Genomic DNA, 57,671 nt, shown 5'->3' with positions numbered 1-57,671 from the left:
ATTTGCTTAATTGGAAGAGTTGGAAAAAATGAACCTATAATATATACATTTGAAGAGAGAATAAAAATATAAAAGGAGAGGAGGAATGAATTTTTTTAAAACAATTACCTTAGATCAGGCTATAAATGAGATAAAAAAAAGAATAGATAAAGTTATTGAGATAGAGGAGATACCTTTATGGAAAAGTTTAAATAGAGTTCTTTCAGAGGATATATTTTCTGAAATAGATATTCCGTCCTTTGATAGATCTACAGTTGACGGATATGCAGTAAAAGCAAAAGATATATTTGGAGCAAGTGAGTTTTCACCAATTCCTTTAACGTATATAGGAGAGGGAGAGATGGGGAAGAAGACGGACATATTTTTAAAATCTGGAGAATGTATGTATATTCCTACAGGAGGAATGTTACCAGAGGGTTCAGATGCCGTGGTTATGATTGAAGATTGTGAAAATTTGGCTGATGAGATACTTGTGAATCGAGGAGTTTCAGAACTCTCAAATATCATTTTAAAAGGTACTGAAGTGACAAAAGATGAGATTTTAATAAGAAAAGGTGAGATTATAAAATCAAGTCATATCGGAGTACTCTCTTCAATAGGAAAATCTAGAGTTAAAGTTTATAAAAAACTTAAATTTTCGATAATATCAACAGGTGATGAGATTGTAGAATTAGGAAAGGATTTAAAACTTGGAGAGGTCTATGATATAAATACACATATATTTTCAGCATTGATCGAAGAAGGGTTTGGAGAAGTTGTTCAAACATTTTTAGTGAGAGATGATTTAGAGTTATTGTCTAAAAAGTTAGAGAGTGCTCTTGAGAAATCGGATATAGTTTTAATTTCTGGTGGAAGTTCTGTAGGTATGAGGGATTTTACTGTTGCGGCATTGGAGAAAATTGGTGGAGAAGTATTTATTCATGGGCTTTCTTTAAAGCCTGGAAAACCAACTATAGTTGCTAAGTGCAAAGATAAATTTGTATTTGGTATGCCTGGTCATCCTCAATCAGGAGTGACGGTTTTTAAAGCTTTGATTGAACCAACTTTTTTAAATAGAGATAGAGTTAAAGTATATGGCGAGTTAGCTCAAAATATTTATGGTGATTCTGGAAAAAGATGTTTTATAAATGCTAAATTAGAAGTTGTAAATGGAGAAGTTAAAATATATCCAGTTACGAGCAAGTCGTCTATGATAAGACCTCTATTAGAATGTGATGGAATAATTATTATTCCAGAATATAAAGAAGGATTTTATAAAGGTGAAGTGGTAGAGGTGATACTAAATGATTGAGAGAAATGTTTATATAGATAACATAGATGTAGACGAAGCAATAAATAGATATTTATCTAGTTTATCTTTGAATTTAGAGAGTGAAAAAATATCAGTTCTAGATTCTGTTGGAAGGATAACTTCAAGGGCTGTTTTTGCAAACTATTGTTCTCCAACTTATCCAGCAAGTGCAATGGATGGAATATTCATATTTTCAGAAAAAATAAAATCAGCAACAGAAACAACTCCAGTTTACTTAAAAGAGAGTGATTTTAGATATGTCAATACAGGGAATCCTTTAGATTTAAAAAGTGGAAATTGTGTTGTTATGATTGAGGAACTTATTGAGTTAGAAAATGGAGAGTTTAAAGTAATTAAAAATACTAAGCCTTGGCAACATATAAGGCCAATTGGAGAAGACATTATAGCGGGAGATATGTTGATAAAATCAAATCATAAAATAGCACCTCAAGATTTAGGAGCTTTAATAACAGGAGGGATAAAGGAGATTGAAGTATATAAAAAACCTCAAGTTGCAATTGTTCCAACGGGAGATGAAGTTATTGATATATTCAAAGAAGAGTTTAAAGAGAGATCGGTTATAGATTGTAACTCATATATATTTTCAGCTCAAATAAAAGAGTGGGGAGGAGTTCCAGAAATTAAAGATAGATTGAAGGATGATCCAATTGAGATGAAAAAAAGATTGGATGAACTTTCAAAAGAGTACGATATAGTAATTATAAATGCTGGTTCATCGGCAGGAAGCAAAGACTACACAAAGCATATTATTAGTGAGCTTGGTGAGGTTGTTGTTCATGGTGTAGCAATAAAACCTGGAAAGCCAACAATTTTGGGAAAGATAAATGAAAAACCAGTTATAGGAATTCCAGGGTATCCTGTATCAGCATATTTAGCGATGGATATATTTTTAAAACCTCTTTTAGAAAATATGACAAAACTTTCTTCTGAAACAAAGTATATTGAAGGAAAGTTGGGGAAAAATATAAACTCATCTTTGAAGCACAAAGAGCTTGTGAGAGTAACTATACATAAAGGGGAGAATGGGTATATAGCTATGCCTCTTTCTAGAGGAGCTGGAATTACGACAAGTTTATCAAAAGCTGATGGAATTTTGGAAATCCCAAGAGCTGTAGAAGGATTAGGGGCTGGAGAGATAGTTAAAGTAAGACTTTTAAAACCTATAAAAGAGATTGATGATAATCTTATATCAATTGGAAGTCATGATGTTGTCATGGATTTGATAGGGGATTCTATAAAGCTTTGTTCAACACATGTTGGAAGTCTTGGTGGTATATTGGCTATAAAACAGGAAAATGCCCATATAGCTCCAATTCATATGTTGGATGAAGAGAGTGGAGTTTACAATATTTCGTTTATAAAAAAATACTTCCCGAATCAAGAAATGTTATTGATAAAAGGTGTTCGAAGAGTTCAAGGGATAATGGTTCAAAAAGGAAACCCTCTTCAAATAAAAAATATAAAAGATATTTTTTCTCAAAAAGTTAGATTTGTAAATAGACAAAGAGGCTCAGGAACAAGAATACTTTTAGATTATTTTTTGAAAAAAGAAGAGATCGATTCAGAAGAGATTGTAGGATATGATTATGAGTTATCTACACACTTAGATGTTGCGATGGCTATAAAAAATGGAACTGCTGATGTTGGTCTTGGAATAATGGAGGCTGCTAAAATAGCAGATTTAGATTTTATCTCAATATCTGAAGAGGAGTACGATTTTTTAGTTAATCCTAAAATAAAAAATAGTGATAAGATTAATGGTTTCATAGAGTTTTTAAAATCTGATTTCTTTAAAAGAAAAATATCTGAGTTAGATGGTTATAGCTTAAAAAAGCCAGGAGAAATAATAAGGATAGAAAAGTAAAAGTGTCAAAGGTTGTTAACCTTTGACACTTTTATTTCGAAGAAAAATTAAGCAGATAAATATTCCTAAAATACAAGCAACAATAACAGGATAAAAAATATAGATGTATGATCCAAAAGTTTCTTTAAAATATCCGCCAATAAACCCTTGAGATAGAGCTCCAATACCATAAGCTGTGAAAAGTATTCCGTAGTTTGCAGTATAATGAGGTTTTCCAAAAATATTTGCAGTTGATGCAGGAGCTATTGATAACCATCCACCCAAATTTAACCATAAGATTGAGAAACCTATGACGAAGGCGATAATATTACCTTTAAAAGTTAAAGATAATCCCGCTGCAAAAATAATTGATGAATATGATATTAAAATAGCTTTTTTAGAACCTAATTTATCTGTAATAGCTCCGAATAATGGTCTTCCAATTCCGTTAAAAATAGCAAAGAATGATGTGAAAAATGCTGCTTTTAGTGGAGAGATTCCAATCACTTGTTGAGCATATGAACTTGAAACTCCGATTGCTAAAAGCCCAGAAAAGGCTCCAATAGCATAGCAACTCCAAAGTGCATAAAATTTTGTAGTTTTAAGCATATCTTTAGGACCGATATCAAACCCTAAATCTTCATGTTTTTGTGTAGTTACAACTATTTCACTTTTGTTTGGAAACCTTAAGGTTAAAGATAAAAGTGTAAGTATAACAGCAAAAGCTATTCCTAAGATTTTAAAGGTAGAAAAGACACCAAATTTAATTATTAATTCTCCAGCTAAAGGAGCTGTAATAAATGGTGAAAGTCCAAAACCTAAAAGTGTTAATCCAACTGCAAATCCCTTTTTATCAGGGAACCATTCTGTTACAACGGCCATAGGAATCCCATAAACAGTTCCTACGCCGATTCCACCTAAAATCCCGTAGGTTAAAATTATAAACTCAATACTTTTAGCATATGAAGCCAAAATCCAAGCTAAAGATATTAAAAGTGAACCAGCTATAGCCAAAATTTTTGGATTGATTTTTTTAATAAATAAACCAGCTACAGGCATTGAAAATGCATAGCAAAATAAAAATGTTGTATATGGCATGCTTGCCAAAGTAGGAGAAACAGGTTCTCCATAAAGTGTTTCTAAAGTTTGTCTTAAAGGGGTTTGGAATACTCCCCATGAATAGATAGTTCCCATACATAAGAACATGACTAAACCGCTAATAATGTATCTTTCTCTTCTTTTCATATAAAAACTCCTATTTTCTTTTTTTTATTTTGATAAAAATATTTAATATAAGATACTATATTAAATGTAAAAATAAAAGAGTTTTTTTATTTTAATAAAAAAAACTATATATTTTTTCTGAAATTTGACTGCTTATTCAAAAATAGTAAAAAGATTTATGAATTCTGTAAAAAATTATACAGTGCACCAATAAGATTTGAATTATTGTTAAATTTACAAGATTTTATTTTTGGATATATGGTTGCAGAATCAATTTTATTTACAAGATCAGTGACACTTTTTTGAATATTATTGATAATAGTTTGATTGGCACTAACTCCTCCTCCAATGATTATTTTTTCAGGATCATAAATATACTGGATAGTCAAAATTCCTTTAGCCAAATCACTATACCAATTTTTCACTTCATTAGAAATAATTTCATTTTCATCGATTAAATTGAAAAGTTCAATTCCATTTATATTTCGATTAAGTTTTTTAGAGATTCTACTTGTAAGTTGTCCAATAGAAACAGATCCCCAAGTTCCAGGAATACCTTTTTCACTTTCAAAATACATAATTCCAAATTCCCCAGCTTGTAAATTTTTTCCCTTATGAATTTGTTTATTTTTAACGATAGCTCCACCAACTCCAGTTCCAAGAACGATGAAAACAACGTCGTCATTAAACTTTGCCTCACCTAACCAAACCTCAGCAAGAGCAGCACAGTTAGCATCATTCTCAAGATGAACTTTAAGATTCAAAATATCTTCTAAATCTTTTTTTATATTAGGACCATGTATGTAAGGAAGGGCACTGACACCGGCAACAAAACCAGTATCAGTATTAACAGCCCCAGGGCAGCTTAAAGCTACACCAGAAAATTTGTAGGTGTAACTATTTTTAATTTTAGAAATTTCAAAATAAAGATCCTCTAAACTATTTGGTGTATTGAAACTTGATTGTTCTAAAATATTTCCATTTTCAGATAAAACACCATACTTGATAGAGCTTCCTCCAAAGTCAAAAACTAAATAATTTTTCATTTAAAACCCCTTTTTCTCAGAAAGTTCTTTGAACCATCTTCCACTTTTTTTAATAGTTCTCTTTTGATTAGAAAGATCTAATGAAACTAATCCATATCTATTTTTATATGAATTCAACCAAGACCAGTTATCAATAAAAGTCCAAACATGATATCCGATACAGTTAGATCCCTCTTCGATTCCTTTATGTAACCACTTTAAATGATTCTTATAAAAATCAATTCTATAGTCATCTTGAATAATTCCGTCAACTAAGAATTTCTCTTCACCTTCAACACCCATTCCATTTTCAGTTATCAACCATTCAATATTTCCATAGTTATCTCTAATATTTATGGCTATATCGTAGACACCTTTTTCAAAAATCTCCCATCCTCTGTGAGGGTTAATTTTTCTTCCAGGCATAATGTAGTAGTCATAATAATATTCGGGCATAAATGGAGCTTCTGGGTTTGGAAGAGAGGCTCTAGCAGCAACTCTTCTAGGCTGATAGTAGTTAACTCCTAAGTAATCAACTGTGTTTTCAGAGATTATATTCAAATCACTTTCTGTATATTCAGGCATTAAATCGTGTTCTTTGATAATCTCTATTAATTCAGTTGGAAAATAACCTTTTACTGCTGGATCTAAGAAACTTCTATTGGCAAAAAGATCAGCTATAAATGAAGCTTTTAAATCCCATTTGTTTTCACTTCTTGGATAACAAGGTGAAAGATTTAAAACAATTCCTATTTTTCCATCTCCATTTAATTCTCTATAGTTTTTAATCGCAAGAGCATTGGCAAGAGCGGTGTGATAACCAACTTGTACAGCAGCTTTAGGATCGACTTTATATGGATAATGATAACCGAGTAAATAACCACATTCGACATGAACGATAGGCTCGTTAAAAGTAAACCATCTTTTAACTCTATCACCGAAATGTTCGAAACATATTTTAGCGAAACTAGCATAGTGATTGACAACCTCTCGATTTTCCCATCCACCTATATTTTGCATACACATAGGCATATCAAAATGGAAAAGATTGATGAATGGTTCAATTTTGTTAGCTAATAACTCATCTATCACATTGTTGTAAAAATCAATCGCTTTAGAATTTATTTCTCCAAAACCATTTGGTAGCAATCTAGACCAGCTGATAGAAAATCTAAAAGAGTTGTGGCCAGTTTCTTTTAAAAGTTTTATATCTTCTTTATAATTTTTATAAAAAGTAGAAGTTTCATAAGGCCCTATATTATTGTGAAATCTAAAGCTCTCTGTTTCAAACCAATAGTCCCAAATATTTTGTCCTTTTCCATCAATATTCCAAGCTCCTTCACTTTGAGTAGCAGATGAAGCACTACCGAAGTAGAAGTTATCCTTAAATTTAATCATAGTTTACATCTCTCCTTCTTTTAATGAGTTAGTATAGATTTTTAAAAATGGTGTATATATAAAGTAAGAAAGTAATATCAAAGCTAAACTTAAAATTGCAGCAGAGATATCAAAGTTTGTAGCAAGTAATGCAGCGAGAGGTCCTGGGGTTGTCCACGGCACAAGAGTCACGATTTTTGAAACAAGACCATACTTAGTAGCAAACCATGCAATAGTTCCATTTATAATAGGAACAGTTATGAACGGAATAAATAGTAATGGGTTCATAACAATAGGTGTTCCAAACATAATAGGTTCGTTGATATTAAAAATGGCTGGAAGCAAAGATAGTTTTCCAATTGATTTAATATGTGTGTTATTGCTTCTAATCATAGCAAGAGTTAATCCGAGAGTTGTTCCAACTCCTCCCATGAAGATAAAGGAATCTACGAATCCACCTGCAAATATTTTTGGAATAGTTTCTCCGGCTTGAAGTGCAGCTTGATTAGTAGCTAGATTAGATAGAGTTATTGAGTTAACAATAGCAACAACAATATTTGTTCCGTGTAGTCCAGCAAACCAGAATAGATGTATAATCACAAGTAAGATTATTAAAGATAAAAGTGAATCAGACATATTTAAAAGTGGAGCAAAAGTTTTTAGAATAACTTCTGGAACCATAACTTCTAAATTTTTCATGACTAAGATATTCACAGTGTGATATAAAAAAGTTACAACAACAATTGGAATCAATAGTTCGAAAGATTTTGCAATTGCAGGTGGAACAGAATCAGGAAGCTTGATAACAAATTTTTTCTGAACAAGAACTCTAAAGATTTCAATTGCAATAATAGTCCCTAAAATAGCTGTAAATAATCCTTTGGCATCAAGATATCTAGCATCCATAACAGGCATCCATCCACCATCAGCTATAAGAAATAAAGATGTAGCTCCTTCGGCTTGTCCAATAGGTAACCAATCTAATTTAGCAGATGTAAGTAAAAATGCATACATGGATAAAAATCCACCAGTAGTTCCATTTAATTTATAAAAATTAGATAAAGACATTCCTATACCATATGAAACGAATAAAGACATGATTCCCATACTAACATAGAATGGTTGAACTAAATCTCCTTTGAAAGCCCCCATTAAATTGCTGTACCACTCCATGTAAAGAACAGTGTTTGGGTCTGTAAATGGTAAATTTACTAAAAGAAGAATAAAAGATCCGATGATTAAAAACGGCATTGTGTAAACGAAACCATCTTTAATTGCATTCAAATACCGATTTTGTCCGACTTTTGCTGCAATAGGCATAAGCTTTTTTTCGATTAAATTCATAAAATTACGCATAAAAATCCTCCCATATTAACTTAATTTAAATATAAATTTTTAGATTTATAATTTCTCCATATTTAATGTTATCTAATATAATTTTTGAATCTATGATATCTCTTTTTGAACTAATATCTTCATATAGCATATTGATTATTTCATAATCTTTTCCAAAGGTTACTTTAATAACTTCTTTTTCTTTTTTAGAATTTAAATTTACTAATCTCAAACCATAACTAGATTTATCTATTGGAAAAATAGATGATAGAGCTAAATTGCACTCTGAAAAATCAATTAAGTTTTCAAAAGTTTTTAATTTATCTTTTAAGGGATGCATTACAAAATATTTTAAAGTATTTGTAAACAGATTCAACTCTTGAATTTGATAGTAAGGTGTTGTTATAGCATAAAGTTGGTACTCTTTTTTAAGTGAGTTAGCATCAAATTCTCCATTGAAATTGTGTTCAAATCTTATAGCAAATTTGAATTTTAATTTTTCTTGAAGTTGGCTATCAGGAGTTTGAATATATTTAAACTCTTGACCAGAGGCGATACCAGGTCTTCTTAAAAGATTGGGTTTACCTAAAAAGCCGACACTTCTAAATAAAGTAAGAGCAATCTTACTATTTTCAAGAATCTCATACTCTTTTATTCCTTTTGATAGAACAGATGTTGAGATATTTTTATTTTTTAGTGTAACAAAATTTAAAAATGGATATATAGGTGACGGTTCCTCTTTCCATCCAATTTCACGCCAGCAATCAATATTTTCGGGAGTATTTAATCTTTCGATTATCCCAAAAGGTGTATCAGCGATAGATATATTGCTGACTACACCACTATTTATAACAGCTCTTAATCTGTGATCTTGAGTGTGGTTGTCAACAGTGAGATGAACCAAAATATTTCCTGAATTATTTAGTTCAATTTTTAAATCATATTTTAGATATGTATTTAAAATATTAAGTTCTCTATCTTTTAAGTTTAAAGGAAGTCTTATGTAACTTTGCATCTTTAAGCTTTTAAAAATAGAATCGTTATTAAAGGTAGCAGAACTTTCAGAGAAACTGTGCTGTATTTTTCTGTCTAAAATAGGGGGAGAATAATCGTAAGTATCTCCGTCATCTCCGCTATCCTCTAAACTTATAAAATCTTGAAGTAAAATTTTTGTAATTTTATTAAATAGTGTAAGTTTACCATCGTAGAAATATATTTTATAGAATGAATCCTCGATAAAGTTATCAGAATTTTTAGCCTTCGAACTTTCATAAATTTCAGAACTTTCAGTTTCATAGATTTTTATTCTTTCTAAAGATAAAGGTGAAAGAGGATGTTCTATAATTAGGGTAGTTATATAATAGTAAAGTTCAGGGTTGTGTTCAGATTCGTTTCTTTTGATACTTCCTCTATAAACTTTTTCTTGAGATAAAATATTATATTTAATTTCGTTTCCGCATTCATTTTTAATAGTGAAAAATTTAGATTTTGTGGATACGTTCAATTTAATAGGATTATTTCTTTTATAAGGTAAGGTATTAAAAATAAATAGATCGTTATTTTTTTTATCTTCAATAGATTCACAAATTTTTCTAACTATATAATCAGAAGCTGAATAAGATAGTTGATCGACATCAATCAGTCTAGATGTGATACTTCTATTTGTCTTATCACTGTTACATCCACACGCACTATCATGAGCATGATTTAGAAGTAGTTTTTTCCAGATGTTTTCTAACATGTCAGTTTTAGGAGAGAGACCTAAGGACTGGCCGATGACAAAAAGAGGTTCTAATTGATAGATTAATCTTCGTTCGATTTTATCGTTTAAGTATTTGTGATCATACCTAGATGAATAGATAGAGCGATGGATTTTTGAGTTTGAAGGAGATGTAAGTTCTCCTTTAACTCTTTTAAAATTATTCTCTTTTCTTAATTCTTTAAAATATTCTTCACAATTGCTTTCGATATACAATAGGTTATTTTTACTATTCTTATTATAAAAATCGATTCGTTCTTTTAGATTGAAATCAATATATCTTTGATCTCCGCCAACAGATAGTAAAATATTATTTTTAGATACACCATCTGAAAACGTTTTTTCAACATTTTCAATATCATCATTATAGATAATATTTCCCCCATAGTAATACCCATTTTTTATATTACTTGTTAAAACTTCACTTCCATCTTCAGACTCCCAAATGAATTCTCTATCAGAACAGAGATTTTTAGGAAGACCTCTCCAAAATATGAAGTCGTGAATACTAAATCCATTTAAAATTTTTGGTAAATCTTTAGTTTGACCAAATGAATCAGGAAGATAACCAACTTTAAAATAATCACCAAACTCTTTGCAACTTTTTATTCCATAAAATAGATTTCGAACGATAGATTCTCCTGAAATAATAAGTTCATCAGTTTGTGTATACCAAGGTCCAATTAAAAGTTTTTTTTCAGAAACTAATTTTTTTATTCGTTCAAAATTTTTTGGCATATATTTTAAATATTCCTCTAAAATACTGACTTGTCCATCTAACAGGTAGTAATTTAAACTACCTGTTTCAAGAGCTTCAATAACTTCATCCATATGATATATAAGTTGAACGATGGATTCGTTGGCTGTAAAATACCATTCGTAATCCCAATGTGTATTAGCATAGACGTGTACTTTTTTCATTTTTCTCCTCTTTCTTAAACTAAAATCTCTTCAAGTTCATTTTCGTTTTCAGTAATAGATTTTCTCCAGAATCCAATAATCAGTGCTGTTGTTATTATTCCAGCAAAGGTACAAGCAATCCAAGTTAAAAATGGAACGGGTTGCTCAATGTATCCAATGAAAGTTCCTATTGGTGATCCAATTCCACCATAGAATTTACAGCCAGTAGCACCAGCTAAACCTCCAGCCACAGCACCACCGACAACAGATGCTGTTATCATCTGAACAGGATTTGATGCTACAAATGGAATAGCGCCCTCTGTAACTCCTACAATACCCATTCCAAAAGCCGAGGCAGCTGAAATGTGTTCTTGTCTTGTAAATTTATTTTTAAAAATTCTAGACGCTAACCATATTCCAAGAGGTGCAACAGAGATTGCGGCTTGAGCAGCAGTTCCTGGAACGAAGTTAGCACCTTGAATTCCATATTTAGCAACAGTATCAGTAAAAACAGCAGCTCCGAAAATTAAAGCTGTTTTATTAACAGGACCTCCAAAATCAAACCCAATCATAGCACCAATTATAGCTCCTATGATAATAGGCATTCCAGTATAGTTATCATTTAGGAATGTCAATGTTGAGTAAAGTGTATCCATAAGATTAGCAATAGGTTTACCAATCATAAAAGTAACGATCATAGTTACAAGAAATAAAGAGATTACAGGAATTACCATTATTCCTAAAAGCGGTTGAACAACTTTTGGCCACTTTATTTTTTTTAGTAGATTAACAATATACCCAGTTAAAAATGCAACAAGTATAGCTGATATAAATCCTCCGCCAGTTTGAGTTCCTAGATATGCTGCGTCGTTGGCGATATAAGCACCGATCATAGCAGCAGCAATTGCGGGTCGTCCAGCCATAGAGTTAGCGATAAAACCAGCAAATAGAGGAATCATTAGTTTAAATCCGATTTGACCTATTTCAAACATCTTAGCCATTAAAAATCCAAAGTTTGTACTTCTATCAAATCCCCAGTTTACAATCTGTCCAAGCTCATTTTTTTGAAAAGCAAAAATATTTGCAATAGATAAAATTATTCCAGAAGCAATAACCATAGGTACCATATATGATAAACCAGCCATGATGTGTCCAACAGCTTTATTTTCTGTTTTTCCAAGAGTTATTTTTCCGACTTTGCTTCCTTTTACTCCAAAAACTGTTGCATGTTCAAGTGCTTCTAAGATTAATCCTTTTCCGTCTTTAATAGCAACGTTAGCTTTTACTTGATAAAGTTTTTTTCCAATAAATCTATCCATCTCGATATTTCTATTTACAGCTAAAATAACTATATCAGCTTCTTCAATCTCTTTCTCTGTTAAAGCATCTTCTGTTCCGAGTGCACCTTGTTTTTCAACAGAAATTTTTATATCTAAATCTTTTCCAGCTTTTAATAGGCCTTCAGCGGCCATATATGTGTGAGCAATTCCAGCAGGACAAGACGTAACAGCAACTATTTTTTTAGATGAATCAATTTTAAGATTTTTTTCAATTTTTTTAGAAGGTAAATCTTCTGAAGATAGTAGTGTTAAAAACTTATCTTTATTTTCAGAATTTTTAAGATTTTCAATAAAGCCTTCTTTCATAAATGAAATTGTTAAATTTTTAAGAATCTCAATGTGCATATCCCCTTGATGTTTCGATGGAATAGCTAGAAGAAAAACTAAACATACTTTATTTTGATCATCGACAGATTCCCAATCTTCGATATAATTTTTAAGTCTAGCCACAGCAATTTTAGGTGTTTTTACAAAATCAGATTTAGCATGAGGAATAGCTAAACCATCTTCTAAACCAGTTGGTGAAACTTTCTCTCTAGATAAAACATCATTATAGAATCCAGATTTTGATGTTAAGACTTCATTTTCATCTAAAAGAGTTATCAATTCTTGAATAACGCTCTCCTTTGTTTTTGAATCAGAATCTAAAACTATAAGATTTCTATCAATCAGATTTTTAATATCCATTTTTTCCTCCCGTATTTTTAATTAAATAGATTATATGATTATATCTTATTAAAAAAAAGGAGCTATTTTATTCAAAAAAATATGAATAAAATAGTTTTATTGCTTTTATATAGTTGATAATTTATAATAAATATATAAAATGTTCGAAAAAAGTAAAAAAAGTAGAACTGTTTTATTCAATTTTTTTTGAAAGGGATGGATGGGAATGAATAAAAGAGTATATGAGATTTTAAAATTTATAGTTGAAGAAAACGGAAGAACAAATTTGAAAGAACTTTCTATAGTTACAAAAGCGAATGAGAGAACTATCAGATATGATATAGATAAAATAAATGAAATCTTTGAAGCTCAAGGAGTTAGCTTAATTCAAAAACAGAGTAAGGGTGAACTTTTTCATAAAGAGATTGAAGAGATAAGTATTTTTATAAAATCTAATTTTAAAGAGATTTTTTTCAATGAACATAGGCAGTTAATAATATTGATAAAAGTTTTATTTCAAGGTGAGATATGTATATCACAACTATGTAAAGAGTTCGATTTAACAAGAACAACTATAAAAACAGAACTGACTGAAGTAAAGAAAATATTAAAGGAAAATGCATTGGAATTAGAGGTTTCTAATCTTGGTTTAAAGTTGATAGGAGAAGAGGGAGATTTGAGAAATCTCCAATTAAAATTGATAAATGAATATGGAAATACTATTTTAGAAAAGGATTTAGAACGTAGGTATATATATAACTTTATAAAAGAAAAATATTTAAATATTGATATTGCGGAGATTGAAAAATTTATAAACTACATTGTAAAGCAACTAAATACAGTGATAACAGATGAAACATACTTTATCCTTTCAAACTATATTTTAATTATGGTAAAAAGAATTGAAAGTAGGAATGAAATAAAAAAAAGTAATAATATAAAATTTTATGAGGATACAAAAGAGTATGAGGTTTTAAAGAAGAGTATCTCTTTAATAGAGGCAAATTTTAATATAGAGATTTCAAATTTTGAATTGACAAAATTAACAGATTACTTTTTGGGATGTAGTAATTTTTCTTTATCAAATTTAGCATATAAAGAGTGGTTAGAAATAGAGATTTTAGTAAAGAAAATAGTTTTACAGTTTAAAAAACTTCATAAAGTAGATTTAAGTAAAGATGAAACCTTGATAAATGGACTTGTAAATCATATAAAGCCAGCATTACATAGAGTAAAAAATGGATTGAAATTACAAAATTCAATATCGAAGGAGGTCTTAGAAAAGTTTCCAACATTATATAAAGATACGGAAGAAGCGTTAGTTATTTTAGATGAACTTTTAGGAATTCCATTAAATGAAGATGAAGTATCTTTCATTGCATTACACTTTAAAACAGCTTTGGATAGATGGAAAAGTAGAAGAGAGCAAACTAAAAATATAATTTTAGTTTGTGGGTATGGATATGGAACTTCAAAATTATTAGAGCAGCAGCTAAAGCAAAGATACAATATAAATATATTGGATACAATTCCACTTAATCAATTGAATAACATAGATTTCTCAAGAAAAATAGATTTGATAATAACTACATTAACAACAATAGAAATAGATATTGAAATACCCATAGTCTCAATAAATACGATTTTAAAAGAGAAAGATATAGAGACTTTAGATTTATATAATCTTCCAAAGCATTTGGATAAAGTTTCTCTTTCAGTTATCTATGATACTATATCAAAACATTGTGATATAAATGATAAGAAGTTTTTAGTAAAAGATCTGAAAGTAATTTTAGATGGAAAAATTATAGATGATTTAAAAGAAAGAGGAAAAAAACTCTCAGAATTTATCCAAGCAGATGTCATAAAATTAAGGCAAAAAGCAGATACATGGCAAGAAGCTATTCAAGTTGCAGGTGAACTTCTAGTAGAATCAGGATGTGTAACTGAAAGATATATTCAAACGATGATAAACAAGGTTGAAAAGTACGGTTCTTATATAGTTATAACAAATTTATTAGCAATTCCTCATGGTGAACTTTCAGAAGATGTGAATTGTTCAGGAATGGCCTTGATATCACTAGATAAACCTGTTTATTTCCCTGATAAAAAACCTGTAAAGTATTTACTAGCTTTTTGTGGAACAGTTTCAAAAGATTATTTAGATGCTTTAACTCAATTTTTAGAGTTAGTCGATAATTGTGACTTTTTAGAAACTATTGAAAAAAGCTCATCACCTAAAAAAATCGTAGATACAATAAAAAAATATGAATTTTTATCTAAAGCATTATCATATTAGAAATTTAAAATATTTACTTTCTATAATATCATCCTCATATTTATAAGGATGATTAGAGAAGTAAATAATAGAACTTCATGAAAAAAAGTATTTATTACAATGAAAGAAGGAAGGAGATATTAAAGTTTGTAAAATTCTTGTAAGCCTTTAAGGCAAATTTTCTTATTAAAAAGTAATAGGAGGAAAAAATGAAAAAACTATTTATATTAGGAACAGTTTTATTGTCAACATCACTATTTTCAGCAGGGCAAATGGGTGGTATGATGCAGGGTGGAAAAATGGAAAATATGCCGATGATGCAAAGTGGAATGCCGTGCCAATGTCCTATGATGGGAGCTGGAGGAAAAGGTATGATGACTTCAAAGATGATGACACCTGAAATGAAAAAAGATATGCAGATGCAAAAGATTGCAATTCAAGAAAAAGAACTAGAGATATCAAAAGCATTAGCTCAAGATAAGATTGATTGGGCTAAGGTAGAGCAACTAAATAGAGATATAGCTCATATTAGAGCGACAAACGAAACAAAGATGATGCAAATGCACTATGAAATGATGCAAAATCCAGGTCCACTTTATGAGGACAAAGTAAACTAGTTAATTTTTAATAGATTTTAATAGAGGGCGTTAATCCCTCTATTTTTTATCTTAAATTTAAATCTAAATATTTGTTTTCAGATTAATTCGTGATACTATACCTTATAAATTGATTAAATTTCTAGGAGGTAGAAATTCATGGATTTAAAAAACGAATACATAGTAGAAAGTGAAAGGTTAAAATTTAGAAAGATTGTTGATATGGATTTTAATAAAATTCATAAAATATTAAAAGATGAAGAGATTATGTATGCTTGGGGACATGGGTTTTCTGAAGATGAAACAAGAGAATGGATAGAAAAAAATAAAATTCGTTATAAAAATGAAGGATTTAGTTATTTTTCTGTTATTCAAAAAAATACAGGTGATTTTATTGGAGTTATGGGACCTTTAATAGAAGAAATAGGTGGAGAAAAAAATGTTGGAGTTGCATATATTATAGATAAAAAATATTGGGGGAATGGATATGCTACAGAGGCTGTAAAAGTATTTATAGACTATGCATTTAATATTCTAAAAGTAAATAAGGTTATAGCTCAAATTCGACCTGAAAATATTAAATCTTCTAAAGTCGCACAAAGAGTTGGGATGAAACTTGAGGGTGAATTTATCAAAATTTATAAAGAAGAAGAGATGTTACATTATATATATAGTATTTCATCTGAAAATATTAAATTATAAATTAGTGAATGAAGGAGGGGGATTAGATGCTACATCTATTTTTTATTGTTATTTCAATAGTATATTCTTTTAAAACACAATCGGCATTATTGATTGTATTATCAATGATTTTTTTAGGAACCTTACTCTTCTCAATAAAAAGATTTGAAACATTGAAAAAGAGCTTAGAAATAGTTATAGAAGGAACAAAAAAATCATATCTATTGGTTTTGATATTTGCTTTATTAGGAGCCCTATCAGCTAGCTGGTTTATTTCGGGAACAATTCCAGCTTTAATATATTATGGAATTAAGATTATTGAACCAAATTACTTCTATCTATTTTCTTTTTTGATAACATCTTTGTTTTCGTTTTTAATTGGAAGCTCTTTTGGAACTGTTGGAACAATTGGCTTGGTGATGGTATCATTAGCTAGAGGAATCGGATTAGATTTATATATAGTTGCAGGAAGTGTGATATCAGGAGCTTATTTTGGTGATAGAGGATCTCCAATGTCATCGAGTGCTAATTTTGTGTCTATTTTAACACAAACAAATATATATGATAATGTGCGAAGAATGTTTAGAACCTGTATCATACCTTATCTAATCACTTTAGGAGTATATTATTATTTTGGAAAGGATATAGATGTAAGATTTATAGAAAATGATATTTTAGTTTTATTAGAACAAAATTTTTATCTTAAATTTTTAGTATTTATTCCATTAGTTTATCTTATAATAATGTGTCTTTTAAAGAAAAATATTAAGTATACAATATTTATAAGTATTCTTTTAAGTTTAATTTTAGGATGGTTTTTACAAGAAAATAGAGACAGAAATATACTTTATATTTTTGAAACTTTGATTTATGGGTTTAAGCTTCCTGTTGAAAATGAATTGTCTAATATAGTAAAGGGAGGTGGTATATTTTCAATGGGAACAGCAATGGTTATGGCACTGCTTTCTTGTGGTTTAGTAAATTTAGTTGATAAATTAGGGGCTTTAAAGATTTTCTCTGAAAGAATAGGAAGCTTCAAAAATGAATGTAAGATATATTTATATACAATTTTTGTTGCAATTATAACGGCTGCAGCGAGTTCAAGCCAATCGACATCCATACTTTTAACATCCCAGATTATGAAAGATATCTATCAAAAAAGTGGATTTTCAAATGAAGAATTAGCTTTAGACATAGAAAATAGTTGTGTAATATTAAGTCCATTAATACCTTGGAATATAGCAATAGCTGTTCCAGCATTAATGTTGGATATTCCAGCATATAAAATAATACCATACTCATTATATTTATATATTCTTCCTTTAACAGTAATAGTTTTAAAATTAAAAAATAAATACACTTAATGTATAAGAAAGCTCCCTTTACACGGATTAAATAAATTTTAATCAGTGTAAAGGGAGCAATTTTTCTATCAAAGATATTTATTTCTATATTTAAGAGGAGTTAAGCCAAATTTATTTTTAAAGCTGACAGTAAAATTATTAGCTGAAGTAAAAGAGAGAGTGTCTGAAATATAGTTTATCTTATAATTAGTTGTTTTCAATATCAATGCAGCTCTCAATAATTTTTGCTCTAATAAATATTCAGAAGGAAGTATATTTAAATATTTTTTAAATTTATCATTTAAAATTTTATTATAAACTTTATATTTTTTTTCCAGAGTTTTGACTGTTAATCCTTTATCGATATTATTATCAATGTATTTAATGATTTCATTGAATTGTGAGTCGCAACAGTAAAAAGAATCCACTGTAGACTCGACATGTTGGTGGTTTAAAATGTTTGAAAGAATTTTTAGAAGAAAAATATCCTTTTCAGTAGATTCATAATCATTTAATAGAAGTTCTATTCTATATAGCGTTATTAGAGATATAGAATTTTTCTTAAATTTTGTATTTAAAATTTTTAAAATAAATGGACTTTTTATTTTAAAGATTAGTAACTTACATTGTTCGGTTAAAAAAGTTGCATCGTTCAAAATAGATTGATTTACAATAAATACATCTCCTTTTTTTAAAAGAACATGCTCGGAAGAGTTATTGTGGCTATAAAAAAGAGAGCCTTCAATACAAATTCTAACAATAATTTCATTGGTTGAGTTATAAACTTCAATTTTTTGACAGATAGAATTATATTCCAATTCAACAAAATCAAAGAATTCATTGCTAGTAAACTCGATTTTATTACTTAGAATCTGATTAGAATTATTCACAATCTCGTCAAAAGCGATGTCTTGTAATTCAATTACTTCATTTATTTTAGGTAAATTTAATTTAAAGGTTCGATATTCGCTACTATTTTTATAATCAGTTTCAATTTTTTGAAAAATAATCTGTTCATTATAATTTTTATTTAAAATTTTATACCAAAGATATATAAAGAGGATGTTGATAGATTTATCTTTGTAATGAGTTCTTAGAAAAGTCTCGATATCTAAGGATGAATTATTCATATTTTTCAAATTATAAAAAATATCCAAAATCTCTAATTTAAAATTTTTATCTGTTTTTTTATTTAAAAATTCGTATAGAAAACTAATCTTAGTATATAGATTATATTGATTGATGTCATATTTTTTTAAGGTTTTTTCAAGTTCGTTTAAGACTAGATTGTACAAAATAGTGATCCTCCTTTCTTTTTGATTTTTATAAAAATCCCTGCCAAAAGTTAAGTTGGCAGGGAGTATTTAGTTATTTAAAATTTTGTTTCTAACATAGCAAATGCTTGAGGTTGCCATCTCCAATTTTTTGCTCTACTCTCCTCTTGGATATCCCAGTTTCTATATTCAGCAGCAATACCAGTAGTTAATGTAACAGCATCAGTAATTTTATAAGCCATAGATACATCAACTAAAGTATATAAAGAGTACGAGTTTTTATCAGTATATTTAGCTACACCATCTTTCATTGCGTAACGTTCATATTGTCTAAATGTGTACGGGTCATATCCACCTTCAAAATTTAAAGAAAAGGCAACTTTATTCATTTCGTATAGTGGGAATGATTTGTAGATATATGATTCGAAGTCTACTGCGAACTCTTTATCTTCATATTGATTAGGAGCTTTTTCAAAATCATGATTGTAAAAGTCTTGTCTCAAATAAAGATTATTTTCAAATCCAATACCAAGAGGTAGTTTCATGAAAGTGTAAGTGTTCAAAATAGCTCTATTAGAGTATCCACCACCGTTATCTTTAGCCATAGTATGTCTAAATCCAGGTGCGATTTTGAAATCTGTAAATGGTGCACCAACCAATCTGTCAACTAACTGAAATCTTCCTTCATAAGTAAATCTTTTTACATCATTAACTAATTATAGCAATAGGTAAGAATTTGATATTATCTCCATCTTTTCCCCTGCTCCACACCGTACGTGCGACTTTCACCGCATACGGCGTTCCATCAATTTTTTTTAATCATTAAAAGTAGTAGTTAGCATAAAACCTATAAAATTAAAAAAATTGACTTGGGGCCATCCCTCCACCACTTATTATCATGGTTTCATAGGTACTATGCCCCTACTCTCACAGAATCAAAAGAATTTCGTTAAAACACTTATATCTACCAACCACAATTTATATAAATGGTTGTATTCTGCTTTCCACGTTCCTTATTTCCTATGTATATAACTCTACTTAGGTGGTTACTATGAGCCTGTAAGCTTGGAATTGCCTATAACAAAACAAGGATTTTCATAACAGAGATTCTTACTAATCCTCACTTACATATGTACTTAATAAAACAAATGGGAAAGCGCCACATTAAATATATCACTATATTTTGAATTCTAGACTCTTTAATTCGTAACTTTGTCAGCAAGTGTGAAGGAACTTGCATACTCACCATATAGAGCTCCACTCCCAGTTTATCAACTTTCTAAAAATATATATAAAATACAAAAAGACATGGACAGTGTATATTAAATATTTTAATTATAAGTTTTATAGTCGTCGGGAAACGAACACTAAATTCTAAAGAAAGTTTTCAACTGACTTCACCGGGCTTCATACAAAGAGTTGTAAATAGTACAACCTATGCATGCCGGAGTATTAGAGAAGATGCTTCAAGACGTTACTCTCTCATTTCATCTTTCAGAAATAAAGTTCTCTACTATTTCACTAAAGATTAAGCTACTTTAAGCATGTCGTGACTTTTCACCACGAAACGTGTCGCACCTCTGTATTCAAAGAATGATGTAAATAAATCGTTATGAGCATGATAAACTCTTAGACGTTTATCGCTACCTAAATCCCCTTCTTTTTCTGAATTAAGAGCTTGATAATCTCTCAATCTGAATTGAACTCTTGTCTTTTCAGTTGCTTTTAAATCTAGTAAGTATTGTGCTCTCATAGATTCATTGTTATTATTCCATTTTCCTTCCCCAGCCTTACTACCTTCAGTTTGTCCATAATACTTTAACTGTAATCCGAAGCTACCAGATGGTTTGAATGACATTTGTTCTGTTGGAATCATAGATACTTCTTTAGCAAGAACTAATTCTTCAGTTACAACTTCAGATGTTGTTTCAACAATAGGAGCCACAACTACTTCTTTAGCAAGAAGAGAAGATGCTAAAAGAAAAAAACTTAATCCAATTGATCCTTTAAACTTCATTAAATCCCCTCCAAAAATTTTTCAACTAAACTTCAAAATAACTTAAATTTAGTTGTTACTGTAATCATAGCAATGAATTAAAAGTTAAAATATTTAATAAAAAAATTTTTTCAGTTAAATATCAATATAAAAAAATATTGTTGATAATTTTGAATATAAAAAACTATATAAACTAAAGTTTTCTTAATATTTTTATAAAAATAAAATATTTAATAAAAAAACCATAAGACTTTCCTTATGGTTTTTAATAGCATAATTAGTTTCGGTAATCAGCTTTTAATGTGACACTTTCTAAAATATGCCCTTCCATCTCTTTGTATAAATCGTTTAAATAAAATCCATTTGTAAAAGAAATTTCTTTGTCTAAAGCATAAAGAGTTATATTATAAGTGTGCGGTTTATCAGGAGGAGCAGGTCCTCCAAAATGAGAAGCTTCAGATTTAGATAGGCCTCCCATAGATGAAACCCAACTGTTGACACCTTGAATAATATTTTTATCCTCTAAACTAGCATTTTCTTTTAATTCGTTATAGTTTCCTGGAATAATAGCGACCCAATGAATCCAAGAAAAACCTGTAACAGGGATAGCATCTAAATCTTGCATAACAAGAGCAAAAGATTTTGTATTTTTAGGTGAGTTTTTCCATTTTAAAGGCAGTGAAAGAGATGGCATTCCATTTATATTTTGAGAGCCAAATTTACCATACTTTTCTTTAATAAAACCATTTTCAACTCCAGAGCTTTCTAAACTAAATCCAAAAGCAGAGATACTTGTAACAAAAATACTTGTGATAATTTCTTTTTTCATAAAATCTCCTCCTTAAATATTTTGTATTAAGATTGATTTTATGTTAACATTTTTTTGATTATTAATGAATAACTCACTTTTTTGTTAGTATTAAATATTTTTTCCCAAATATTTTATTCCTAGCTCTTGAAATTTTGCAAGAGTGGGAATTAATTCTTTTCCGAATTCGGTTAAAACATATTCAGTGTGCTTAGGAAAAACATCATACTCAATTTTTTCAATAAGACCGTACTCAATCATATCATTTAAGTGTTGTATTAACATTTTTTCATTGCATCCAACTATAACTTTTTTTAAATCGGTTAAACGTTGATTTCCTAATCTCATTCTCCACAAGATAATAGGAATCCATTTTCCTCTTAAAATAAAAAAAACAGCTTCTAAAGGGCAAGTTATCTCTCTCATAAATTTTTTCTCCTATTTTTTTAAAGCATCACTTAAAGCTTTGATAAAGACATCGGATGTATAGCTTGCACCAGAAACATAATCGATATCAGCAGAATTATTAGTTTTAGCTCGTTTGATTAATTCAGGAATCGCTTTTTGTGAAATACTTTTTTTTGTATTATTTTCTAAAACTTGAATATCTTTAATTTTGCCATCTGAATCCTTTTCAACCTTCAATTTTATTTCATAACCGTATCTTTCGTTTTTTCCAATACCAATAGATTCGTTTGCGAAAGAAATAGCAGAAACTAAAAAACTAAATATTAAAATTTTTTTCATAAAGCTCAACTCCTTTTTGATTCTACCATATCACAAATTAAGAAACAATGTAAACTAGTTACTTTTTTGTAACTGTTCGAAATTATTTTTGACAGACTTGAGATATATGGCTATAATGAGGATAATATTAGAGTAATTTAATAAAAAATATTAAGATGCAAGAGGGGAGATTTTATGGAAATAAAAAAAATAGATCACTGTCCTGTTGAATTAACAGCACTAATTCTAGGCAAAAAATGGATTCCTACTATACTTTTTAAATTAAGAGATGGAGAGATGAGATTAGGGGAATTACAAAGAGTTTTGGGATGTAGCAAAAAAATTCTTATTGAACAATTAAATCTTCTTATTTTACATAAAATTGTTGAGAATAGAAAGGTTTATAAAGAAAATAGTGTTGAATCATATTACTATTTAACTGAGTGTGGAAGCGAACTTTTACCAATTTTAGTAGACATGAAAGCTTTCGGTTGTAAATTTGAAGAAAATATAAGTAGAAACTAAATTGTAACTAGGTAACAAAATAGTGACTAGTTGTTTTTAATTTTTTTTTATATTATCCTAAGAGCATAACAAATTTAAATCTTAGGAGGCAAAAAATGGAAAAAATTTTATTAACTTCAAAAACATGTAAGCACTGTATAACAGCAAAGGAAATTTTAAAAGATACCTCTGATTTACTAATTAAAGATATAGAGGAGAATGAAGAGTTAGGAATTAAATATGGAGTAAGAGCAGTTCCAACATTGGTAACAGTTTGTAAAATTGATGGGGTAAAGAGTTACGTTGGAACAGATAAAATTCAGGAATTTGTAAATAAATCAAAAAAAACAGCTTGTGAGTTATAAAAGGGGTGATTGAAATGGAAATTCTTGAAAAAAAATTAGCTGAAAGAAGAGAAGCAACAAAAGAGAGAGTTGCCCCGGAAACATTGACGAAGATGTTAAAGGCAACACAAAACTTAAAAAACGAAGATGTAGAAAAAAGAGCGTTTAATGTTGGGGATAAAATTGAAAATTCGAAATTACTTAATAGCTTAAGTGAAGAGGTTGAGTTGGTAAAAATCTTAGACAATAAACCAAGCATAATAAGTTTTTATAGAGGAACATGGTGTCCTTATTGTAATTTAGAGCTTGCAGCTTATAATAAAATACTTCAAAATAAAAAAGAAGTAAATATGATTGCAATATCTCCAGAAAAACCAGATAGTTCAGTGGATACAGCGAACTTGAATTTTAAAGTATTTTCAGATATTAATAATGAGCTTGCTAAAAAATTAAACTTAGCATTTGATATCACTGAGACAATAGAAGAGGTATATAAAGGATTTGGAATTGACTTAGAGGAATCACAAGGAAATAAGGATAGAATACTGCCAATACCAGCTACATATATAGTTAATTCTTCTAGAGAAATTGTTTATGCATATATAGATGCCGATTATACTAAAAGAGCTGAACCTAAAGAAGTTATAGAAAAATATTTAGAGATTTTTAACTTATAATTTAGGGTTGTTAAAATGATTAAGATTTTAAAACTTATAATAATCAATATTTTTTTTATGACTACTTTGTATGCAGAATCAAAACTTATGTTAGAAAAATACACTGAAGTAATACCTCTTGGTGTAAAGGTCAATATAAAAAATAATGAATCAGAACCAGAGTTTTTAAACTATGTATTTGTAAAAACAATAGATGCTCCAATAAGAAAAGATTCATCAATTAATTCTCAAGAAATTATGAGATTACCATATAATACCAAAATGAAAGTTTTAGAAAAAATAAAAGTTGGAAAAAATGACTGGTATAAAGTTTCCATAAAAACTACGACAGGAGAAAGTGTAATAGGTTATGTTTCTGCTAATTTAGTTTCGATAAGAAAATTTAGATTTGAAAAAATGAATAAAAAAGTTGAAGATTTATCAAACTTCCTTAAAAGTGAAGCAAAATTAGGTAAAGAGTTAGTTTCAACGAATACATATATTCCAAATCCTAAAAATGAAAATATGAATCGATTGAAAGATAAATATGGAGTTTCAGCAGATCAGAATGCTGTGGGAATGTATGGAGATGAAATAATATATATCCCTGATAGATCCTTAATGTCGATAGAATCGCTAGAGGGAGACTACGCATATGTGAATGTTTTTTCAATTCCAGAAAAACCATTAAAAGTTCATAAGAGGGTTTTGTCAAGAAATCCCGTGGTTAACTCAAATTTCAAAAAAGTTATAGTTATAGATTTAGAAAATGAAAATCAAGGAATATTTGAAAAAAATAAAAATGAAGAGTGGGAACTAATATCTTATACTTTAAATAAAACTGGATTAGAAAGTACTTTAGGATTTGAAACGCCAAAAGGAAATTTTATAGTTCCGGTAGCTAAATACGAGATGTTTTATACTGATCAGTATGGAAGGTTGGCTGGATTAGCGAAATATGCAATCAGATTTTCTGGTGGAGGATATATTCATGGAACCCCTATCGATTTTGAAGAAAATATAAATAGAGATTTTTTCTTAGAGCAGAAAGATGGTACTTTGGGAACGGTTGAAGGAACTAGAAAATGTATTAGAAATTCTGAGGCACATATTAAATTTTTATTTGACTGGATAACCAACGGAAAAGTAAATAGAAAATCAAATGATCAAAGACCAGATGAAAATGTTATGGTTATAGTTTTTTAAAGAGTAAAAAAAGGAGCTGATTTAGCTCCTTTTTTTATTTTAAAAAATAATCTGGATATTTTTGTACTAGGTTTTCGAAAGAGTTTGTAAAGTTTTTTACATGTAAATCCCTTATAGAAGATATATTATCATCATTTGTACCTTTTAGTAGGTCGATAATTCTTTGATGCTGTTCTAAGATGAATAAAATGTTATTTAGCTCAGGAGTTTCAAGAACTCTAAATCTTTCATAATGTGTGCTCGAAGAAGAAATTATATCCCAAACTTCTGCTTTGTCAATAAAGTTAAAAATAATTTTATGGAACTCTTTATCAAGATCAAATAGATTTAAAAGGTTTTCGGGTTTTTTGCAGATAGAAATAATTGATTTCATTTCCAAAAAATTTTTATCTAAATTTTTAATAAATTCTAATTTATCTTTTTTGGAAGTTTTTGCTAAAAATAATACTTCATTTTCGACAACTTTTCTTATAAATAGTGTACTTTCAACTAATTTTAGATTAATTTTAGATATAAAAGTTCCTTTTTGGGGGATAACATCAATAAGATTTTCCTCTTTTAGTTTAGCTAAGGCTTCTCTGATAGGAGACTTGCTTGCATTAAATAGTTTTTGTAATTCGCTTTCGCTTATTTTTTCTCCTGGTTTTAATGTTAATGACATAATATTATATTTCAAATTCCTATAAATGTTCTGCTTGATACTTTCATTTTTCTCAGGTTCTAGTAATTTCATAAGAAAGATCTCCTTAAATTAAATTTATTATACTTAAAGTATATTCTAAAATTATGATTAGTCAACAAATAAAAAAAATTTGACAAAAGAATCAGTTATGTAGTATATATTAAAATCAAGACGACTAGTCGACTAGAATAAAATGGAGGTAATAAATGGGTGCATTAAGTGGAGTTAGAGTTTTAGATTTAACAAGAGTGTTAGCAGGACCTTATTGTGGAATGCTTTTAGCTGACATGGGAGCTGAAGTAATAAAAATAGAGGTTCCTGGGAAAGGGGATGATAGTAGAAGTTTTGCTCCTTTTGTAAATGGAGAAAGTGCTTATTACATGAATTTAAACAGAAATAAAAAAGGAATAACTTTAAACTTAAAAAGTGAAAAAGGAAAACAAATATTTTTTGATCTTTTAAAAGATGCTGATATTTTGTTAGAGAATTTTAGACCTGGAACAATGGAAAAGTTAGGATTAGGGTATGAAACTTTAAAAAAAATAAACCCTGGAATTGTATATGGATGTGTTTCTGGCTTTGGTCATACAGGACCTTATAAAAATAGAGCTGGATATGACATCATAGGGCAAGCTGTTGGAGGATTGATGAGTACTACAGGATGGCCAGGGGGAGAACCAACAAGAACAGGAACAGCTATGGCAGATGTTTTAGCAGGATTAAGTGTTACTATTGGAGTTTTAGGTGCACTTAATCATAAAAATAAGACAGGAATAGGACAAAAAGTCGATGTCGCTTTAGTGGATTCGGTTATATCATCTATGGAAATAATTACACAAATATACTTAGTTGGCGGAAAAATACCAGAAAAAATAGGAAATAGATATGAATCTGTATATCCTTATGACTCATTTAAAGCGAAAGATGGTAGTTTAGTAATCGGCTGTGGAAACGATAAACTTTTTGGATTGTTAACTGAAATAATGAAAAGAGAAGATCTGAAAACAGATGAAAGATTTGTAATAAATTCTAAAAGAGTTGAAAATCATGCTCAGTTGAAGCCTATAATTGAAAATTGGTTAAAAGATAAAGAGATTGATGAAACGGTTGAAAAGTTATTGGCAAAAGGAATCCCTGCGGCACCGATAAATACGATAGATAAAGTTGTAGCAGATCCGCACGTATTATCAAGAGAGATGTTTGTTGAAGTTGAACACCCGATAGCTGGAAAAATGAAGCTAACTGGAAATCATTTAAAGTTTAGTGAAACACCAGCTGTAATAAAGACGCCTGCTCCACTTCTTGGTGAACATTTAGATGAAGTATTAAAAAATATTTTGAAATTAGATGAGGAGACAATTTTAAAACTGAAAGAAGAAAAAGTTTTCTAAGAAGAGGGGAAAAAAATGATTTTATCCATAGTTGCATTTTTGATGTTAGTAGTAATGACTATTTGCCTATTAAAAAATAAAACTTCTCCAATTGTAGCGTTTATAATATTTCCTTTTATAGCTGTTTTAGGAGTAGTTTTGTTTACAGATACTTTTGTCTCTTTAGGAAGCAAGAGCTATCAAGTGGTTGAAGTTGTCAATTGGGCAACAAACGGTGTTAAATTGACAATGAATAACGCTATTTTATTTATGTTTTCTATAATTTATTTTGGAATTATGAATGAGAAAGGATTGTTCGATCCAATAATAAGTTTTTTAGTTAAATATTCAGGAAAAAATAAAATTTTGATTTATATCTCAACAGCATTGATTGCTCTTGTGGGTCAATTAGATGGAGCTACAGCAACAACATATTTAGTAACTATTCCAGTTATGTTACCTATTTATAAAAAATTTAAAATGAATATTTTATCGATGTTGACAATAATTGGAGGAATAACAGGAGTTTGGAATATGATTCCTTGGGGTGGAACGGTTATAAGAACCTCTGTAGTTTTACAAAGCTTTGGAGTGGAGGTAACCCCTCAAGAGTTGTGGAAAGAGGTTTTACCACTTCAAATAGTTGGAAGTCTTGTGGTAATTATATTTGCGATATATTTTGGTAATAAAGAAAAAAGAATAGAGAGTTTAAAAACTGTTGCAGATGAGGAAAGTCAAGGGTCAAGTAATATTTACAAAATCAATTGGTTATCTTGGGGTAAAAATTTTTGTCTAACAGTAATTACGATATTGTTAATGATTAGATTTTCAAAAATACCTAGCTATTTTATATTTTTAATTGCTACCGGTATGGCTTTATTGTTGAATTTTAGCGATGGAAAGGATCAAGTTAGAGTCATAGAAAAAAATGCAGCTGTAGCATTTAACACAGCGGGGACATTTTTAGCAGCAGGAGTATTTTTAGGAATATTTAAAGAAAGTGGAATGACTAAATCGTTAGCAGATATTTTGATATATATATTTCCGACAATTCTCTTACCTCAAATAGGTAGAGTTTTGGGAAGTTTAGGAAGTGCGATTGGAATCGCTTTCAGTTCAGATTTATATTATTATTCGTTTGTTCCGGTTGTAATAGAATCAGTTGGAAACTTCAGAATTAGTCCAAAGAATATAGCGTTAGCCATGTTGATAGGACAAAACGTTGGAACAGTAATAAATCCATGCGTACCAACAACTTTTTTAGCGATTGGTTTAGCTGGAGTAGAGTTGAAAGATCATATAAAATTCAGCTTAAAATATCTACTTATAATATCTTTTGTGATGGTATTATTCGGAATTTTTTTAGGAATACTTTAAGTTTTTTATTTAGGGAGAGTGACAATGAATTACAGAAATGAAGTAGAGATAATAGAGATAGGTCCGAGAGATGGATTTCAAAATGTAACAGAATTTATAGCAACAAATAAAAAGAAAGAGATAATTGAAAAATTAATAGATGCAGGAATGAGAAGAATGCAGCTAACATCTTTTGTTTCTCCAAAACATATACCACAAATGCAAGATGCTGAAGAGATTGTTAAATACTTTTTAGAGAAATATAAAGATATTAGATTTTTTGCGTTGGTTCCTAATTATAGAGGAGCAAAGAGAGCTTTTGATATAGGCTTGAGAGAAATAACTTATGTAATTTCTGTTTCGGAGGGACATAATAAAGCCAATGTAAATAGAAGTGTGGATGAATCTTTTGAAGAGTTAAAACAAATTATTGAAGAGTTTCCAGAGATGTATGTAAATTTAGACGCAGCTACAGTATTTGGATGTCCATTTGATGGAGAGGTTACTTATGAGCAACTTGAAAAATATGTAGAAAAAGCTGTAAAAATAGGAATAACAACAATAAATTTATGTGACACAATTGGAGTTGCAAATCCGACTCAAGTGAAAAATGTTGTAGAAAATTTATTAGAGAAGTTTCCAAATATAGAGTTTCATATACATATTCACGATACAAGAAATATGGGGATGCTGAACTCTTATGTTGCAATAGAAAGTGGAATTAAGCACATTCAAGCTTCGATAGGAGGGATGGGTGGATGTCCGTTTGCCCCAGGAGCATCTGGAAATTTATCAACAGAAGATTTTGTTTATATGCTAGACAAAGTGAATATAGATACAGGAATTGATTTTAAAAAATTACTTAAAGTTGCCAAAGAGTGTAAAAAGACAATTCCAGGAGTTTACAGTGGTCATCACATAAATATAGATGAGGATTTAATATGTGTTTTTTAAAAGGAGTTAATATATGAAAATAGTTGTTTTAGATGGGTATACACTGAATCCTGGTGACTTATGTTGGGATGAATTGAAAACTTTGGGAGAGGTTGTTATTTATGACAGAACTTCTCCTGAGGAAGTTTTAGAAAGAATAGGGGACAGTAAAATTATATTTACAAATAAAACTAGAATAGATAAATCTGTTATAGATTCTTGTAAAAATTTAAAATATATAGGTGTTTTAGCAGCTGGATATAACATTGTTGATGTAGAGTATGCAAGAGAAAAAGGAATTGTGGTAACAAATACACCTGGGTATAGTAGAAAGGCTGTTGTTCAATTTGTATTTGCATTAATATTAGAGATAGCTCATCATGTTTGGGATCATAGTTTGAAGGTAAAATCTGGGGAATGGCAAAAAAGAAAAGATTTTTGTTTTTGGGACTATCCTTTAATCGAATTAGAGGGAAAAACTTTAGGGATTGTTGGAGCTGGGAATATAGGGAAAGAAAATATTCCTATAGCTAAGGCTTTTGGAATGAATGTTTTAGTTTATGACCGATATTCAAATAAAGATTCAGAAAAATATCGAGTAGAGTTAGATGAATTACTAAAGAGATCGGATATAATAACATTTCATTGTCCATTAACAATTCAAACTAAAGAACTTATACGTGAGGAAAATATCTTGAAGATGAAGAATGGAGTTATTTTAATTAATACTTCAAGAGGAGAGTTAGCTAAAGAAAGTGATGTGTATAAGTATTTAGAAAATGGGAAAATAGGATATTATGCTGCAGATGTTGCTTCAACAGAACCTATTTTAGATGAGAATATTCTTTTGAAAGCTAAAAACTGCATAATAACACCTCACATAGCTTGGGCACCAAAAGAATCAAGAGAAAGATTGTTAAAAATAGCAATAAATAACTTAAAACTTTATTTTTCTGGGGAGAGTGTAAATAAAGTAAATTAATAAAAATAAAAAAAAGGGGAAATAGATATGAAAATAAAAAATTTAGATCATTTGGTTATAACGACAAATCATTTAGAAAAATGTTTATATTTTTATGTAGATATATTAGGAATGGAGTTGGATAATCGAAACGACAGATATGCAGTTAAATTCGGAAATCAAAAAATAAATATTCATAGAGAGAAAGCAGAGTTTTTACCAGCAGCAAAAAATGTAACTTTTGGAAGTGCAGATATCTGTTTAATTGCAGAGGGAAATATTCATGATATCTATAAAGAACTGGAAGAAAAAAATGTTCCAATTGAATTAGGGATAGTTTCAAGAACAGGAGCTATGGGAAAAATCGAAAGTATCTATTTAAGAGATGCTGACGAAAATTTAGTTGAAATAAGTACTTATACAGGGGAGGAGTAAAATATGAATCCTGGTTTTATAGCTCTTATAACCCTATTTTTAGTTATAGCTTTAGGATTTTTGAAAAAAATAAATGTCGGAATATTAGCAATAACAGGAGCTGGAATTCTTTCATATTTGAACTCTAACTTTGAGCCTAGAAACATAGGAAGAGGATTCAGTGGTTCTTTATTTTTAACACTATTGGGAATCTCTTTTTTATTTTGTATTGTTCAAAATAATGGAGTTTTGGAAAAAATAGTTAAATCTTTTGTAATAAGAATAGGAAAAAAAATCTTTTTAATACCAATAATCATATATTTGGTTGGATTGCTTGTAGCAGCAGTAGGACCAGGATGTATTCCAGCAGTTATTCTTGTTTTAGCTATATCAGTTCCACTTTCTCACAAAAGTGGATACAATCCTGTGATGTTGATGTTGATTGGTTCTGCAGCAACATATGCAGGAAGATTCACAAGTATAACTCCTGAAGGAATTTTAGTAAGTAAACTTTTAAATGATCAAGGTATAACAGATATAATTAAACCTCTTTTTATAAATGCAACAATAGTAACAGTGTTGTTATCAATTATATTTTTCTTTGCATATAAAGGACATCAGGTAAAAGCAATAGAAGATGTAAATTCAACTCAAGAAGGTGAAAATCTTGAATTTGATAAAAATGATAAGTTATGTTTATTAGGGATAGCTATTTTGATTATATTTATAACAATTTTTAAAATGGATGTAGGAATAAGTGGCTTTATAATAGGCGTATTTTTGATTCTAATGAAAGTGGATACAGAGAAGAATGTTTTAAGAATTATTCCATGGAATACTATAGTTATGGTAACAGGGGTAGGAGTATTGATGAGTTTTGTAATATCTTCTGGAGGAATAAAACTTTTAACAGAATATTTATCAGCTATTATGGGGAATAGAACTGCGGGAATGATTTCTGGAATAATGGCAGGAAGTATGAGTTGGTTTTCATCAACATTAGGGGTTGTTTTACCTACGTTATTACCAACAGTAGGCGGAATAATTGAAAACTTAGGAAACAGTATTCCAGCAGCCGATATAGTGACATCCATTGCAGTTACATCATCTTTTGCCGGATTTTCACCTATGAGTACAATTGGGGCTCTTATAATATCGGCACTGTCAAGTGACGCTATTTTTTCAAAACTAGACTCCAAAAAAATTTTTATAGAACTTTTAGGATGGAGTGTATTTTGTGTAGCGTTCGTTCCAATAATGTCTTTGTTGGGATTGTTTAGATTTATTTAATAAAGGAGAATCTTATGAAAGTATTAGTGGCAATTGACTCGTTTAAAGGAAGTTTAAGTTCTTTAGAACTTGGAGAAGCGATAGAAGAAGGAATAAAGAAGGTTTATATAGATGCAGAAGTGACAAAGATACCTATAGCAGATGGTGGAGAGGGAACAGTGGTCTCTTTAGTAGAAGGAACTAATGGTGAATTTGTATCATTGAAAGTCAATAATCCACTTATGGAAAAGATTGAGGCTAGATATGGAATAATGGGGGATAAAAAAACTGCAGTTATAGAGATGGCGGAAGCTTCAGGATTGACATTGGTTCCAATTCAAAAAAGAAATCCTATGAAAACTACGACTTATGGAACAGGAGAGTTAATAAAAAATGCAATAGAAAAAGGATGTAGAGAGTTCATAATTGGAATAGGAGGAAGTGCAACAAATGATGCAGGACTAGGAATGTTACAAGCTTTAGGATATAAATTTTTAGATAAAGATAAAGTAGAGTTAGGATTTGGAGGAGAAATTTTATCTAAAGTTAAATATATTGATTCGTCAGAGGCAATTTCAGAATTAAAAAAATGTAAATTTTTAATAGCTTGTGATGTAGATAATACTTTTTATGGTGAGAATGGAGCTGCTGAAATTTATTCGAGACAAAAAGGTGCAACAGAAGAGATGGTAAAAAAACTAGATAAAGGATTAAAACATTTAGCAGAAGTTATAAAAAAAGAGATCAAGATAGATATATCAAATTTATCTGGAGCAGGTGCTGCAGGAGGTTTAGGAGGAGGTTTAGTAGCTTTTTTAAATGGAAAGCTATCTCCGGGTATAGAGATTGTGTTGGAAAAAGTTGGAATAGAAAACAAAATACAAGATGTGGATTTTGTTATAACTGGAGAGGGAAGATTAGATAATCAAACTGCTATGGGAAAAGCTCCAATAGGAGTTGCAAAGATAGCTAAAAAATTTGATGTTCCAGTCATTGCAATTGCAGGAGGAGTTACAGAAGATGCTTGGAAAACACATGAAAAAGGAATAGATAGCTTTTTTTCAGTGATAAATTACCCTATTACATTGAAGGAGGCTATGAGAAAAGAAAACGCTCACAAATTTGTCAAATCAAATATAGAAGAGATATTTAGACTTATAAAAGTTTGTGAGAAGAAAAATTTTTATAAAAATATATTAAAAAATAAAACTAAAAAGTTTTCAACAAAAGAGTTGTTTGACTTGATAATCTTTACTCTAGAGGATAAAAAAAATTAAGGAGGAAGAAATTGGGAAAAAATTATGTAGAACAACTATTTGATAGATTACACGAGATTCCTGAAAGAGGTTTTGAAGAATTTGAAACATCTAAAATATTAATTTCAGAATTGGAAAAATATGACTTCAAAATACATAAGAAAGTAGGAGGAACAGGAATAGTTGCTATTTATGATAGTGGTAAACCAGGGCCAATACTAGCTTTGAGAGCAGATATGGATGCATTAGAGTTTATAGTTGATGGAAGGGTTGTTAATATACATGCGTGTGGCCACGATGCTAACTGTGCAATGGTTATGGCAGCTGCAAAATATTGTAAAGAAAAAGGTATAAAAAAAGGTATTTTAAAAATTATATTTCAACCAGCAGAAGAATTAACGGGTGGAGCTTTAGCTATGTTAAAAGATCCAAGATTAGGAAAGATTGATGAGTTAATTGGAATTCATTTGAGACCAATCGAAGATATGAAACTTGGAGAAGCTTCAGAAGCTGTTTATCACTCTGCAACAGTTCAACTTAGATATAAAATTAAAGGACTTTCTGCTCATGGAGCAAGACCACATTTAGGAGTTAGTGCTTTAGAGGCGGCTGTATTAGCCACAAATGCTGTTAATTCAATAAAGATAAATCCAGCAGTAAATCATTCTATTAAAGTTACAAATATCTCTGTTGAAGGTAGAACATATAATAAAATTCCTTCAGAAGCATTATTGGCTTTAGATATAAGATCTGAATCAAATGAAGTTATGTCGATAATGAAGGAAAAAGTAAAAGTTGCGGTTGATATGGCAACGAAATCTATCGGAGCTACAGCAGAAGAGGTATATTTCGGAGAAGTGATTGCTGCTACTTATGATGAGGAGATGGTTCAAACTTGTAAAATAGCTATAGAAAAAGTATTGGGAAAAAGTTATGGGCGAATGGTTAATTATGGAGGTGAAGATTTCCATTATTTCACAAGAGATTTGAAGTGTAAGAGTTCCTATTTAGGTATTGGAGCAGAAGCAGTGCCAGGATTACACCATGAAAAAATGACATTTAAAAAAGAAGCTTTAACAATTGGTGAAAAAATATTGATTGAAATAGTTTCTGAACGTCTTGGGGTTGTTTAAAATGGAGATTTCAGAAAAAAGTAGTTTTAATAAAAGATTTATAAATAGATTTTTAAATGTTGTAGAGTTGATAGGTAATAAATTACCTCATCCAGTGGTACTCTTTTTAATTTTATCAATTGTGATTATTATTATCTCTGAAATTGCATTAAGGTCAAATTTAAATGTAACATATATAGGATTCAATAGAGTGACGAGCAATATTGAAGAGATGAACGTAAGGGTTAGAAGTCTTTTGAGTTCTTCTGGAGTTTTGTTTTTATTTTCTAATTTTACGAATAATTATATAAATTATGCACCGTTGGGATTGATGTTAGTAACTATAGCAGGAGTTGGATTAACGGAAAAAACAGGGCTTTTAGTAGTAATCTTAAAAAAAATTTTAATAAAAACAAATCCAAGATATATAACTTTTGTTTTAATTTTTTTAGGAGTAATGTCTAACGTTGCTGCAGATGCGATAGGATATCTGATTTTAATTCCACTTGGAGCTAAAATTTTTAAGGCTTTGAACAGGCATCCGTTAGCAGGTTTTGCAGCTACATTTTATGGAGTATCAGCAGGCTTTGCAGCAAATTTATTGATAGGTCCAGGAGATGCTATTGTTTCAGGAATAAGTACTGAAGCAGCTAAAATTTTTATTCCAAACTATACGGTTTTGCCTACTTCTAATTGGTATTTTATGATAATCTCCACTTTTTTACTTTCAGTAATCGGGGTATTTATAACTGAAAAAATGATAGAACCTAGGCTTGGTAGATATGATAGGTTAAACTCTGAAGAAAGTGAAGAGGAGAATGATATTAACTTAGAGAGTTCGCTATCAAGTGAAGAGGAGAAAGGATTAAAATTTTCTGTGATAACAATCATCGTATATATATTAGTGATGTTAATGATGCTGGTACCTGAAAATGGGGTTTTAAGAGATAACGGAAATATAAATACATTTCTTTCGAGAGGATTAATGCCAGCTATTATGTTGTTTTTTATGCTCCCAGGAACAGTTTATGGAATTGTAACTAAACAGATAACAGATTCATCATCTTTTTCTAAAATGATAATTCAATCTTTAAGTGAAGTGGGAGGATTTTTAGCATTTGCATTATTTGCATCACAATTTATAGTTTATTTTAACTATACTAATTTAGGAATTATCGCAGCTGTTAAAGGTGCAGAATTATTAAAAGAGTTTAATTTAGTTGGACTGCCATTAATTGTACTATTTTTATTGTTAACTTGTATTTTAAATCTATTTATGGGATCGGCATCTGCAAAGTGGTCAATAATGGCACCCGTATTTGTTCCAATGTTTTATAACTTAGGATTGACTCCTGAGTTTACTCAGTTGATTTTTAGAGTTGGAGACTCAAGCACAAATATAATATCTCCATTAATGACTTATTTTGCAATAATTCTTGTGTTTTTACAAAAGTATGATAAAAAAGCTGGAATAGGAAGCATAATATCTTTAATGCTTCCCTATACAGTAGTTACAATTTTGAGTTGGGGCTTATTATTAATAGGATGGTATTATTTGAATATACCTATAGGACCAAATTCGCTTGTAAGATTGTAGTAAATATCTAGGGAGCGTGTATAGAATGTTGAAGAAAAAATTGTGTTTAATAGGACTTTTGGTATTGTCGTTGACACCTTTTGGGAAAGGAGAATTAGAAGACGGAACTATTTACTCGGATGTTTTGAAGAGAAATATTTCGTATAAAGCATACATTCCTAAAGGTTATGAAAAAGGAAGAGATTTTCCAATTTTATTTCTTTTTCATGGTTTGAATGGTGATCAGAATAGTTGGTTAGGAGAAAAAAATGGAGATATAGTAAAAATTTTAGATAAACTTATAAATACAAAAAAAATAAAACCGATGGTTGTAGTGATGCCTGCTGCTGGAAACTCATGGTATGTAGATGGAAAAGAATCAATAAAAACAGCTTTTAAAAGAGATTTTTTTCCTGAAATAGATAAGCAATATAAAGTTTCGACAGATAGAATGGATAGAGGATTAGGTGGAGTATCTATGGGAGGTGCTGGAGTGATGACATTTTTCTTAGATGACCCTGAAAAATTTGGAAATCTTTTGTTAATGAGTCCTGCACTTTTTGAAGAACTTGCACCAAGACACACAGCAGTATCACCTGTAACTCAGGAAGATATAAAAAGAGAATACTATAAAAATCATTGGAAAAATTACGAGGAGAAAGAATTGAAAACTAATGTATTTTTAATAGTTGGAGATAAGGATAACTTAGAAGATAAATATGGTGAGAAAATATATCAAAAAAATGTTCTTGAACTTTTTGAAGCTTTTAGAGCAAAAAATGATGTTCCAAATTTAAGAATAGTTGATGGGGAGCATGAATGGAGCGTTTGGAGACAAGGATTAGAAGAGGGGATAGAGGTAACTTTTGGAAAAAAATTAGATAAATAAAGGAGAGGTGTCAGTGGGGATTCAAATTGGAGCATTATTTTTTTTGATATTTACTATAACTTTAGGTTTTTTAAAAAAAATGAATATAGGGGTTTTAGCGTTAGGAACATCATTGGTTTTGGGTTATATAGGAAATGTTCCAACTAGAGATATAATTAGAGGATTTAATTCATCTTTATTTTTGATGTTAGCTGGTGTGAGTATGTTGTTTGGAATAGCACAGCATAATGGAACATTAAAATTGATAGTTGTAAAAATGATTCAAATTTCTGGAAAAAGAGCGTATTTAATGCCTCTTATGATGTATGTGGTTATGTATCTTATAACTTTTTTAGGTGCAGGGACAATAGCGGGATTTGCCTTGTCGGCACTTTTTGGAATACCATTAGCAAAAGAGTTGGATTCAGATCCATTTTTGCTTACAACAATGGGACAGTTGGGATCCATTGGTGGCGGAATTGCCCCTTGGGCTCCAACAGGAATAATAGGATTAGAATTAGCTAGGAATGCTGGTATTACAGGAAATTTATCAACAACAATGATGATAAATACATTTTTAGCAACAGCATTTGCAAGCATAATATCATATATATTTTTAAAAGGATATAAATTAAAATCATCAACTAAAGAAACAGAAAAATCGAAGTTTAATAGAGATCAATTGATTACACTTTTAGCAATTTTAATAATGGTTATAGGTGTTGCAGGATTTAATATGAATATAGGTTTTTTATCCTTTTTTATAAGTGTAATTTTGATTTTTTTAAAGGTTGGAACTGAAAAAGAAGCACTTTCTTCAATACCATGGAATACACTGCTTTTGATATCAGGAATGGGAATTTTGATGAACCTGGTTGTTCTTTTAGGAGGAATAAAATTATTAGCAGATACATTAGCATTATTGATGACTCCAAAAACTTCGGCTTCAATTTTAGCTTTAACCTCAGGTGTAATGAGTTTGTTTAGTTCAACATCAGGGGTTGTTATGCCTACGATGATTCCAACAATTCCAGTGATACAAGAAACTTTAAATCTTCAAAACATAATTCCAGGAGCGCTACTTTTATCAGCTGTTATAAACGGATCATCGCCATCGGGATTAAGTCCTGTTTCAACAGGAGGAGCTTTTGTTATGGCATCTTACTCAGAGTTTTATGAAGTGAAAGGTGACGATTTTGCACAAAAATTTAAAAAACTTTTTATAATTTCTATGATGAATATGTTGATAGTAGTTCTATTTATTTTAATTGGAGGTTTTAATTTAACAATTTATAGTTAACAGGAGGATAATTGAGGATGACATTAACAGAAAAAATTTTGGCAAGAGCTGCTGGAGTTGAAAAAATAAAAGCAGGAGACATTGTTTGGGTAGATGTAGATCAAGCTATGATGGATGATATTTTAGGACCAAGAATAGAAATAGCTGAAAAAATGAAAGCGTTAAAGTTAAAAATTTGGAATCCTGAAAAAGTGACGATTATTTCAGATCATTATACTCCACCTGCAAATGCTCATCAGGCAAGTATTGTAAAATTCACAAGAGATTGGGCAAAAGAGTATGGAGTAAAAAACTATTACGAATTTGCAGGACCATGCCACCAAGTTATGGTTGAAAAAATGAGAGTTTTACCTGGGGAAGTTATTTTAGGAACTGATAGTCATACTTGTACCTATGGAGCTTTATCAGCATTTTCAACAGGGATTGGTTCGACTGAGATGCTTGGAGTTTTAGCTACAGGAAAAATATGGTTGAAAGTGCCTGAAACAATAAAAATTGAATTTAAAGGAAAAATTCCTAAAGGAGTAATGGCTAAAGATTTAATACTATCAGCTATAGGAAAAATAGGTCATGCGGGTGCAACTTATAAAGCAATGGAGTTTTCAGGAGAAGCAATAGAAAGCTTAATCATGGATGAGAGATTATGTATTACGAATATGGCTGTTGAAGCAGGAGCAAAAAATGGGATTATAAAATATGATGAGATTACAAAAAAATATTTAGAGTCATTGAATATAGATATAAAAAATAAGGATGTAGAATTCTTATCTGAAGATGGTGATGGAAAATATTTAGAAAAAATTGTAATTGATGTAGAAAAGTTAGAACCCCTATGCTCTTGCCCTCATGAAGTTGATAATGTTATAAAGGCAAAAGAATTAAAGAATATTAAAATTGATCAAGCTTATATAGGATCATGTACAGGTGGAAGATATAACGACTTGAAAATAGCGGCAGACTTCATAAAAGGGAAAAAGATAGCAGAGGGAACTAGATTGCTAATATCTCCAGCTTCAAAAGAGATATGGGATAGATGTGCAAAAGATGGAATTTTACAAATTTTATCAGATGCTGGAGCAACTGTATTAGCTTCGAGCTGTGGAGCTTGTTTAGGAATACATTCAGGAGCACTTGGAGAGGGAGAAACTTGTATATCTTCAACTAATAGAAACTTTATAGGAAGAATGGGAAGTAAAAAAAGTTCGGTATATTTAGCTTCACCACTTACAGTAATTGCCTCAGCGATTAAAGGAGAGATTGTTGATCCTAGATTTTTATCAAATGAGGAGGGTGTATAGTAATGAAGATAAATGGGAGAAGCTTAAAATATGGAGATAATATAAATACAGATATTATTTCGCCACCGGCTTATATGGAGTTACCTATAAAAGAGGCAGCTAAATATACAATGAGTCCGATTGATACAGAGTTTTCAACAATTTGTGAACCAGGGGATATTTTTGTAGCTGAAAATAATTTAGGGTCGGGTTCAAGTAGAGAAACAGCACCTTTAATGCTAAAAGAATTAGGGATAAAAGTAGTAATTGCAAAATCTTTTGCTAGAATCTTTTATAGAAATTGTATAAATTTAGGAATTTTAGCAATTCAATGTGAAGAAACAGAGAAAATTGAGATGTTTGATAATTTAGAAATAGATTATATCAATGGAATAATTTTTAACAAGAATAAAAATGAGAGATATCGTTGTGAAAAAATACCTCAACACATAATGGAGTTTGTTGAAATGGATGGTTTGATAAATTATTTAAAGAAAAACTTGAAATAAAACTGGAGGGATAAGATTTGAAAGATGGAAAAAATCAAATTGTAGGCTATATAGCATTAATTTTTATAATTGTTTTCTTTTCGGGATTATTTTCTTCAGAAGATGGAATTTTGAAAGTTTTCGATTTTTCCACTTTAAGTGGAAGCTTTGGAACGATGAGTAGAAGTACAGCAACATTTCAAGGAATAGCAGGGGATGGAGCTAAACATGGATTTTTGTTTGCGTTGAGCCTAGTTCCAGCAGTTATGTTTGCCTTAGGTGTGGTAAATGTAGTTGAAGCATATGGTGGATTAAAGGCTGGTGAAAAATTGTTGACACCAATTTTGAAACCTATACTTGGAATTTCAGGAATATTTTCAGTAGTGCTAATAACAAGTCTTCAAAGTATGGATGCAACGGCAGGATTAATTAATACTTTAGAAGAGAAAAAATTAATTACTCCAAAAGAAAAATATATAGCAGCAGCATTTGCATTTTCAGCTGGAGGAACTATAGTAAATTATTTTGCAGTTATGTCGGGGTTATTTGATTATATAAATGTTTCAATTGGCTTTCCATTAGTAATAATTTTTGGATTGAAATTTTTTGGAGCAAACCTTATGAGAGCGTATGTAACCTTTGTAAAGAAATCTATATGATATAGAAGGGGATGCAGATGAAAAAAAATATTTTTGATTATTTTATTGAAGGGTGCAGAAAAGGTTTTGATATAGGTATTAATAGTATAATTCCAAATGTTATGATGGCATTCATAATAATAAAAATACTTCAAGTAACTAATTTGTTAGAGCATATTGGAAAAGTTTTTGGACCTATTATGGGAATTTTTGGATTACCAGGAGAAACCATTACAGTTTTATTAAGCGCATGGCTATCTATGGCTGGTGGTGTTGGAGTGTTAATTGGACTATTTGATTTAGGTATTGTAGGACAAAAAGAGATAACCATAATTTTTCCTGCTATTGCATTGATGGGAGCTCAAATTCAATACATGGGGCGTCTACTTGGACCAATCGGAATAAGAGCAAATGACTATTTAATATTTTTTGGGATTTCAATTTTCAATGCTTCACTGGCTATGTTAATAATGAAAGTTTTATTGTGAAAAATCTTAAAAGGAGGTCAAAGTGAGAGAGACGATTTATTATGGTGGAGAAATAATTGTTTTTAATGAAGAGAGATATGTAGAAGCTGTGTATGTAAAAAATGGTTTGATTGAAGAGTTAGGAAAAACAGGAGAATTATTAAAGAAGTATCACAAAGCAGCATTATTTGATCTAGAAGGAAAAACATTAATTCCAGGTTTTTTTGATGCACATAGTCACTACTTTCAAGTTGGTTTAAGAGAGGGCACAGAAATAAATTTGAATAGTTATCCTATCGGAAAAATAAAAAAGTTTGAAGAAATTTTATTAAAAATAAAGCAAAAAGCTCAAAAAACTGAAAAAGGTGAATTGATAAAAGGATTCGGATTTGACGACTCTAATCTAGAAGATGGAAGATTTTTAACAAGAAAAGATTTAGATGAAATATCAGATGTTCATCCAATAATTATTAGACATATATCAGGGCATATACATTTTTTAAATACAATGGGATTGAGAATGCTTCAAATAGATGATTTTGCTGAAAACCCTGCAGATGGTATTTTTGTTAAAAATGTTGATGGGAAAGTAAATGGTGTAATAGAAGAAGCTTTAGATTTATTGAATATATATTTAGCTAAAGTAACAAATGAAGATGAAAAAGTAGCAATTGAAACAGCAAATAAGATATATTCAAAAGCTGGAATAACAACTGCGAGTACTGGAGCGACAAGAACACTTAAGGAGATTGATTTACTAAAGTGGGGACAAGAAAATAAAGTTATAAAATCCAGAATTATTTTGAATAGAAATATAGCTTTAATTGACAAATTAGATGACTTTAAATTTGATGATATGCTGATGAAAGGAACTGGAAAAACTTATCAAGATGGTTCAATTCAAGGATATACTGGTTATTTGACAAAACCATATTTTAAAGTACCAAAAGATAAAGATGAAACTTACAGAGGATATCCGATGTGGCCTAAAGATGAATTAATAAAAACTGTCAAAGCATTTCATGATAGAGGAGAACAAGTATATATCCATGGAAATGGAGATGCAGCAATAGATGATATTTTAGATGCTTTTGAAGAGTGTCAAACTAAGAATCCTGTTTCAGATGCTAGACATGTGGTCATTCACTCTCAAATGGCTAGGGAAGATCAGTTAGATAGAATGAAAAAATTAGGAGTTATTCCATCTTTTTATATATTACATACCTATTATTGGGGAGATAGACATGTAAATATTTTCATGGGACCAGATAGAGCTATGAGAATGAGTCCTTGTAAAAGTGCTCTTGATAGGGGAATTATATTTACACTTCATTCAGATTCACCTGTAGTTCCAATGGAACCATTGAAAATAATCTGGTCAGCAGTAAATAGATTGTCAACTACCGGAAGAGTGATTGGAGAAAAGCAAAAGATATCTGTTGAAGATGCATTGAAAGCATCAACTCTAAATTCAGCATATCAGTATAAACTAGAAAATGTTTTAGGCTCAATAGAGAAAGGTAAATTCGCAGATTTTGTTGTATTGTCTGAAAATATTTATAAATGTGATCCATTGAAAATTAAAGATATCGAGATTTTAAAAACTATTGTTAATGATGAAGTAATATATTCAAAAGATTAAAAAGGAGGAAATAAATGAAGTGTTGTTATTTTGAAAAAGAATCACTTGAAATAAAGTGTTCTATTGTTAGAGGTGGAACGAGTAAAGGGATTTTTATAATGGAAAACGAATTGCCAAAAGATCAAAAGTTAAGAGATAAAATTATTTTATCAATTTTTGGAAGTCCAGATGTGAGACAAATAGATGGCCTTGGCGGTGCAGATACATTAACAAGTAAATTAGCTATAATAGGACCATCAACAAGAAAAGATGCGGATATAGATTATACTTTTGGACAGGTTAGTTTTGTAGATAGTTTTGTGGATTATGGTGGAAATTGTGGAAATATATCTTCTGGAGTAGGAGTTTATGCTGTTAATAATGGATTGGTAGAAGCGATTGAACCGATAACTAAAGTAAAAGTTCATTTAACAAATACAAAAAGAATATTAGAGGTTGAAGTACCAGTTAAAAACGGAAAAGCAATAGTTAATGGAGATTTTAAAATTGATGGAGTTCCAGGTACAGGAGCAAAGATAACTCTTGATTGGTCAGATGTTGTAGGTGGGATAACAGGGAAATTACTTCCAACAGGTAATGCAAAAGATATTATTAGTATTGGAAATGAGAGTTTTGAAGTATCTGTGGTTGACGCTGGAAATATAGTTATATTTATAGAAGCAGAAAAACTTGGATTAATAGGTACAGAAACAGCATCAGAGATAGATAACAATAAAGAATTGATGAATAAAATAGAGAGAATAAGAGGAGAGATTTGCTTTAAATTAGGCTTAGTTGACTCGTGGGAAAAAGCAGCAAAAGAAACACCGTATCAACCATTTTTTGCAATGGTGAGTAGATCACAAAATTATAAAGCTTTTAATGGAATTGAAGTTTCAAAAGAGGATGTAGATATAGTTTCTAGATTAGTATTTATGCTAAAGATGCATAAAACATATCCTGTAACTGGCACTGTAGGAACGGGAGCAATAGCAAGAGTAAAGGGAAGTATAGTTTATAACTTACTTTCACAAAGAGGAAAGGAAAATGATAAAATAGAGATAGGTCATCCAGGAGGAGTTATTCCTGTGGAATCAACAGCGGAGTATATAGATAATGAATGTAAGATTACAAGACTTGGAGTGTATAGAACTGCTAGAATTATTTTGGATGGACGAGTTTTTGTAAATTTAGAAAGTATAAAATAATGTTGTTAGTTTTGAAGGAGGAATCGTGGATTTTTTAGCAAGAAGATCGATTAGAAAGTATATTTCAAAAGACATAGAAAATGAAAAACTGAATGAAATTTTAAAGGCTGGATTATCTTCTCCAACAGGTAAAAATATAAAACCATTTGAATTGATTGTGGTGAAAAATAAAGAAAAATTAAAAAAAATGGCAAAGGCAAAAGATAGTGGTAGTGGATCGATGCTAGAAGGAGCAAATTTAGGAATAGTTGTTTTAGGAGATCCAGAGAAATCAAATCTATGGAATGAAGATTGTTCTATTGTATCTTTTTCAATTTTACTAAAAGCTTTTGATTTAGGAATTGGAGGATGTTGGGTCAATGTGAAAGGGCATAAACATTCGAGCACCTTATCTTCTGAAGAATATCTTACTAATTTATTAAATATTCCTAAGAATTTAAAGATAGTATCAATAATCTCTTTAGGATATCCAGATGAACAAAAAGTAGCATATGAAGATAAAGATTTAGATTTTTCTAAAATACATTTTGAAAATTAATAATAAAAAACGATACCTGAATTAATTAAATTTTGGTATCGTTTTTATTTTTATTTCTCTAAAATTTTATTTGCGTTTATACTTTATCATTTTTTATATTGTTTAAAAGTATTACGCTCTTTTTTATTTCAAATAAAGATTGATTTTGTTCTTCTAGTGTTTTTGGTAAGTGATGTGGTTCTATTTTATCAATAAAACCATGATCTTTAACAACTTTTCCTATAGAGCAAGTTAATCCAAAGCCACATGTATAGCATTGAGAGTAACCTTCAATAAACATTTCTTTTATAATAGACATAAAATTATACTTACTCATAAATTTTTTTAATTCTTCATTAACAGAACTTGTGCCAATTTCATTATAGCCAATACTTATAATAACACCTAGTTTTCCAGCTAATCCTAAAAATTCATTATGTCTAAAAGAATAAGTTCTTTCCCAAAAACTATGAGAAATAGCATTTAAAGTTCCAAAATAATTAGGAGCTCCAAAAATTATTTTATCAGCTTTTAACATTTTATTAGCAATCTCATGGAAATCATCTTGGATTATGCAAATATTATCTTTGGCACAGGCGGTACATCCCAAGCAACCTCCTATTTTTTTTCCAGATAATGATATAAATTCAGTTTCTTCATTACAATTTTCTAATATTTTTTTTATAACTTTAGAAGTTATTCCATTAGTTCGGCCACTTCCACTAATTCCAAGAATCATAAAAATCCTCCTAACTATATTTAAAAAACTATAAGTTTATATTCTTCTGAATATGACTTCCACTCTCTTTCCACAAATTTAATTTTTCATTTTTTCCAATACCTATAGATTCATTAGCTAAAGATATGCTAGAAATTAAAAGAGCAAGAATTAAAAAATTTTTCATAAAACATCAACTCCTTTTTATTTTAGATTACCATGCTTTTATAATTAATGTAAATTAGTTACAAAAAAGTAACCAGTTTAATATTTTAATTTACACTTAAAAATATTTCTGTTATTATTTGTAGAAGATTAATTCTAGATAAATGGAGGGATTTTATGCTGATTGAAGGTTTTAAATTTGGGATGTTATTACAACTTGCTATTGGTCCAGTTTGCCTTTATATATTTTCATTAGGAGTCAACGAAAGTTTTATACATACTTTATTTGGAGTTTTAGGAGTCGTTCTTGCTGATGCAATGTATATAATTTTAGCTATTTTAGGAATTTCATCATTTATAAAAAATGAAAAAACTCAAAAATCTTTTAATTTATTAGGAGCTGGTATTGTTATTATTTTTGGACTTCAATTAATTTTAGGATATTTTAATCTTTCTATATTGCCAAGTATCAATCTATTTAAAGATTTTAATTCTAATCTTCCTTTTTTAAAAGCTTTCTTTTTAACAGCTGCTAATCCTATGACAATTCTTTTCTGGATAGGTGTTTTTAGTACTAAGTTAAATGAAAACTTTTTAGATAAAAAATCAATTTTACTATTTTCTATAGGTTCTCTTTTGGCTACTTTAATATTTTTAAGTTTTATTGGATTTATAGGTTCTTTGAGTAGTAATTTTTTAAATAAAAATATTTTATCTACATTAAATCTGAGTGTTGGGCTAGCTTTAATGTATTTTGGAATAAAAAAAATAAAAAAATAAAGGTGGTAAAATGAAAAAAAATTTTTCAAATAATATATGTATTATTACTGGTGGTGCTGGTGGTATTGGGTACCATCTTTCAGAGGGATTCCGTCAGAAGGGATACAAAGTAGTCGTTTTAGATATAAAAAAACATAATGAACTATCTTCAGATATAGACTTCATACAGGTTGATCTTAGATCAGAAACTGAGATAAAAAATTCATTCTCTAAAATTGTTGAAAAATATGGAAATGCTCATATACTTATAAATAATGCTGCCATATCAACTTTTAATAAAAATATTGAAGATATCTCTATAGATGAGTTCGACGATGTTATAAATGTTAATTTGCGTGGAAGTTTTATCTGTTGTAAAGAGTTTATAAAAATAAATAAAGGAGAAATTTATGGTAGAATAATAAATATCACTTCTACTAGATGGAATCAAAATGAATCTAATTGGGAAGCTTATGGAGCTTCTAAAGGCGGTTTAGTCTCTTTAACTAACACTCTTGCTGTTTCTTTAGCCAAAACACCTATAACTGTTAATGCTATTAGCCCTGGATGGATACAAGTTGAAAATTATAATACTTTGACTGCAACAGATCATTCACAACACCCATCAGGAAGAGTTGGAACTCCTCGGGATATTCTTAATGCATGTTTATTTTTATCTGATATTGAAAATGACTTTATAAATGCAGCAAATATAATCATTGATGGTGGTATGAGTAAAAAAATGATTTATAATGACTAAAATCAATTTCCAAAGTATAGAATACCTTTCTTTTGGAAATGAAAAACAGAAAAAAAGTTATAAGATATTATCAGAGTTAGAAATTTTTGAAACACTTAAAAATTTCACTCCAATTTTAGTTGGAACTATTCCTTTAGGTGTTGATAACGAAAAAAGTGATTTGGATATAGTCTGTTATTTTACAAATATTCTAGATTTTAGAAAGCTTATAGAAGAAAATTTTTCAAAACAAAAAAATTTTTCTATTAGAGAGGATCTATTTAAAAATAATCTATTAGTAGCTAACTTTTTTATAGACGAAATGGAAATAGAGATTTATGGTAGCCATATAAACTCTACCCAAACAAATGGTTATCGACATATGATAATCGAAGATAGAATATTACAATTAGCAGACTCTAAATTCCGTCAAAAAATAATCGAACTAAAAAAAGATGGCATGAAAACAGAACCAGCCTTTGCCTTTCTATTAAAATTAGAGGGTAATCCATATGATAAGATACTCGAATTAGAAAATTACTCAGACTATGAATTAATTAAGCTATTACTTTAAATAGTTTTAAAATAAAAACAGTCGGTATATAAAAAATATACCGACTATTTCTATATGTTTTATCTATATTTTCTCACTTTTTTCTTTATTAGCTTTAAACTCTTCTTTCACTTTTCTAAATAGTTCTTCATCTTGAATTAAATCATAAGCTGTCCCTGCTAAAATTTTAGCTCCAAATATTATTGCATCATGAGCTTCTTTACTTTTACCTGCACATAAAAATTCTTCTGAATGCGATGAAGTCCCTTTAGGCACAAATGCAACTCTTATACATGAACCTGGTACTTGATACATTACGTTTCCAAAGTCTGTTGAACCAGTTTTTTCTCTAGGGGGAGATAATCTAGGTGCATCAACCAATTTGGCATTATCCATTAGGATTTGATTTAGCTCTAATACTGGTATCTTGTTATTTAACCTTTTTGTTTCTATAATCTCATACTCTGTTTCAGTCATAAGAGAAGCTCCTTGTACCACCTTAGAAAACCTCTCAATAATATGATCTAAATAAAATCTATCATAAGACCTTATACTTACTTTTGCTTCCGCATATTTAGGAACCACATTTGCAGGACCACCTGCATTTGTTATTGTATAGTGTATTTTTACATCATCTCTCATATGCTCTCTTAAAAATTCAATTCCTTGGAACAGTAAAATTAAGCCATCTAAAGCACTTCTTCCCTTTTCTGGAGCTAAAGCTGCATGCGAGCTTATTCCATGAAATTTTATTGTAAAATTTGAAAGAGCTAAAGATTTTACATCTGTTGTTGTGTCAGGGGCTCCATGCATCATAAGTGCTACATCTATATCTTGGAAACATCCCTCTTGAAGCATTTTCACCTTTGCTCCTACAGTTTCCTCTGCTGGAGTTCCATACACAACAATTTTATAATTTTTATCTTTCAATGAGTCTCTTAAACTTAAAGCGGCTCCTATAACACTTGGTCCTTGAAGATGATGAGCACATCCATGTCCCATACCTTCTAAAGCATCATACTCACACAACAAACCAATTGAAGGTCCAAAATTTCCAACTTCATATGTTGCTTTAAAAGCTGTTTCAAATCCTCCTATTCCCATTTCAATTTCAAATCCATTGTTTTTTAAAATCTCTACAATTTTCTTTGAACTTTTAAACTCTTCTAATCCTAGTTCAGGATTATCAAAAATAAAATCACTTAGGTTGGTTAATTCATCTTTTAATCTTTCAACTCTGTCAAAAATTTTTTGCTTCATATCTTTCTCCTTTAATTAAAATGGACCGTATCCTATCCAGTTTGCTATTGTTATTAGTATTGATCCTGTAACTATCCAAAGTAAAAATAGTTTTCCCATATATCTCATCCAAGCTTCATAAGAAACATTAGCTATAGCAAGGAATCCCATAAGTGCTGAAGATGTTGGTAAAACATAGTTACTTAATCCATCTCCAAAATTAAATGCCAATACTGCTGTTTGTCTAGTCATACCTATAATATCAGCTACAGGAAGCATTATCGGCATTGTAACTGCTGCTTGACCACTTCCTGATGTAACTAATCCATTTATAAATAGTTGCATTAAAAACATTCCTGTTGATTGGAATGAGTGTGGTAATGATGCTAACATATTTCCTAAATAATAAACTGATGTATCTAATATTTTACCATCTGTCAAAATAATCGATATTGTTCTAGCTATACCTATTATTAAAGCCCCAAATATAAGTCCTTTAGCTCCATTCACAAATTCTTTTGCTATAGTACTTGGTGAAAATCCATATGCAAGGCCTCCTAAGATAGCCATCCAAATAAATAATCCTGCACTTTGATTCAATCCCCAATGCCAAGCTGTTCCACCATATATTAAAACACCAAATAGTGCTACTACTATTATTAAAACTAAGTAATGTCTGCTCTCTATCTCTGGCATTACATCTTGATTATTTTCAAGAGTATTTTCTAATTTTTCTAAATCACTAACCACGCTTAACTCTGGATTCTTTTTTATTTTTTTAGCATAGTTTAGTATATATATATTTGTGACAATTAAAAAAACAATCAAACTGAATACTCTATATCCTAATCCTGAGAACATAGGCAATCCAGCTAGAGCTTGTGCTACTCCTGTTGTAAAAGGATTGAATGTTCCTGTACTAAATCCTATTGCTCCACCCAAAGCAACCATTGAAATTCCAACTATCGCATCATACCCCATCGATCTTGCTAATATTATTGCGACTGGAGCAAATCCTATAAATGTATTAACTCCAATACTCATGCAAGCTATGGCAAATATTGTTGTAAATGCTGGAATTAAAAAACTTTCTTTATCGCCAAAAGTTTTTGTTACCTTAGCTGTAAGAGCCTGAAACATCCCTGTTTTTATTATCACATGAAATGCTCCCCCAACAATTAAAACCAAAAATACAATACTGCTTGATTGATTTAATCCATCTACAATCTTGAATGGAATATCTAAAAAATTAACAGGAGTATTTTTTATAAAAGCGAATTGATCTGCCACAATTATAGTTCTTCCTGTAACCACATCTTTTACTCTTGGAAATTGACCTGCTGGAACAATCCAAGTTAGTAATGTTGCAAAAATTATTAACCCCAAAATAATTACATACGTGTGTGGAAAGCTAATTTTCTTTTTCTCTTTTTGATTCATTCTACCCTCCAAAAATATTTTTTAAAAAACATTTCCGCGAAAAATTGTTTATCTATAAACAAAATATACATACTTTATTTCAATAAGTCAATCTTTTTTTGAATTTTTTGTTTGATTTACAGTTTTTTAGACTTATAAAAATATATAAATATTTATTATTCATATATAAACAAAAATATGTTAAGCTATATTGTAAATAATATTTTAAGGAGCGTTTTATGATTTGTTCTCTAGAAAAAAGAATACAAAATAAAAATTTGACTAAAACAGAAACTCTTATCGCAGATTTTTTCTGTAATAATAAAAATAGAATATATTTCTTAACATCAATTGATATTGCCAAAGAATTAAATATTAGTGATACCTCTGTTATCAGATTTGTAAAATCATTAGGATTTAAAAACTTTAAAGATTTCAAAAATAATTTAAAAGAGGAAGTTAGTAATAAAATTCTTACTCCATCAGAAAAACTAAGCTTAAATGAAGAGATTTTAAATAAAAACAATTTAATTGAAACATTTAGAAATTCGATTATTAATAATCTTGATGAAACTCTAAATAATGATTCGTTTGACAAAATAAAAAAAGCTATACACATACTAAATACCTCTAATAAAAAATATGTAATTGGATTCAAAAGTACATCTGGTATTGCTTCATTTTTTGGTTTACGTCTAGGTTTTATTTTAAACAATGTAATTACTCATAGTCAAAACAATTCTGAACTTATAAAAAATATAGTTGACATACAAAAAGATGATTGTTTACTTCTTATCTCTCATCCTAAATATTCAAAAACTTACTCTCTTCTAATTGAATTAGCTAAAAAAGCTAATGCTAAAGTGATTGTTATAACCGACAAAACAACTTCACCTGTTGCTAATTTAGGAGATATCACTCTTTTCACCGATATAAGAGGGATAAGTTATTTCAATTCTATTATATCTACTCAAGCTTTAATTGAATTTATACTAACTACTATGAGTAAAAATTTAGATAACTATTCTAAAGAACGTTTACAAAAAATAAATGATTTATTAAATGAAAATAAATAAAATTGATTAAAAAAATAAGAAACAACTAGATAATATTTAATAACTAGTTACTAAAAAGTAACTAATTTACAATAATCTTAACTATATGATATTCTTTAAAAAATAAATAAAAAAGGAGAGAATACTAATGAAAAACATTTATGATTTTAAAGTAAAAGATTCAAACGGTAATGAAATTTCACTTGAAGAGTATAAAGGAAAAACTCTTTTGATTATAAATACCGCAACACACTGTGGGTATACTCCTCAATATGAAGAATTACAGTTATTATATACAAAATATAAAGAGAAAGGTTTTGAGATATTAGATTTTCCATCTAATCAATTTGGAGAACAAACTCCCGAAGAAAATTCTGAAATCTTAAATTTTTGTAATATTAATTTCGGTGTTAAATTTAAAATTTTTTCTAAGATTGATGTAAATGGAAATAACTCCTCTGATTTATTTAAATTTTTGAGATTGAAGGCTCCAAAAGCAGATGAAACAAAAGATTCTTTAGAATTATACAAAAGACTTAAAGAAAAGAGAAATTTTATAACAGTAGATGATGAAATAAAATGGAACTTTACAAAATTTTTAGTTAATAAAAAAGGTGATGTAATAAAAAGATTTTCACCAACAGATACTCCTTTAAGTTTCGAAAAAGATATTGTCAAACTGCTTGAAGAGAAATAAAAAATTGAATTTGTGAAAAGAGATTGAAAATCATATTTAGATGAATATAACTTATAGTTTTTTTATATGAATAGGAGAGAATAGTATGAAACTAAAATTTTTTATAGGAGTTGGAATTATGATTGGAACTTTAGCTTTTGGAGATTGGAAAGATTTTAAAAAACCGAGTGATGCTGAATTGAAATCAAGACTTACTAATATACAGTATGAAGTTACTCAGAAAAATGGCACTGAACCTCCGTTTGAAAACTTGTATAATGATAATAAAAAAATGGGTATCTATGTAGATATTGTTTCAGGAGAACCTCTTTTTTCATCTAATGACAAATATGAATCAGGAACTGGTTGGCCAAGTTTTACAAAGCCTTTAGTTTCTGAAAATATAGTGTTGAAAAAGGATTTTAAACTTATCTGGCCAAGAACAGAGGTGAGAAGCAAGCATGCAAATTCTCATTTAGGACACGTATTTAATGATGGACCAGCACCCACGGGAAAGAGATATTGTATGAACTCTGCTGCACTTAGATTTATTCCTTTAGAAGAGTTAGAGAAAGAGGGATACGGAGAGTTTTTAAAAGAGTTTGAGGTGAAAAAATGAATAGAGCAAAATCGTTAGCGGTATTGATGTTGAGTTTAAATCTATCTTTAATGGCAGAGATGAAAACGGCTTATTTAGCTGGAGGATGTTTTTGGTGTACAGAGTCTGATATGGAAAAAGTTCCTGGAGTTACATCAGTAATATCTGGATATTCAGGTGGTAATGTACAAAACCCAACATATAAAGAAGTATCTAGTGGAACTACAGGTCATGTTGAGTCTATAAAAATTGACTATGATAGTGATAAAATAAGTTATTCTCAGTTGCTAAATAGCTTTTTGAAAAAAATAGATCCGACTGATGGAGAGGGACAATTTGTGGATAGAGGGTATCAGTATTCACCTGTTATCTTTTATCAAAATAAAGACGAGGAAGTAGAAGCTAAAAAGGCTTTGAATAAAATAAAAGAAGAGGGTAAATTCGAAGAAATCAATGTGAAGCTTATTCCGTTTGAGAAGTTTTATATTGCAGAAGAGTACCATCAAGATTATTATAAGAAGCATAATCTAAAATATAATTATTATAGATATCGTTCTGGTAGAGATCAATTTTTAGAAAAGATTTGGGGAAAGTAGAAGGTTATAAAAAAAGTGCCATTTAAATTTGGCACTTTTTCTTTATTATGTCAGGATTTTACATTTTTTATAACTACCGTAAACTTTTAGTTTTTTTACTTCTTTAGTTATATTATTTAAAGCTTTTTTCAAATTGTCATGAGATAAATTTCCTTCTAAATCAATATAGAAATTATATGAGAAAGTCCCGTCACCTATAGGTCTTGATTCGATTTTTGTAAGATTTATTTTATGATTATAAAACTCACCTAACACTTTATACAAACTTCCAATTTCATGTTTTAATTTTATTCCGACTGTAATTTTATTATTATCAGGATGACTTTTTAAATTTGACTGGATAACAATAAATCTTGTTTTATTGTTTTCATTATCATTTATGTTCTCTTTAAGAATTTTTAAATTATTAATTTTACAAGCACGATTACTTCCAATAGCAGCTTTCTCTAAAGAGTTAGAATCCTTTATATATTTTACACTTAGAGCTGTATTGTGGTAGTGAATATGTTTTACGTCACCTAAAGAATCTATAAAGATTTTACTCTGTTCAAATCCTTGAGGATGAGAGTAAATCTCTTTGATATTCTCTAGGGTAGAATTTTTATTGCCGATTAGATTTTGAATTATTTTTATACAAACCTCTCCAACTATAAAAAGATCATACTTATCTAATAAATCATAAACTAAGTTGATAGATCCTGTAGTTGAATTTTCAATAGGTAAAATACCATACTCAATCTCTTCATTTTTAAGGTTTATAAAAACGTCTTCGAATGTTTTATAATTTTTAGCTTCAATATCTTCCCCAAAATATTGAAACATAGCTTCTTGACTAAATGCTCCCTCGATTCCTTGATAACCGACTACAATCTTTTTATTTTTCACTTATCTCACCTCTTATCGACTTTATAATATCTGTGCATTCCACTCGGATGAGGTTCGAAGCCAGATATATTTTTATTGACTCCAGCAATAACTTTTCTTGTAAATGATATTGCCATAACTCCATCCTCTTGAATAAGTTTTGCAGCTTTTTGATAGTAGCTCTCTCTTTTTTGGTCATCTATCTCCTCTTTAGCTAGCTTTAAAAGTTGGTTAACCTCTGTATTTGAATAGAAGAATCTATTTCCAGCAGGACCTATAAATTTTTCATTGAAAACAGTTAATGCTTCCTCAGCATCCCCAGTTGGAGATGTCTTACCAAGATGGAAAAGCTGGTGTTTTCCATTTGATGTTTCACTTATAAAAGTTCCCCACTCTAAAGGATTTATAGTTAGATTTATTCCAATCTCTTTTAATTGAGCTTGAATAATTTGAGATATTTGCATACTGTCACTGTTACTGTGGATTGTTATAGATAGATTTAGATTCTCTTTGTTTTCAACTTTTTCTAAATACTCTTTAGCTTTTGCAATATCTTGGTTATAGACAGCTCTATCATCTGTGTATCCAAACATATTTGAAGCTAAAGGAGAGTTGATACTTTCAGCGTATTTTCCTAAAACTGTACCTAAAATCTCATCAGCATTTAAGGCATAGATTATTGCCATTCTTAAATTTTTATCTTTTAATTTTGAATCATTCATGTTGAAACCGATGAACTCTATTGCTAGAGGATCAACTGTCATAAGAGTTAAGTTCTGATTGTTTTGAACTTGTTCAGCGTCTATAGGTGAAACAGCATAAGCTACATGGAGTTCCTCTGTTTCTAATCCAATAACTCTATTGGTAGCTTCAGGAATACTTCTGAAAACTAATTTGTCGATGTTTGGTTTTTTAAAAGGATGATTAACATTACTTTTTAAGGTGATTTTATCTCCAGTTATCCATTCCTCTAAAATGAAAGCACCTGTTCCAATAGGATGTTGTCCAAAATTAGTCCCAGATTCAGTGACAGCTTTTTCGCTTACAATAGATGCTCCAGGGTCAGCTAAAAATTTTAAAAGAGTTTTTGTAGGATATTTTGTATTAATATCAAAAGTTTCATCATCAACTTTTTGGAGATTGTCTATACTCTCACCAATAACTCCAACTATTTTTGAGTTTTTAACTCTGTTTAAAGAAAAGATAACATCTTCAACTTTTAAAGGGTCTCCATTATGGAAGAACACATCTTTCTTTAGCTTCATTCTAATTTTAGTCGGAGTTATATATTCCCAACTTTCGGCTAATCCATCTTTTAAATTCATATCACTGTCAACTTCGACCAAAGTATCGTAAAGTTGAACGATAACCTCAAGTGATCTTTTGTCATTAGTACCTTGAGGATCTAAGCTTTTTGCTGCTCCAACTTGAGCTGCAACAACCTCTTTTTTAGATGTTTCAGACTCTTTATTACCGCAGGCGGTTAGTAGTGCTATTAACAATATTAAGCACAGTAAGTTTAATCTATTTTTCATAATCTATCTCTCCTTATATTTCGAAATCTAATTTTTTATATTCTAATATGTTATCATTTTTTCAAAGTTGTTCCTAGATAACTATTTTTTAAAAAAATTGTTCGTAAACTTTATTTTACCATTAGAGAAATAAAGTGTCAAATAGATAAATATGAAAATATCTGTTCGTTGAGTTAAAAAATATTATAAATAAAATCTTTAATATATTATTGAATTTAATAGATAAATGTATTAGTATTAAGATATATTTTATAAAGTAAACAAAGGGGTGGGTATGAACAAAATTATTTTAATTTTGATATATCTTTTATTTTTATCTATAGTTGATGCTTCAGCAACCACATTTGAAGATAGAAGCTTAATATTGAAAAATGACTTTTATAGTATCGAAGCGGTTTATATAAAAGATAACAAGATAAAAACATACAAAGAGTTTTCCAAAGAGCTTGGGATTCAAATTCAAATCAGTTTTGATGCTGAGGAGAATCCTGAAGAAATTTTAATTTTAGATGGTGGAGAGCAGCTTATAGCAACAGTGAAAAATTATGAAATTGAAAGTTTGTATATAAAAGCAGGAGAAGATAAAAGAGTAGTTCAAAAAGAGGAAGTTGATACGAGTATTATAGAAAATATAATGGAACAAATAAAATCTACTTTTTTTACAGATGAACTATGGTATAAAATTCAAGAGAGGGAAGATGTTGGAAAATAATATGTTTTTAAAAAAATTTGAGTTAAGTAGTGATGAAGGTTTTTATACAATTTATTATTTAAATAATGAAGAAGAGATAGAGTATTTAAATATTTCTTATAATAGTTTTACTAGTCGAAATGAAGATGAATATAGATATGTAGAATACTATTTAGATGATGAATATGCTTTAGAATATTGGGAGTTTTCTTCAGAGAATGTAGGAGTTATTAGAAGTATTTTTGACGAAGCCTCTTATGAAGATATAACTTTTGATACAATTAATAAAAATATAATAAAGATAGAAGTTTTTGAAAATATTACAAATAATTTAATGTCTCAACGTATTGTAACACCTACAGGATACAATACTCTTGTTATTAACCCAGCCTTAAAGGAGTATTGTGTTGAAAATTTTGAATTTGTAAAAAATGGTTATCGTTGTCTTTATAATGAAAAGGATGTCTTACTAGAAGAGCAGGAGTATGTCAACGGTGAAATTGTGGGAACTTCTAAATATTATTATGAGGATGGAAGTTTGAAATTTTTAACAAACTTGAACCAAACAATAGAATTTTATGAAACCGGAGAATTAAAAAGTAAAATATATAAATTTAAAAAGTTTTCAAAGATTGTGGAATATTATTTAAATGGAAATCTAAAGAGTGTAGGAACCTTAAATAATAGTAATGAATATATAGGAATGGGATGGACTTTTTATGAAGATGGTCAGTTAAAAAAGATCTGTTCTTATGTGGATAATTTAATAGATGGAGAGTATAAAGATTATTATAAAAACGGAATTGTAAAAACAGATAGTTTTTATAAATTAGGAAAAGAGAGTTGTGAGTTTAAAAGCTATTATGAGAATGGTCAAATAGAGTGTATCATAGACTTAGAAGATGGAAAGCGTTGTGGAAAGTTTTTGAAATATTATAAATCAGGCCAGTTACAGGATGAAACCTACTATTCTAATAATGCCCCAATAAACGATTCACTAATTTATTATGAAAATGGAAAACTATATGCCAAATTAGCTTATAAAAATGGATTAAGAGTTGGTATATCTGAGTGGTTTTATGAAACCGGAGAATTACAGTCGATTAACAAGTATGATTTAGTTGATGAGTCTTCATACTTAAACTATTCAAAATCATATTATAAATCAGGAGGAATAGAGAGCTATATTCAGTGGGAAGATGCTCTTTGTGAACATAATCAAGAGGATTATTCATACAATGTTGTAGGTGGATATGAGAAATTAAATATCTCTTACTATGAGGATGGAAAGTTAAGAAAAAAACAGAAAATGATTGAAGAAAAGAGATATTCAATAGAGCGTTATGATGAAGATGAAGTTCTAACACAAAAGGGAGTTTTCTTTAGAGATCAGAATATATTTTATTGGATAGGAACATTACTAACATTTAATAAAAATAGATCTTTAAAAATAGTGACAAATTATTCAGAGAATGGAAAGTTTATAGATACGCATAACTATTTTAATGGTGCGACACGTTTCGTAATGAAAAGTTACGACATGTTAAAAGTAGCTTAG

General features: G+C 29.5%; 56 protein-coding genes and 1 pseudogene (1 of these 57 running past the window's edge). 38 read left to right on the top strand and 19 right to left on the bottom strand.

Going from position 1 to position 57,671, the window contains the following annotated elements; genetic code table 11:
- The 3 genes in view from fdhD to L988_RS04800 are tightly spaced (at most 13 nt apart) and all read left to right on the top strand, a layout consistent with a single transcriptional unit that may run on beyond the window.
- Positions 1–72, top strand: the 3' portion of a protein-coding gene (gene fdhD / locus L988_RS04810) for a formate dehydrogenase accessory sulfurtransferase FdhD (protein ID WP_047382114.1). It extends 651 nt beyond the left edge of the window; 72 of the gene's 723 nt are visible here — the last part of the coding sequence; its start codon lies beyond the left edge, outside the window; its stop codon occupies positions 70–72.
- Between the two features lie 13 nt (positions 73–85).
- Positions 86–1,291 carry a molybdopterin molybdotransferase MoeA gene (locus L988_RS04805; protein WP_047382112.1) on the top strand — a complete coding sequence of 402 codons (1,206 nt, stop codon included), beginning with the start codon at positions 86–88 and terminating at the stop codon, positions 1,289–1,291.
- Entirely contained in the window at positions 1,284–3,176 is a 1,893-nt protein-coding gene (locus tag L988_RS04800) for a molybdopterin biosynthesis protein (RefSeq protein WP_052191697.1), read from the top strand. The genes L988_RS04805 and L988_RS04800 overlap by 8 nt, the downstream gene beginning before the upstream one ends.
- A 15-nt stretch (positions 3,177–3,191) precedes the next feature.
- Here L988_RS04800 and L988_RS04795 read toward each other — a convergent pair whose 3' ends face one another.
- The 6 genes from L988_RS04795 to L988_RS04770 form a co-directional block, all read right to left on the bottom strand.
- Complete coding sequence (locus tag L988_RS04795; RefSeq protein WP_047382110.1) at positions 3,192–4,400, bottom strand: OFA family MFS transporter; 1,209 nt, start codon at positions 4,398–4,400, stop codon at positions 3,192–3,194.
- Between the two features lie 155 nt (positions 4,401–4,555).
- The gene (locus tag L988_RS04790; RefSeq protein WP_047382108.1) at positions 4,556–5,425 is read right to left on the bottom strand and encodes an ROK family protein; all 870 of its coding nucleotides are present in this window, start codon (positions 5,423–5,425) and stop codon (positions 4,556–4,558) included.
- Complete coding sequence (locus L988_RS04785) at positions 5,426–6,802, bottom strand: glycoside hydrolase family 1 protein (protein ID WP_047382106.1); 1,377 nt, start codon at positions 6,800–6,802, stop codon at positions 5,426–5,428.
- A gap of 3 nt (positions 6,803–6,805) precedes the next feature.
- Positions 6,806–8,137, bottom strand: a complete 1,332-nt coding sequence (celB, locus tag L988_RS04780; protein WP_047382103.1) for a PTS cellobiose transporter subunit IIC — start codon at positions 8,135–8,137, stop codon at positions 6,806–6,808.
- Between the two features lie 25 nt (positions 8,138–8,162).
- Positions 8,163–10,796 carry a glycoside hydrolase family 38 C-terminal domain-containing protein gene (locus tag L988_RS04775; RefSeq protein WP_047382100.1) on the bottom strand — a complete coding sequence of 878 codons (2,634 nt, stop codon included), beginning with the start codon at positions 10,794–10,796 and terminating at the stop codon, positions 8,163–8,165.
- A 14-nt stretch (positions 10,797–10,810) separates the two neighbouring features.
- Positions 10,811–12,802: a fructose-specific PTS transporter subunit EIIC gene (locus L988_RS04770; protein ID WP_081990290.1), complete on the bottom strand. Its 1,992-nt coding sequence runs from the start codon at positions 12,800–12,802 to the stop codon at positions 10,811–10,813.
- A gap of 205 nt (positions 12,803–13,007) precedes the next feature.
- On the opposite strand from L988_RS04770, the gene L988_RS04765 reads away from it, so the two are divergent.
- The 4 genes from L988_RS04765 to L988_RS04750 all read left to right on the top strand — a co-directional run bounded on the left by L988_RS04765 (position 13,008) and on the right by L988_RS04750 (position 17,700).
- Positions 13,008–15,080, top strand: coding sequence for a transcription antiterminator (locus tag L988_RS04765; protein ID WP_047382098.1), 2,073 nt, complete (start codon positions 13,008–13,010; stop codon positions 15,078–15,080).
- 188 nt (positions 15,081–15,268) lie between these two features.
- Complete coding sequence (locus tag L988_RS04760) at positions 15,269–15,676, top strand: hypothetical protein (protein ID WP_047382094.1); 408 nt, start codon at positions 15,269–15,271, stop codon at positions 15,674–15,676.
- Positions 15,677–15,814: 138 nt separating this feature from the next.
- Positions 15,815–16,357 carry a GNAT family N-acetyltransferase gene (locus L988_RS04755; RefSeq protein WP_047382092.1) on the top strand — a complete coding sequence of 181 codons (543 nt, stop codon included), beginning with the start codon at positions 15,815–15,817 and terminating at the stop codon, positions 16,355–16,357.
- A gap of 26 nt (positions 16,358–16,383) precedes the next feature.
- Positions 16,384–17,700 (top strand): Na+/H+ antiporter NhaC family protein, encoded by a 1,317-nt coding sequence (locus L988_RS04750; protein ID WP_047382090.1) that lies wholly within the window; start codon positions 16,384–16,386, stop codon positions 17,698–17,700.
- A gap of 68 nt (positions 17,701–17,768) precedes the next feature.
- Here L988_RS04750 and L988_RS04745 read toward each other — a convergent pair whose 3' ends face one another.
- The 6 genes from L988_RS04745 to L988_RS04720 all read right to left on the bottom strand — a co-directional run bounded on the left by L988_RS04745 (position 17,769) and on the right by L988_RS04720 (position 22,504).
- Positions 17,769–18,974 (bottom strand): helix-turn-helix transcriptional regulator, encoded by a 1,206-nt coding sequence (locus tag L988_RS04745; RefSeq protein ID WP_047382087.1) that lies wholly within the window; start codon positions 18,972–18,974, stop codon positions 17,769–17,771.
- Between the two features lie 77 nt (positions 18,975–19,051).
- Entirely contained in the window at positions 19,052–19,612 is a 561-nt protein-coding gene (locus tag L988_RS04740; protein ID WP_052191696.1) for a hypothetical protein, read from the bottom strand.
- 869 nt (positions 19,613–20,481) lie between these two features.
- Complete coding sequence (locus tag L988_RS04735; RefSeq protein WP_047382086.1) at positions 20,482–20,970, bottom strand: hypothetical protein; 489 nt, start codon at positions 20,968–20,970, stop codon at positions 20,482–20,484.
- 256 nt (positions 20,971–21,226) lie between these two features.
- Complete coding sequence (locus tag L988_RS04730) at positions 21,227–21,778, bottom strand: YbhB/YbcL family Raf kinase inhibitor-like protein (protein WP_052191695.1); 552 nt, start codon at positions 21,776–21,778, stop codon at positions 21,227–21,229.
- A 90-nt stretch (positions 21,779–21,868) separates the two neighbouring features.
- A complete protein-coding gene (locus L988_RS04725) occupies positions 21,869–22,183 on the bottom strand; it encodes a helix-turn-helix domain-containing protein (protein ID WP_047382085.1) in 315 nt (104 codons plus the stop codon).
- A gap of 12 nt (positions 22,184–22,195) precedes the next feature.
- Positions 22,196–22,504 (bottom strand): FMN-binding protein, encoded by a 309-nt coding sequence (locus L988_RS04720; protein WP_047382082.1) that lies wholly within the window; start codon positions 22,502–22,504, stop codon positions 22,196–22,198.
- Between the two features lie 174 nt (positions 22,505–22,678).
- On the opposite strand from L988_RS04720, the gene L988_RS04715 reads away from it, so the two are divergent.
- The 4 genes from L988_RS04715 (at position 22,679) to L988_RS04700 (ending at position 25,193) form a co-directional block, all read left to right on the top strand.
- Positions 22,679–23,008, top strand: coding sequence for a helix-turn-helix domain-containing protein (locus L988_RS04715; protein ID WP_052191694.1), 330 nt, complete (start codon positions 22,679–22,681; stop codon positions 23,006–23,008).
- A 95-nt stretch (positions 23,009–23,103) separates the two neighbouring features.
- Positions 23,104–23,352: a thioredoxin family protein gene (locus L988_RS04710; RefSeq protein WP_047382080.1), complete on the top strand. Its 249-nt coding sequence runs from the start codon at positions 23,104–23,106 to the stop codon at positions 23,350–23,352.
- A gap of 14 nt (positions 23,353–23,366) precedes the next feature.
- The gene (locus L988_RS04705; RefSeq protein ID WP_047382078.1) at positions 23,367–24,008 is read left to right on the top strand and encodes a peroxiredoxin-like family protein; all 642 of its coding nucleotides are present in this window, start codon (positions 23,367–23,369) and stop codon (positions 24,006–24,008) included.
- 15 nt (positions 24,009–24,023) lie between these two features.
- Positions 24,024–25,193, top strand: a complete 1,170-nt coding sequence (locus tag L988_RS04700; protein ID WP_052191693.1) for a L,D-transpeptidase family protein — start codon at positions 24,024–24,026, stop codon at positions 25,191–25,193.
- Positions 25,194–25,227: 34 nt separating this feature from the next.
- Here the strand turns inward: L988_RS04700 and L988_RS04695 are convergent, their stop codons facing one another.
- The gene (locus L988_RS04695) at positions 25,228–25,926 is read right to left on the bottom strand and encodes a GntR family transcriptional regulator (protein WP_047382076.1); all 699 of its coding nucleotides are present in this window, start codon (positions 25,924–25,926) and stop codon (positions 25,228–25,230) included.
- A 155-nt stretch (positions 25,927–26,081) separates the two neighbouring features.
- Between L988_RS04695 and L988_RS04690 the strand changes: the two genes are divergently transcribed.
- From L988_RS04690 to L988_RS04605, 18 genes are read left to right on the top strand one after another with little or no spacing between them, the layout of a single operon-like run.
- Positions 26,082–27,266 (top strand): CaiB/BaiF CoA-transferase family protein, encoded by a 1,185-nt coding sequence (locus L988_RS04690; RefSeq protein WP_047382074.1) that lies wholly within the window; start codon positions 26,082–26,084, stop codon positions 27,264–27,266.
- A gap of 15 nt (positions 27,267–27,281) precedes the next feature.
- Positions 27,282–28,622 (top strand): SLC13 family permease, encoded by a 1,341-nt coding sequence (locus L988_RS04685; protein ID WP_047382071.1) that lies wholly within the window; start codon positions 27,282–27,284, stop codon positions 28,620–28,622.
- Between the two features lie 24 nt (positions 28,623–28,646).
- Positions 28,647–29,555 carry a hydroxymethylglutaryl-CoA lyase gene (locus L988_RS04680; protein WP_047382070.1) on the top strand — a complete coding sequence of 303 codons (909 nt, stop codon included), beginning with the start codon at positions 28,647–28,649 and terminating at the stop codon, positions 29,553–29,555.
- A gap of 13 nt (positions 29,556–29,568) precedes the next feature.
- Complete coding sequence (locus L988_RS04675; RefSeq protein WP_047382069.1) at positions 29,569–30,516, top strand: D-2-hydroxyacid dehydrogenase; 948 nt, start codon at positions 29,569–29,571, stop codon at positions 30,514–30,516.
- Between the two features lie 27 nt (positions 30,517–30,543).
- Complete coding sequence (locus L988_RS04670; protein WP_047382067.1) at positions 30,544–30,930, top strand: VOC family protein; 387 nt, start codon at positions 30,544–30,546, stop codon at positions 30,928–30,930.
- Positions 30,931–30,933: 3 nt separating this feature from the next.
- Positions 30,934–32,199 (top strand): SLC13 family permease, encoded by a 1,266-nt coding sequence (locus L988_RS04665; protein ID WP_047382066.1) that lies wholly within the window; start codon positions 30,934–30,936, stop codon positions 32,197–32,199.
- A gap of 14 nt (positions 32,200–32,213) precedes the next feature.
- A complete protein-coding gene (locus L988_RS04660) occupies positions 32,214–33,455 on the top strand; it encodes a glycerate kinase (protein WP_081982859.1) in 1,242 nt (413 codons plus the stop codon).
- 11 nt (positions 33,456–33,466) lie between these two features.
- Positions 33,467–34,567: an amidohydrolase gene (locus L988_RS04655; RefSeq protein WP_047382063.1), complete on the top strand. Its 1,101-nt coding sequence runs from the start codon at positions 33,467–33,469 to the stop codon at positions 34,565–34,567.
- 1 nt (position 34,568) lies between these two features.
- On the top strand, positions 34,569–36,143 hold the full coding sequence (locus tag L988_RS04650) for an AbgT family transporter (protein WP_047382061.1): 1,575 nt from the start codon (positions 34,569–34,571) through the stop codon (positions 36,141–36,143).
- A 25-nt stretch (positions 36,144–36,168) separates the two neighbouring features.
- On the top strand, positions 36,169–37,011 hold the full coding sequence (locus L988_RS13225) for an esterase family protein (protein ID WP_052191692.1): 843 nt from the start codon (positions 36,169–36,171) through the stop codon (positions 37,009–37,011).
- Between the two features lie 13 nt (positions 37,012–37,024).
- A complete protein-coding gene (locus L988_RS04640; RefSeq protein WP_052191691.1) occupies positions 37,025–38,290 on the top strand; it encodes an SLC13 family permease in 1,266 nt (421 codons plus the stop codon).
- Between the two features lie 17 nt (positions 38,291–38,307).
- Positions 38,308–39,588, top strand: coding sequence for a 3-isopropylmalate dehydratase large subunit (locus L988_RS04635; RefSeq protein ID WP_047382059.1), 1,281 nt, complete (start codon positions 38,308–38,310; stop codon positions 39,586–39,588).
- 2 nt (positions 39,589–39,590) lie between these two features.
- Complete coding sequence (locus L988_RS04630) at positions 39,591–40,076, top strand: 3-isopropylmalate dehydratase (protein WP_047382057.1); 486 nt, start codon at positions 39,591–39,593, stop codon at positions 40,074–40,076.
- A 17-nt stretch (positions 40,077–40,093) separates the two neighbouring features.
- Entirely contained in the window at positions 40,094–40,714 is a 621-nt protein-coding gene (locus tag L988_RS04625; protein WP_047382056.1) for a nucleoside recognition domain-containing protein, read from the top strand.
- Positions 40,715–40,731: 17 nt separating this feature from the next.
- Complete coding sequence (locus L988_RS04620; RefSeq protein WP_156110684.1) at positions 40,732–41,181, top strand: YjiG family protein; 450 nt, start codon at positions 40,732–40,734, stop codon at positions 41,179–41,181.
- A 22-nt stretch (positions 41,182–41,203) separates the two neighbouring features.
- Positions 41,204–42,802 (top strand): amidohydrolase, encoded by a 1,599-nt coding sequence (locus L988_RS04615; protein ID WP_052191690.1) that lies wholly within the window; start codon positions 41,204–41,206, stop codon positions 42,800–42,802.
- A gap of 14 nt (positions 42,803–42,816) precedes the next feature.
- Positions 42,817–43,989, top strand: a complete 1,173-nt coding sequence (locus L988_RS04610; protein ID WP_052191689.1) for a 2-methylaconitate cis-trans isomerase PrpF family protein — start codon at positions 42,817–42,819, stop codon at positions 43,987–43,989.
- 25 nt (positions 43,990–44,014) lie between these two features.
- Entirely contained in the window at positions 44,015–44,527 is a 513-nt protein-coding gene (locus L988_RS04605) for a nitroreductase family protein (protein WP_047382054.1), read from the top strand.
- A gap of 76 nt (positions 44,528–44,603) precedes the next feature.
- On the opposite strand, the gene L988_RS04600 is transcribed toward L988_RS04605, so the two are convergent.
- Together L988_RS04600 and L988_RS13605 are read right to left on the bottom strand one after the other, a co-directional pair.
- The gene (locus L988_RS04600) at positions 44,604–45,245 is read right to left on the bottom strand and encodes a flavodoxin family protein (protein ID WP_047382053.1); all 642 of its coding nucleotides are present in this window, start codon (positions 45,243–45,245) and stop codon (positions 44,604–44,606) included.
- Positions 45,246–45,273: 28 nt separating this feature from the next.
- The gene (locus L988_RS13605) at positions 45,274–45,411 is read right to left on the bottom strand and encodes a hypothetical protein (RefSeq protein ID WP_156110685.1); all 138 of its coding nucleotides are present in this window, start codon (positions 45,409–45,411) and stop codon (positions 45,274–45,276) included.
- Positions 45,412–45,566: 155 nt separating this feature from the next.
- Between L988_RS13605 and L988_RS04595 the strand changes: the two genes are divergently transcribed.
- The 3 genes from L988_RS04595 to L988_RS04585 are packed head-to-tail and all read left to right on the top strand — an operon-like array spanning position 45,567 to position 47,461.
- Positions 45,567–46,169 (top strand): LysE family translocator, encoded by a 603-nt coding sequence (locus L988_RS04595; protein ID WP_047382052.1) that lies wholly within the window; start codon positions 45,567–45,569, stop codon positions 46,167–46,169.
- 10 nt (positions 46,170–46,179) lie between these two features.
- Entirely contained in the window at positions 46,180–46,908 is a 729-nt protein-coding gene (locus L988_RS04590) for an SDR family oxidoreductase (protein WP_047382051.1), read from the top strand.
- Positions 46,901–47,461, top strand: coding sequence for a DUF4269 domain-containing protein (locus L988_RS04585; RefSeq protein WP_047382050.1), 561 nt, complete (start codon positions 46,901–46,903; stop codon positions 47,459–47,461). The genes L988_RS04590 and L988_RS04585 overlap by 8 nt, the downstream gene beginning before the upstream one ends.
- Positions 47,462–47,524: 63 nt before the next feature.
- Here L988_RS04585 and L988_RS04580 read toward each other — a convergent pair whose 3' ends face one another.
- Both L988_RS04580 and L988_RS04575 read right to left on the bottom strand, forming a co-directional pair.
- Positions 47,525–48,700: a M20 family metallopeptidase gene (locus L988_RS04580; protein WP_047382048.1), complete on the bottom strand. Its 1,176-nt coding sequence runs from the start codon at positions 48,698–48,700 to the stop codon at positions 47,525–47,527.
- Positions 48,701–48,715: 15 nt separating this feature from the next.
- Positions 48,716–50,119, bottom strand: coding sequence for a YfcC family protein (locus tag L988_RS04575; protein ID WP_047382047.1), 1,404 nt, complete (start codon positions 50,117–50,119; stop codon positions 48,716–48,718).
- A gap of 218 nt (positions 50,120–50,337) precedes the next feature.
- Between L988_RS04575 and L988_RS04570 the strand changes: the two genes are divergently transcribed.
- The 4 genes and pseudogenes from L988_RS04570 to msrA all read left to right on the top strand — a co-directional run bounded on the left by L988_RS04570 (position 50,338) and on the right by msrA (position 53,023).
- Positions 50,338–51,174, top strand: a complete 837-nt coding sequence (locus L988_RS04570; RefSeq protein WP_047382045.1) for a MurR/RpiR family transcriptional regulator — start codon at positions 50,338–50,340, stop codon at positions 51,172–51,174.
- A gap of 127 nt (positions 51,175–51,301) precedes the next feature.
- Positions 51,302–51,850, top strand: coding sequence for a glutathione peroxidase (locus L988_RS04565; RefSeq protein WP_047382043.1), 549 nt, complete (start codon positions 51,302–51,304; stop codon positions 51,848–51,850).
- Between the two features lie 166 nt (positions 51,851–52,016).
- Positions 52,017–52,448, top strand: a pseudogene (gene msrB, locus L988_RS04560) (peptide-methionine (R)-S-oxide reductase MsrB); the annotation flags it as partial.
- Complete coding sequence (gene msrA, locus L988_RS04555; protein ID WP_052191688.1) at positions 52,445–53,023, top strand: peptide-methionine (S)-S-oxide reductase MsrA; 579 nt, start codon at positions 52,445–52,447, stop codon at positions 53,021–53,023. The pseudogene msrB and the gene msrA, both read left to right, overlap by 4 nt.
- 45 nt (positions 53,024–53,068) lie before the next feature.
- Here the strand turns inward: msrA and L988_RS04550 are convergent, their stop codons facing one another.
- Both L988_RS04550 and L988_RS04545 read right to left on the bottom strand, forming a co-directional pair.
- On the bottom strand, positions 53,069–53,908 hold the full coding sequence (locus L988_RS04550; protein ID WP_047382040.1) for a prephenate dehydratase domain-containing protein: 840 nt from the start codon (positions 53,906–53,908) through the stop codon (positions 53,069–53,071).
- A 5-nt stretch (positions 53,909–53,913) separates the two neighbouring features.
- Entirely contained in the window at positions 53,914–55,422 is a 1,509-nt protein-coding gene (locus L988_RS04545) for an ABC transporter substrate-binding protein (protein WP_047382039.1), read from the bottom strand.
- A 274-nt stretch (positions 55,423–55,696) separates the two neighbouring features.
- Here L988_RS04545 and L988_RS04540 point away from each other — a divergent pair, with 274 nt between their 5' ends.
- Complete coding sequence (locus tag L988_RS04540) at positions 55,697–56,134, top strand: hypothetical protein (protein WP_047382038.1); 438 nt, start codon at positions 55,697–55,699, stop codon at positions 56,132–56,134.
- Entirely contained in the window at positions 56,121–57,671 is a 1,551-nt protein-coding gene (locus L988_RS04535) for a toxin-antitoxin system YwqK family antitoxin (RefSeq protein ID WP_047382036.1), read from the top strand. Before L988_RS04540 ends, L988_RS04535 begins: the two co-directional genes overlap by 14 nt.

The sequence above is a fragment of the Cetobacterium sp. ZWU0022 genome (genome assembly GCF_000800875.1).
In the GTDB taxonomy this organism is placed as follows: Bacteria; Fusobacteriota; Fusobacteriia; order Fusobacteriales; family Fusobacteriaceae; genus Cetobacterium_A.
Note: the sequence above shows the minus strand (reverse complement) of the source record. Positions and strands in the feature narration are given on the sequence as shown.

Coding starts and splice junctions, on each gene's coding strand:
- L988_RS04805 (WP_047382112.1), top strand. CDS start 86: ATGAATTTTTTTAAAACAATTACCTTAGATCAGGCTATAAATGAGATA.
- L988_RS04800 (WP_052191697.1), top strand. CDS start 1,284: ATGATTGAGAGAAATGTTTATATAGATAACATAGATGTAGACGAAGCA.
- L988_RS04795 (WP_047382110.1), bottom strand. CDS start 4,400: ATGAAAAGAAGAGAAAGATACATTATTAGCGGTTTAGTCATGTTCTTA.
- L988_RS04790 (WP_047382108.1), bottom strand. CDS start 5,425: ATGAAAAATTATTTAGTTTTTGACTTTGGAGGAAGCTCTATCAAGTAT.
- L988_RS04785 (WP_047382106.1), bottom strand. CDS start 6,802: ATGATTAAATTTAAGGATAACTTCTACTTCGGTAGTGCTTCATCTGCT.
- celB (WP_047382103.1), bottom strand. CDS start 8,137: ATGCGTAATTTTATGAATTTAATCGAAAAAAAGCTTATGCCTATTGCA.
- L988_RS04775 (WP_047382100.1), bottom strand. CDS start 10,796: ATGAAAAAAGTACACGTCTATGCTAATACACATTGGGATTACGAATGG.
- L988_RS04770 (WP_081990290.1), bottom strand. CDS start 12,802: ATGGATATTAAAAATCTGATTGATAGAAATCTTATAGTTTTAGATTCT.
- L988_RS04765 (WP_047382098.1), top strand. CDS start 13,008: ATGAATAAAAGAGTATATGAGATTTTAAAATTTATAGTTGAAGAAAAC.
- L988_RS04760 (WP_047382094.1), top strand. CDS start 15,269: ATGAAAAAACTATTTATATTAGGAACAGTTTTATTGTCAACATCACTA.
- L988_RS04755 (WP_047382092.1), top strand. CDS start 15,815: ATGGATTTAAAAAACGAATACATAGTAGAAAGTGAAAGGTTAAAATTT.
- L988_RS04750 (WP_047382090.1), top strand. CDS start 16,384: ATGCTACATCTATTTTTTATTGTTATTTCAATAGTATATTCTTTTAAA.
- L988_RS04735 (WP_047382086.1), bottom strand. CDS start 20,970: ATGAAGTTTAAAGGATCAATTGGATTAAGTTTTTTTCTTTTAGCATCT.
- L988_RS04730 (WP_052191695.1), bottom strand. CDS start 21,778: ATGAAAAAAGAAATTATCACAAGTATTTTTGTTACAAGTATCTCTGCT.
- L988_RS04725 (WP_047382085.1), bottom strand. CDS start 22,183: ATGAGAGAGATAACTTGCCCTTTAGAAGCTGTTTTTTTTATTTTAAGA.
- L988_RS04720 (WP_047382082.1), bottom strand. CDS start 22,504: ATGAAAAAAATTTTAATATTTAGTTTTTTAGTTTCTGCTATTTCTTTC.
- L988_RS04715 (WP_052191694.1), top strand. CDS start 22,679: ATGGAAATAAAAAAAATAGATCACTGTCCTGTTGAATTAACAGCACTA.
- L988_RS04710 (WP_047382080.1), top strand. CDS start 23,104: ATGGAAAAAATTTTATTAACTTCAAAAACATGTAAGCACTGTATAACA.
- L988_RS04705 (WP_047382078.1), top strand. CDS start 23,367: ATGGAAATTCTTGAAAAAAAATTAGCTGAAAGAAGAGAAGCAACAAAA.
- L988_RS04700 (WP_052191693.1), top strand. CDS start 24,024: ATGATTAAGATTTTAAAACTTATAATAATCAATATTTTTTTTATGACT.
- L988_RS04695 (WP_047382076.1), bottom strand. CDS start 25,926: ATGAAATTACTAGAACCTGAGAAAAATGAAAGTATCAAGCAGAACATT.
- L988_RS04690 (WP_047382074.1), top strand. CDS start 26,082: ATGGGTGCATTAAGTGGAGTTAGAGTTTTAGATTTAACAAGAGTGTTA.
- L988_RS04685 (WP_047382071.1), top strand. CDS start 27,282: ATGATTTTATCCATAGTTGCATTTTTGATGTTAGTAGTAATGACTATT.
- L988_RS04680 (WP_047382070.1), top strand. CDS start 28,647: ATGAATTACAGAAATGAAGTAGAGATAATAGAGATAGGTCCGAGAGAT.
- L988_RS04675 (WP_047382069.1), top strand. CDS start 29,569: ATGAAAATAGTTGTTTTAGATGGGTATACACTGAATCCTGGTGACTTA.
- L988_RS04670 (WP_047382067.1), top strand. CDS start 30,544: ATGAAAATAAAAAATTTAGATCATTTGGTTATAACGACAAATCATTTA.
- L988_RS04665 (WP_047382066.1), top strand. CDS start 30,934: ATGAATCCTGGTTTTATAGCTCTTATAACCCTATTTTTAGTTATAGCT.
- L988_RS04660 (WP_081982859.1), top strand. CDS start 32,214: ATGAAAGTATTAGTGGCAATTGACTCGTTTAAAGGAAGTTTAAGTTCT.
- L988_RS04650 (WP_047382061.1), top strand. CDS start 34,569: ATGGAGATTTCAGAAAAAAGTAGTTTTAATAAAAGATTTATAAATAGA.
- L988_RS13225 (WP_052191692.1), top strand. CDS start 36,169: ATGTTGAAGAAAAAATTGTGTTTAATAGGACTTTTGGTATTGTCGTTG.
- L988_RS04635 (WP_047382059.1), top strand. CDS start 38,308: ATGACATTAACAGAAAAAATTTTGGCAAGAGCTGCTGGAGTTGAAAAA.
- L988_RS04630 (WP_047382057.1), top strand. CDS start 39,591: ATGAAGATAAATGGGAGAAGCTTAAAATATGGAGATAATATAAATACA.
- L988_RS04620 (WP_156110684.1), top strand. CDS start 40,732: ATGAAAAAAAATATTTTTGATTATTTTATTGAAGGGTGCAGAAAAGGT.
- L988_RS04610 (WP_052191689.1), top strand. CDS start 42,817: ATGAAGTGTTGTTATTTTGAAAAAGAATCACTTGAAATAAAGTGTTCT.
- L988_RS04600 (WP_047382053.1), bottom strand. CDS start 45,245: ATGATTCTTGGAATTAGTGGAAGTGGCCGAACTAATGGAATAACTTCT.
- L988_RS13605 (WP_156110685.1), bottom strand. CDS start 45,411: ATGAAAAATTTTTTAATTCTTGCTCTTTTAATTTCTAGCATATCTTTA.
- L988_RS04595 (WP_047382052.1), top strand. CDS start 45,567: ATGCTGATTGAAGGTTTTAAATTTGGGATGTTATTACAACTTGCTATT.
- L988_RS04590 (WP_047382051.1), top strand. CDS start 46,180: ATGAAAAAAAATTTTTCAAATAATATATGTATTATTACTGGTGGTGCT.
- L988_RS04585 (WP_047382050.1), top strand. CDS start 46,901: ATGACTAAAATCAATTTCCAAAGTATAGAATACCTTTCTTTTGGAAAT.
- L988_RS04580 (WP_047382048.1), bottom strand. CDS start 48,700: ATGAAGCAAAAAATTTTTGACAGAGTTGAAAGATTAAAAGATGAATTA.
- L988_RS04575 (WP_047382047.1), bottom strand. CDS start 50,119: ATGAATCAAAAAGAGAAAAAGAAAATTAGCTTTCCACACACGTATGTA.
- L988_RS04570 (WP_047382045.1), top strand. CDS start 50,338: ATGATTTGTTCTCTAGAAAAAAGAATACAAAATAAAAATTTGACTAAA.
- L988_RS04565 (WP_047382043.1), top strand. CDS start 51,302: ATGAAAAACATTTATGATTTTAAAGTAAAAGATTCAAACGGTAATGAA.
- msrA (WP_052191688.1), top strand. CDS start 52,445: ATGAATAGAGCAAAATCGTTAGCGGTATTGATGTTGAGTTTAAATCTA.
- L988_RS04545 (WP_047382039.1), bottom strand. CDS start 55,422: ATGAAAAATAGATTAAACTTACTGTGCTTAATATTGTTAATAGCACTA.
- L988_RS04540 (WP_047382038.1), top strand. CDS start 55,697: ATGAACAAAATTATTTTAATTTTGATATATCTTTTATTTTTATCTATA.
- L988_RS04535 (WP_047382036.1), top strand. CDS start 56,121: ATGTTGGAAAATAATATGTTTTTAAAAAAATTTGAGTTAAGTAGTGAT.